Source organism: Mesorhizobium bavaricum, assembly GCF_056781655.1.
Window position 1 is genome coordinate 285,852 of record NZ_JBXAYV010000001.1, and the last position, 57,671, is coordinate 343,522.

Consider the following 57,671-nt stretch of genomic DNA (forward strand, 5'->3'; position numbering starts at 1 on the left):
AACGGCAGCAGTTGCACGAAGGCTGGAAACAGCGACTGGAACGCGCGGATTATGAAACGGCGCTCGCGCGCCGACGCTACGAAGCTGTCGACCCTGACAACCGCCTGGTCGCGCGGACGCTGGAACGAGACTGGGAAGCAGCACTGGCGACGAAACAGGCGCTCGCGGATGACCACCAGCGAGCCCTTGCGCGACAACGTGAGCGGCTAACGGCGCAGGAAAAGGACGCGGTTCGCCAGTTGGCAGTAGATGTGCCTTCCCTGTGGAAGGCGCAGTCCACTACACCGCGAGACCGACAGACTATCGCCCGTATGATGCTCGAGCGCGTGGTCATCCGGGTGTTCGGAGAGACCGAACGTGCCGAAATAAAATGCCACTGGGCAGGCGAGGTCGTGACGACACATCCGATCATTTGAACCATGAGACGCTTTGAACAGCTCCAGCATCACGACGAAATACTGGACCGGATCGCGGCGCTCCGTGCTGAGGGAGCGACCGCTCGGCAGATTGCTGACGATCTCAATGCGAAAGGCTGGGTGCCCGCAAAGAAAGCCATGTTCGACGCCCTGATCGTCCAAAAGCTCCTGGTGCGAAAGGGACTTGGAAAAAAGCGACCCATCTGGTCAGGCAACGTTCCCCGTCGGAATGACGACGAGGTGACCTTGCAGGAACTCTCCGAGCAGCTCGGCGTCTATCGTCAGACCGTCTACGGTTGGCTCCGACGCGGAAAGCTCAAGGGCCGCATCGCCAAGGTGGGGACACAACGTATCTGGATCGTCAGCCTATCTCACGCCTCAACAGGAATCCGGACTGGAGAGTCATCATGACAACACGATCGAGAACGCCTTCGCCAACTCAAGGCGCTGCTGCGAGCAAAGGCCATCGCACCTGTGCCAAAGCTGTGCCTTTTGTAGCCCAATTGGGTTTTGTATTGTTAAGAGTCTGACAAAAGTTTGGCCGTAACGGACAGGCAGAAACGGACGCTTACAGGCAAATTGTCGACGGGAAAACGCTTTTTGGCTTGGTATGGCTCTTGCGTTTAAACAGAGACTTTTACCTATTCGCGGGGTCGTTCGATGTCTCTACAGATGATTTGCTTGAGCGTCTCCCTCGTAGAAAATTGTTCGAACAGTTGCGGGCGATCGCCACATCCGGGGCCTGCGGGTATTTATCCTGCGGCTCGTCGGCTACAGCGGACGACGTGCATTTTGCTTACGTCTCTATGTGAGATGTCTTCAATCTACGCGGCATCCTCTTCCAACTTTGGGCGGGGGCGCAAGCGGGGGGAGCGCCTTCGTTCCGGCCGATCCTACCATGGCCGCCCTTTTGGCGCGATTGCGTTGCCGCCAACGAGACAGGACCTCCGCCGTCGGCCTGCTCTTAGGGCAACGCAACTCCCATGATGAGCTTAGGTGTGCATTCTGAGGTCGCCCGGCTGCGAGAGGTACTGGTGCACCGGCCAGGCCTTAGCCTCCACCGCCTCACGCCGCGGAACTGCAAGGGCCTACTTTTCGACGATGTGCTTTGGGTGGAGCGCGCCGGACAGGAGCACGACATGTTCGTGGAGGCCTTGCACGACCGTGGCGTGTTGGTTCACTCATTGGACGAACTGCTTTCCGCAACGATGGCGTTGCCGGAAGCGCGCCGTTGGCTCCTCGACCGTCGCGTTCATCCTTCCGCTGTCGGGCAAGACATGGTCGATGAATTGCGGGGCTGGCTCGAGGAGATTTCTCCTGATCAGCTCGCGACCTATCTGGTCAGCGGGATTTTGGTTGCGGAAATGCCGTTCAAACCGAGCAGCCTGACGGGGCAGACGCTGGTAGCGGAGGATTTCGTCCTGCCCCCATTGCCGAACCAGCTTTTCACACGTGACAGCTCCTGTTGGATTTATGGTGGCGTCTCGGTCAACGCTATGTATTGGCCCGCGAGACAGCCTGAAGCTACGAATGTCGAGGCGGTCTACCGCTTCCATCCGCGGTTTCGCGAGGCCAACTTCACTTACCTGGTGCCCGATGGAACAGACCCCGCTTCCAGTATCGAGGGCGGAGATGTGATGCCGGTCGGCGGCGGTGTTGTGCTGATTGGAATGGGCGAACGAACCACACCGCAGGCAGTGGAGGCACTGGCGCACCGCTTGTTCACGACGGGCGAAGTGACCCGCGTCATCGCAGCGCTCATGCCGCGAGATCGCAGCTTTATGCATCTTGACACAGTCTTCACCTTCTGCGACCGCGACCTCGTAACGATCTACCCGAGGGTTATTGAACTGCTGCAAACGTTTTCGCTGCGACCGAACAATGCTGAGGGTGTGCTCGATGTCACTAAGGAGACTAGACCTTTCTTATCGGTGGTGGCAGAGGCGCTGGGGTTCAAGGCTCTCCGTACTGTCGAGACCGGTGGAGATATCTTCGCGGCCGAGCGGGAGCAATGGAATGCCGGTAACAATGTGATCGCAATCGAGCCGGGCGTTGTGATTGCTTACGAACGTAACGTAGACACGAACACGGCGTTGAAGCGCGCGGGCGTGGAAGTGATCACTGTAGAGGGTGCGGAACTCACCCGTGGCCGTGGCGGCGGACACTGCATGACTTGCCCACTGGTGCGCGAACCAATCTGATCAAAGGCACTATGACGTTGACCCGCGGGGCACAGCAAAAGCTTCCTCTATCGCTGCGATTTCGGCCCGAACGTCGTCTCCTGCGGATCTGCGGAAGCGGCCATGGGATGAGCAGGCGTATCAGAATCTACACCACCGACAAGCAGACAACATATGTCAGCGAGCATCTCAATGCGATCGGCAGCGATTGCACCGGCAAAAAGCGAGCTGCACTATCCTGATGCGCCGACACTTTCGTCGAATGTCCGTCGCAGACCGAGCGCGAGGTCTAACAGATGCCGCGAACTATCCTACCTCTGGAGAGTGGTGATTGGCGGCACCGGGTCCGCAACAGGCGACAAATTCACCCTGTTCGACAGCGTCGGCTTCGAAAGCGAGGACTTTTCCGCGCTACGAGGCATGAGAGCGGCCGGAACGGTTTTGCGGTCAGCGCCCCGACATGACCGATGACCCAAATGACCCGGGCAACTTCTGCGGCATGCTCCGACGCGCTCGCTAACCCGAACGGAGTCCTTCCCATGGCAGCACGTACAGAATTCTCGGTTCAGGCCCCTTTCGCAGTGGTTATGATCCGTCCGCATCGTTTCACAGTCAATGCTGAGACTGCGGCCGACAATCGCTTTCAAATATCGAATGATGATGCCAGTGATCTGTCGCCGCTCGCCTATGCGGAGATCACCCGCGCCGCTGCGCTGCTTAAAGAGCAGGGTATAGTGGTACATTTGTTCGAGAGCGAGGGCAGCGACACTCCGGATTCTGTATTTCCGAACAACTGGTTTTCAACCCACGCTGGCGGTTACGTGGCGATCTACCCGATGAAGGCCCTGAGCCGCAGGCGTGAGCGCCGAAGCGATATTATTGACATGCTGAAGAGCCGATATAGAGTCCGGGAGGTGATCGACTATTCTGGCCTTGAGCCCGACTGCCTCTTCTTGGAAGGTACCGGTTCGATGGTGCTCGATCATATTGATCGGGTCGCCTATGCGGTAAGATCTGAGCGCACTGATCCAATCGCACTTGAAAGGTTCTGTACCCAGTTCAGTTTTGAGCCGATGCTGTTCTCGGCGAAGGACCCTAGGGGGTTCGACATCTATCATACAAACGTGCTGATGTGCGTCGCAACTGATTTCGCCATGATCGGGCTCGACATGATCACTGACTCAGGGAGACGGCGCGAAATCGTCCATCGGTTCGAACGCGCCGGTCGCCGGGTAATCGGGCTCACCAATGCACAGATTGAGAAGTTTGCAGGCAATGCGATAGAGCTACTGGGCGGGAACGGGCGCATCTTGGCCCTATCGACGACTGCCCTCTTGGCATTGACGGCGGACCAGATCGACATCATCGGCAAGAGCGCGCGGCTGCTGCCGCTAGCAATTCCTACGCTCGAGAGGGCCGGTGGTTCCGTGCGATGCATGATTGCTGGCGTGCACCTCACGCCTCGGGATTAGAAGCGCTCCGTTCGCTACGAACCGACCCCGCCGAGACGGGGGCAGCTCGGTGCGGCATGGCGAGAATCCCCTCGTTCTAAAGCGAAAGCTCCATAGGCCGTCTTGTCATTGTACTTCCCTTGTTGTATACTAAATAGTATCCTAGATATGCCCACGCTGAGATGGTTTCATGGTGAAGATCGTCAATACCAATAGAGACGCTGGCAACCTTGCCGAGCGCGCGTATGAAGAGATTAAACGCCGGATTTTCGATTTTGTCTTGATGCCTGGAGATCGTTTGTCTGAATCGGATCTCGCGCAGCAAATCGAAGTCAGCCGTACGCCGCTGCGGCAGGCGCTGCAGCAGTTACAGCACGAAGGTTTCGTTGAAGCGCTCCCTAAGGTGGGCTGGCTGATCGTTCCGCTTGATTTCGAGAAGTTCGATGAGCTTTACGATTTTCGCATCTTAATCGAGTGTTTCGCCGCGCGAGAGCTGTGCACCGCAAAGAAGGACCGGTCTGCGCTGCAGCCACTCGCGCGTATCTGGAGCGTGCCAGCCGCTGAACGGCGGCAGGATGCGATGAAAGTGAGTGCGTTGGACGAGGCATTCCACCGGACAATCGTCGAAAGTACTGGCAATCGAGAAATGATGCGCACGCATCGAGAAATCACTGAGCGCATCCGCATCATTCGCCGGCTCGATTTCACCAAGGATGATCGGGTTACGGCGACGTACAACGAGCATGCTGAGATTCTTACAACGCTTCAAGGAGGGCGTTCCGACGAAGCGCAACAACTGCTGACTTCTCATATTGAGATCAGCAAGCGAGAAGTACGACAAATCACACTAGACATGTTGCAGCGAGCGAGAAAGCGCGAGCCTCTCGCAGGTCAGAATTAACAAAAGGCTTTACACTAGCCTTATCCACACCGCGCTGACTATCCGACCTGGAGACTATTTAGTGACAGACAGTCTATCCGCACATTACGTCGGCCGGCGAGAGCGTGATGAGCGAGCTCGCCGGATTTGCCGGCACGCTCCAGGCCGACGGATTCAGCGGCTACAATCAGCTCTACAAGGGTGGCGCCATTCGAGAAGCTGCCTGCCTGGCCCATCTGCGTCGCAAGATATTCGACGTTCACGACAGCCAGCCGACCGAGCTCAGCACGACGGCGATGGCCGGTATCCAGGCGATCTACCGGATCGAGGAAGAGATACGGGGGCTGCCGCCCGCCGAGCGACTGGCCGCTCGACGAAGTCGGACCCGACCACTGGTCCGGGCGCTGCGACGACAGCTCATGCGCCAGGGCAACGCTTTGTCGCGCCATGCCGATATCGCGAAGGCCTTCGCCTATGGCACCAAGCGATGGCGCACGTTCAATCGCTTCCTCTACGATGGCCAGCTCGAGCCCGACAACCTGATGGCGGAGCGGGCCATTCGTGGATTTACAGTCGGACGACGCAACTGGCTTTTCTCGGGCAGCTTCGCCGCGGCAGAGCGGTCAGCGGTCGTGCTCAGCATCATTGAGACGTGCAAGCTTTGCGGCGTCGATGCCGAAGCCTACATGGCCGACGTCACCGAGCGCATCCAGAATGATTGGCCCGCCTCGCGCTGGGACGAACTGATGCCGTGCCGTGTTGGGGTGGACGGCTCCCAACGGCATCGCAATGTGCCAGAATGAGTTCGTTGAAAGCTCAATCGAGGGAGACCGCCCGTGGAAGAGATTATCCGAATTGGTATGGATACGTCAAAGAGCATTTTCCAATTGCATGGCGTGAACGCAGCCGAGCAACCAGTCCTGCGCAAGAAGCTTTCGCGTAGAGAGACGGTGAAATTCTTCGAGAAGGCACCACCGACCACCGTCGCACTCGAAGCCTGTGGAGGCTCCCATCATTGGGCGAGGTTGTTAAGTTCGTTCGGTCATGAGGTGAAATTGATCGCGCCTCAGTTGGCGAAGCCTTATGTGAAACGCGGCAAGAACGACGCGGCGGACGCGGAGGCTTTGTGTGAGGCGATGAGCCGCCCCACCATGCGGTTCGTGCCGGTGAAGACTGCGGACCAGCAGGCGGCGTTGATGCTGGTCGGCATGCGAGAGAGACTCATTCGCAATCGGACACAGCTCGCCAACGCCATTCGCGGTTTTGCCATGGAGTTCGGCATCGTCGCGGCCACCGGGATGTGCCGCATCGAGCCTTTGTTGGTGCGAATAGCGGCTGATCAATCCCTGCCTGAATTGGCCCGCGAGCTTTTTGCCATGCATCGCGTTGAGTATCGAGATTTGCTTTCGGAAACGAAAGCTGTCGAGGAAAGACTAACCGCGCTGCATCGCTCCGATGAATGCAGCAGGCGGCTTGCCGAAATTCCGGGTGTCGGACCGGTCGGCGCATCTCTTTTGATGATGAAGACCCCAGATCCTCGAATGTTTAAGTCTGGTCGCGATTTTGCCGCCTGGATAGGACTTACACCCAAAGACCATTCGACCGCAGGCAAGCTCAGGCTTGGGGCGATCACACGTGCTGGCGACGAGATGCTGAGGAGCGTATTGGTCGTTGGTGCAACGGCTCTTCTTCAGCATATCAGAGCGGGTCGAAGCAGACATGGTTCCCGATGGCTCATCGAGCTCCTGCAACGGAAAAAACCGAAGCTGGTTGCGGTGGCGCTGGCCAACAAGATCGCCCGTATCGCCTGGAAGCTCATGGTGAGCGGCGAGGCGTATCGGCGGACAGAGGAGCAAACGCAAGCAACATAGGAATTGGCCATCACGGTGAGCAGAATAGAATGCTACCGTGTTGAGCTGATGCTGTGAACTTGCAAGAGAAAAGCAGATGGTGGATCGATCGATCCAAGACGCGTGATACTCCGTCAGTTCCATTGGCCTTTCAAGGTCGTTGCCGTGTTAGGAACATGCGTTGCGGAAACCATCTTGGCCAGTGGTCATGTGCGACCACACACAAAGGCCGCACATATGGAAGCAAGCGATCCGATCAAAAATATCTGTAAAAACACTTGCAAGTGGGAGCCGTCCACATATGGAACTGGGCGCGCCGCGAAGAGATGCCGCTCCCGTTGGCGGCATGAGCGGGCTCGATGCCATGGCGCTGTCGGACGGGGCGCTCGAGGCCTGGATGGCTGCCAAGACCAACCGCCCGCTGGTGCGGACCATGTCGGCGCTGGATGGCTTCGTAACGGCGGCGGTCACCGGGCCGCGGTTCCCGGACCCGCAAGACTGGATGTGCCCGCTCATGGGGTTGCCGCGCGACGTCCTGGCCAAAGGGTCTGCAACCGATCACGCCGTGTTTGCCAGCGTCGCCAGAATCCACAACCGGATCAACGAAACGCTCTTCGACAGACCGCAAAATTATGCGCCCGCTTCGCCACCAAGCCCAGCGGCGGCATCGACCCTCGGCCGTGGTGCGAGGGATTCCACGCCGCCATGAATCTCAACATCAAGCGCTGGAAACGGTTACTCGACCTCAACAACCCCAACCACGGCCTGCTGCTGCCGATCCTGATCTACTGCGTCGACAAAAAGGGCAGGCCCGTCCTCGGCAAGCCCAGGCCGGGGCCCGACACCGCGCACTTCATCGAGCACGAGGCGCACAAAGACATCGCCCTCGTCATCCCCGCTCTGCGCGAACTCCATTACGTCACCCATTATAACCCGGAGTGATCGGCGCCGGCGCGCCGACCAACGAGCGACTTAACCATCAAGACGATTTCGGGAAAGGTGCCTTGGCGCATCGCTTACGCGGTATGTAGTTCCATCGTCAAAGCAATGTCGACACGGCTGCGCGATGCTTCCTTCAGTCGCGCCTACCGATCTGGGGAAGAACGCCAGTCGATCGTGAACTATGAAGCCGCGAGCGATTTCGGCTGGCTTTGAAGCGCGGCGATGAGAAGCCACAAAAGCTTCCTGAACCATTTGAGCAGGAGCGAGAAGTTGTAGCCGGCGGCGGCCAGGATGGCGTTGACGGCGTCGCCCTGCTCGCCGGCGAGGTAGTTGCGGTCCATCCGGTGTTCGGCCTTGATATGGCCGATCACGGGCTCGATCGCGGAGCGGCGGCGCATCTGGCGCTTGATGGCTGGGGTGACGCGGCGCTTCCGGCCGGCGGTGAAGACCCTGAACTTGTGGCTGTCGGGTGCATTGTGGCCCCGATATCCGGCGTCGGCGAGAATGCGACCGATCTCATTGCCGATGGTCTCTTCCATGCCCGGGATCACGGTGGCCAGGGTATGGCCGTCATAAGGATTGCCCGGCAGTGCCTTCGCGTGCAGGGCGAACTGGCCGCCCTTCGAGCGCTCGAGCGTGGTGGCGAGCGAGACCTTGACGCCGAACTCGTAGGGGGCATGCGCCTTGCCCTTGCCGATGCACTCGACCTCCGGCGCATGCAGGCTCCAGATCTTGCGGCCGCGCTGGCGTGGCCGTTGCTCCAGCATCGCCGATGCCTGGTAGAGCGGCCATTTGAAGATCGCGTCTAACGCCGCGTCGCCGGCGATCTGGCGGGAGATGTCACGAATGGTCCGGCCGAGATAGGTCTTGAGCTTGCGCAGCGCCTTGTTGGCCCGCTTGAACTGCTTGGCGTGCGCATAGCGCTGGTGCTTGATCAGCGCCAGCTTGCCGACCCGCACATAGGTCTGGCGCAAATCCACACCCACCTGCTTGGCTAGCCGCACAAGCCGCTCGCGCGCCCGATGAGTGAGCTTGGCGTCGGTCGGGAACATCACGTTCTTCGGCTGCACGGTCGTGTCCACGATCACCCGGCGCGTGTCGGCCGGCTTCATCGCCCGCTCTTGACCGCCACCGCGAGGCTTTCCTGCAGCAGAGCCGTGATCCGCTCCTCGCCCATGCGCTGGCGCCAGCGCCGAGCGATCGAAGGACAATTCGTGACGGAAGAACTCTTCGCCAGTGAGATACTGGAAGTAGCGGTTCTCCACCCAGCGGGCGCATAGCTCCTCGTCCGACAGATCGAACGTGTGCTTCAGGATCGCAAGCCCCGCCATTAACTGCGTCGGCAACGGCGGCATGCCCGGTCCGTCCGAATAGACCGCGCCGAACCGCTCTTCCAGCACCGGCCAGTCGATAGCCTGCGCCAGCCGCACCAGCTCGTGCTTCATGTTGATGATCTGATCGAGCCTGGAGCGGAACAGGTCCTGCTCTCCCGTCTCGCGCTTCTCGCGTGGTCTGGACACCGCCGTCCCCTCGACTCACTGCCCCCAGACCAGTGAATCACGCCTAAAAGCAGGAGGGAATCGCAAAACCGAATTGCAAGAAAACGCCGGCCAAATACCGCAAATCCTGCAATGCCAAACACGCCACCTTCGTCAATCAACATGCCAGATCAATGGCTTGCGCATAGTTACGGGCGACAACGCCACTGCAATAAGTCCAAAGATCGATAGCCCAGCCGAATGGTGGGATTTGACGGGCCCGGAGGACGTACAACTCTTTGATTTTATTGTTTTTTCGTAGATCAAAATCAGACATTTTCCCGTATCATTCCGTATCGGATGCGCGACAGGTTGACCTGCCAGCCTACCGAGGTCGGTGTCAGTAGTAGCTGGCAACCGGCTCTCCCAGAGCGTCCAGCCTAGGCACTACGCCTAAGCCCGGCGTTTTCGGCGCAATTACGCGGCCATCGATGACCTCAAATTCGCCGTCGGCGATCTGACGCGAGACGAGTTTCCGGCAATCAAAAATGCACCGCAAGTGCCGCTCTGGGAACGTCTGGCCCAAGTGTACAGTTGCAGCGAACGCAATTTCCGATCCAACTGTATCCATGACACTCACTGTGTAGCCCGCTGCAATGCCGATATCACGGTGTCGGCGCCCTTTGGTCAGGCCGCCATTCTTGGAGATCTTGATGCCAAATCCCTCTGCGGCATCGTCTGCGACTAATTGGAGGATTGACGCATCGCTTATTGCAAGTTCGTCGAAAAACATTGGAATGTCGGAGCGACGGCGTAGCGAGAGGCACTCGCGCCAAGTCGCACAGGGTTGTTCAAGCACGAAATCCAGGCCGTCCGGCAACAGCCGAAGCATGCGAAGGGCCGTCTCAACCGTCATCCCACCATTCGCATCGACGATAAAGTACTCACCAGGTTTTTTGTCGGCGAGTGATGCAGCAATCCGAGCCGCATCGTCTGCAGGTTCGCCTCCAATCTTGACGGAATGGCCGATGTAGCCCATCGACCGATGCTCCGCGACTCGCCGGCGCATGTCCTCGGGCTCGCCCATATAAATACCTGAAATAACCGGCATTTTGAGGTCAGTACTGCCTCCCAAGAGTTCACACACTGGTAGGCCAACAGATTTGCCGAAGAGGTCCCAACAAGCGACGTCGAGCGCTGTTTTCGCATGCTCATGGCCAACGAGAGCCGTGTCCATCGCATCATTGATTCGATCGACACGCGTCGGGTCGAGACCAATAAGCTGCGGCGCAATCTCGGCGATACCAGACCGAACGCCGAGCGCATGAGCCGCGACATAGTTTGGACCGAAAGGCGTGCTTTCACCCCATCCTTCAAGCCCAGTCTGCGTTGTTATGCGCACAATCGTTGCATCGAAGGACGTGTACTCGCGGCCACCCGACAATCGGTAGACACCACCCGAATAGGGCAGGTCCACCTGAAAGACATCGATACGTGCGATCTTCAGTACGGACATCTTTACGTCTCTTTCTCTATTCGGGAACGATCATTACAAGTTTCCCGCTGATAGTCTTCGACAAGAACTCTTGCTGAGCTTTCGCAATGTCTTTTAGCGGGTAGGTTTTGCCGACGAAGGGGCGTATCTCGCCTTTCTCGATGTAAGACACGAGGTTGTCGAAGACGACTTCGTCATACAATGTGCAGCCAAAGAAGGTGAGATCTTTCAGATACAGGGTACGGACATCAAGTTCGACAATGGGGCCGGCGATGGCCCCGGCGACAGCATATCGGCCGCCTTTCTTTAAGACATCGAGGAGATCTGCAAAAGCGGGGCCTGCAGCGACATCAATGACAACATCGACGGACTCTTTGCCGAGGTGTTTGGCTAAGCTCTCTCCCCGAGCCACCACACGGTCGGCACCAAGATCCCGGATTTCATCGGCCTTGCTCAGACCTGCGACCGCAGTCACAAGAGCTCCCCGCCGTTTGGCCAGTTGGACGGCGGCGGATCCAACACCACCGGATGCCCCGGTAATAACGACATGCTCACCCTGCTTCACTCCGGCACGGTGCAACATTCCCTCAGCTGTTGAATAGGAGCATGGCACTGAAGCCAATTCGACGTCGCTCCAGTCGCAATTGACCGCATTGGTTTCGTGTGATGGCGCTTTCGCATATTGAGCGAAAGCTCCATCGCACTCCGAGCCAAAAGCCCAGTGTTCCATCGGTCGGTAGTCGACATACGAACGAAGCATGTTTCGTACAATGACGCGTTCGCCAATCCGACCGAGGTCCACGCCATCTCCCACGGCCACAATACGACCACAGCAGTCAATACCCTGAATTCGCGGGAAGGACATCGGAGCGCCGGCCCACGTTGCGTCGGCGTCCTGAAAACTCTCGAAGCCTTGCGCTCCACCCTCCTCGGTGCCGCTTTTAACGCCCTTCGAGTACCAACCGATCCGCGTATTGATGTCAGTGTTATTGATCCCCGCCGCAGCTACTTTGATCAGGACTTCACCCGGCCCTGGCATCGGAACGGGGATGTCACTGCGATACACTAGCTTGTCGAAACCGCCATGTCCCACAAGGAGCACCCCGGTCATCACCTTTGGGATTGCGGCGAGCGAACCGACCGAAGATTTCGGGATCTCATTCTTCATGCCGAGCTGTCCTTCCATGGAGTACTTTGCAGCCAGCCGGTATAGGCGGCGTGATGAGGAGCGGAGCCGATAGCAGTTCAAAAAGGGTGCTGACACAACAAGTGCCCTAGCGCCGCCGATTTGCATCGGCGGCGACTGTTAGGCACCGGCTTTCGCTCGCACTTCAATCCGCTATCCGATGGCGGGTTTGGTCGGCCTCCGAGCGCTTCTAGTGCGTTGCCTTGGCTTGAGCGATCCAATCATCCATTTTCGCCTTGTTCTTAGCCTCCCATTCGTCTGCATGCTTTCTAATTTGTTCATTGGATTGTTCTCCCCCATGGATTAGCAAAGCTTCAGCATTCAAGTCTTCTAAAGGAACTTTTACGAGCTCAAAGAACTTCTTAGCAGAGGGATTGTCTTTGATGAATTTCGTTGAGGCGGCCACGCCGAGGCTCATCTTGGTAAATCCAACGTTTCCAATGCCGGGAACCTCAGTGCTTCCCACTTGGCCGTCAGGTAGTTCAGTCTTCTTCACATTGAGCCAAACCACATCTCTACCGGGCTGTAGCTGGCTTAAAATCCAGAAGGGGGTCCAAGTATAGAAAATCGTTGGCTTGCCTTGTTTGATGCGTTCAATTGCATCAGCGATAATTGCGTTGTAGCTCCCCTGCTTCTGTTCGACAGTGTCGCGTAAGCCATACGCGTCAAGATGATGATTAATCACACGCTCGCAACCCCAGCCGGGATCGCAACCGAATATATCCGCTTTGCCATTTCCATCGACGTCGAAAAGTTTTGCTTTAGCAGGGTCCTTCAGATCCTCGAGATATTTGATGCCCGTGGCGTCGGCAGTCTTCTTGTCGAGGAGATAGCCCTGAATTGCATCTTTCGTGACCGGCCCCAGCGTCGTTATCACGTCCGGACCACCGTTTTCCTTTACGAATGCGATATGAAGTGGGTCATTGTACGCGGGATAAAATGTGACATCACCTTGCTTTAGGGCAACGTAAGCCACCTCGATATTTACCTGTGCGGGTTCAGCCACATCATAGCCAAGTTGGCGCAGACCATCATTAACGATGTACGTCGTCATGAGCTCTTCGAGAGCGCCATCCCAAGCTGGGACGATGCGTTCACCGGCAAAAGCAGAGGACGAGATCATGATTGAACTATACAGAATAGCACGCAAAAGCGATTTCATGTCTTTATACTCCCATTGTTCGTGCGTGGCGGCCCGAAAAGGTTGGCTTTAGTTATCTTCCCTGTGGCCATTCCCCACACGAGCTTATAGGTCGCGCGCGCCCCTACTTCAAATGAGTATTTCTTGGCCCGGTACATAACCGAGAGTCATGGCTGCGCTTAGGTTTCAATCTCGCGCCGCTAGCACTGCCGGGCCACTCAAGATCTTAAGGCTTGAAAACTGCGCCAACCACAGTCTGCCGAGCAGGACTTACCCTCACCTTAAAGCCGCCGACGCGAGTGAAATTTGGTCGGGACAAGCGAGAACCATGACGGCCTAACTTGACGCTAACGGGGACTCAACACCGCCCCGGGCAGGGCTTCCTTGGTTCGACAAGCTTCGCAGGGCTCGGTCTTAGAGCCTCTGAGGACCAGGATTTTTGCTGCAGAGACTGTCCAACGTTTTGACACCTTTCGAAAGACCGTTTGGCTGTTGAGAGGCTCGGGCCGCACTTTGCACGAATCCGCAGCTTGTCGATTGGCCTCAACAGTTCCCGCCGGCATCGGCAAGTCGACCTCGGCCAGCTTCGGCGCCCTTGCGGATCAGTCCGAATCAATGGAACGCGCTGCGTCAGCTCCCTGCACGGATCGCTGCGGTCATCGGCGGGATCGATGCGACACCGGACCCGGAGCGGCGAGCGAGCTTGGTCGGCAGGTATCACAGCTATCTGGGCGCTTGATCTGCTCAACCATCGACGCATTCTCCAAGAAGCAGGGCTCTTTGCTCCAGCAGTTGCTGCCCTCGGGCACCTGGCCCGATGATCTGCTCCACTCGCTCAAGATGGGCAGCAACCCCTTGTGCGGGGGTGGTGCGCGCTTCGCACGATCCGGAGCTACAGCTTCCAGATCCGCAACTGTCTCGCAGACGCCGCTCTCGATCTCTTCGTTCTCTATAAGCGCCGCCATTCGGTCAGCGCCAGGAGCATCGCCTTCAGCGCGTCAACGTCGGCCCGTACCGCTCGGATCACGCGAGCAAGATGATCCGCGTCCACGCTGCTGCCCACCCGCACAATCAAGTCGCCCACGACTATTTCCACGGCGCACTGTAGAGCATTCAAATCGGGTGAACTGAAGCGCCGGATAATCGCCACCCGAGGCCGGCAGGTCCTTTCCAAGAGCCGCCGCCAGTTGAACAACTGGGACGGCGCAATGCCGACACGGCGCGCGATCGCCGAGATGTTTGCGTCAGGCACAAGCGTTTCCGCCACAAGCCCGAAGAGGACGGAATCAAGATGTTCGATCCCCTGACTGTTTCTACATCAGGTATAGGCGTGCTTATAGAAATTCCCATCATCAGTTCAAAACAGAAAGCCGATGAATCGTAAATTCAGCCACCCGCTGCTACGTGGGTTCCCTTCAACGGCCGACTGCGCGATGAACTACTCAACGAGACGCTGTTTACCTCGCTGGCTCAGGCGCGCGGCGCCGACTACAACACCGCCGCAGTCCCAAATCGCCCGCCGAAGTGTGACCGCCAGCGGGGCAGGTTAGCGCGTCCACCAACTGCCCGACAGTAGCTTCTGACGCTTTCCAGCGATACGAATGGCTGATGGCATGCCTGGACCACACATGAAACGCACCTACTTCCAGATCGATTTTGGGTTAACGCTGCGACCACGCAGTTCCAAATGAGAGGCCCTCCAATCTCAGTTTGAAATAGCATAAGGTCGTCGGCGATGCCGTGCACCAAGGTCACCAGGGCAATTCGTCTGACGGTTGCACAAGCCGACAATACGAAACTGATTGGGCGAACCTCCGGCACTCGCCCAATCAGCAGTGTCTCACTTTGTTTGAGCAGCAGCCTTCGCTTCAGCGATCCACGAGTCCCACTGCTTTTGGTGTTCAGCCTTCCATTGCTCGGCATGCTTGCGGATATGGGCTCTAGTGTTCTCGCCGTTCCGCACAAGGGTATTTTCGGCGGCAATATCCGCAACAGGATATCTTAGGAGCTCAAACCATTTACGCGCTGCAGGGTTAGCGTTCAGGAATTCCGTGTTCGCCAGGACGTGAACTGACATGACGGGAAATCCGGTGTTGCCAATACTTGCGACCTTTGTGGTGCTGCCGACCTGGTCGTCGGGAAGCGAGGTAAATGGAACGGTGAGCCAAACCACTTCGTGGCCAGGCCGTAACACGCCCCCCAACCAGAAGGGCATCCAAGAATAGTAAATTGTCGGCTTTTCTTCTTTGATCCTTGCTATCGCATCAGCAATGATCGTTTCATAAGACCCTTGAATTTGATGCACGCTGCTGCGGAGACCATATGAATCCAGTTGATGTTCAATAATTCGTTCACATCCCCAACCGGCGTCACATCCGTACAGATCAGCTATGCCATCTCCATCGATGTCAAACAATTTGGCGATTGCTGGGTCTTTGAGTTGATCGATCGACTTGATCTTGTACGCGTCGGCAGCCTTCTTATCGATGAGGTAGCCCTGCATACCGTCAACCTGAAGGGTCCCGACCGGTTGTAGTTTTGTGTCACCTCCGGCATTTTTGTAGAAGGTTTTGTGAACCGGATCCACGTACTCGGCGGTAAAGCTCGCGTCTCCGCTAGCTACTGCCAGAAACGCTGCTTGCATTTGCATAGATAAGGATTCTCTAACGTCGTAGCCGAGGTCTTCCAAACCCATGATGACAAGTTCCTCTTGGAACCATTCGCTTGCTAAGTTAAAATCGGCCGGTTGGACAATTACGCCTTTTCCGGGCAATTGTTGAGAAAAGGCGGTGCTAACTATTATGTTGCAGGTGATCAGAATCATGCTTGCCGCAATATTTTTCGTAAGCGTTCTCATTGCAGTCTCCCATTGAGTTGCTGCTGGCCAGGCAGGATTTTCGGCCTCTTGCCGAAGTGGTCGCTCACCGATCAACTTCAGTTCCTTTCACCGATCGCCTTGTAGGCGCGCCAGCCACCGAAGGCTGTAATGTCGCGAGTACCCTGAAGGGCCTCTGGTTCGACAAGGAAACCTTTCACCACCCGGCCGTCCGCCAATTTTATCGTGCCGAGGGACAGCGGTGCTGGGATAGCATTTGCGAACTTCCCGAACGAAGACGTGGACAATCCCCAAATTTCGAGTTCGATTGCTCCGCCCTTGCCCGCCTGAACGCGCAGCATCCCCGGTTTTGGAGGTGAGGTAGTAAGCTCGTGTAAAACGTAGTCGGGCGCGGTTCTCGTCGTCTCGATGAGACGCCCATTCAAAGCTTCCAACTCAAAGTTCAAAGCCATACCCGAAAGATGCGCACCAACCACACCAATCCGTAACTCCTCGGCATCAATCGCCGGCATCAGCGAAAGGGGTGCCTGTCTCACCTTGCGGGAACCGACATGTAGGTGCGTATCGGCGTGGAACACCCTGCCCAAGCTAGCTAGTTTTGCATCACACCCTCCCGGCGCAAGCAGGGTTATGCCGAAGGGGATTCCGTCAGGGCGAAATGAGGCCGGTATAGCGAGGCCACAGAGATCAAGGAGATTGACAAAATTCGTGTAGGTGCCAAGTCTTCTATTCAGTTCGACTGGCTGGGCTTGGACCTCGGCAAGTGAATACGCTGTCGGAGCGGTAGGCAGCACAATTGCGTCCACCTTTGCAAAAGTCAGTGCCGCGATTCTGCGTAACTCTTGGAGGCGATAGGACGCAGAAAATGCATCCGCGGCAGTGAAGCGTGCCCCGGCCGCAATGACTTCACGCACGACCGGGTGGATGGAACTTGGGTTGCATGATAAAAGGTCTCGGGTCACGAGATAGCGCTCGGCAAGCCACGGGCCTTCATAAAGAAGACCAGCCGTCTCGTAGAACGGCTCAAGATCAAACTCGACAAGAGTGGCTCCTAGCCTTCTCCAGCGTTTCAATGCCTGGGCGTAGGCGGCCCGCGCCTCGGTGTCACCGAAGAACCTTAGCTGCTCGTTTCGGGGAACACCGAGACGAAGATCATTGGGAAACGGCGGCAAGGCATGTAGCGGCCGATCGCGGGAAAAGGGATCTGAGAGGTGAGGTCCCGCAACTACATTGAGCGCAAGTGCGGCGTCGTCCACAGTCAGCGTGAATAAGGAGATGCAGTCGAGACTGCGGCATGCCGGTACGACGCCGGTAGTCGGAATTAAACCGAGACTCGGCTTTAGCCCAACGATGTTGTTAAGCATTGCTGGTATGCGGCCCGATCCAGCTGTGTCGGTGCCTAGCGCCAACGGTACAAGGCCCGCGCTAACCGCAGTGGCTGATCCTGCACTAGACCCTCCAGGTATGATATCCGCACGGATAGGGTTTCGTGGAATGCCATAAGGAGAACGCACGCCGACAAGACCGGTCGCGAACTGATCGAGGTTGGTCTTGCCAACAATAATTGCCCCTGCAGCACGTAAACGCTGCACTACGATCGAGTCTTGGTTTGGTATATAGGAGAACGCCGGGCACGCGGCGGTGGTCGCGAAGCCCAGTGCGTCGATGTTATCCTTAACCGCTACAGGCACTCCATAAAGGGGTAGACTTGCTGCTTTCGGAGACGATGAAAGCCTTTTCGCCTGCGCGACTGCGTCTTCCTCTTCGCAGAGGCTAATGAAGACGGCCGGATCGGCGTACTGTCGAATCCTTTCATAGGTCCGCGAAATGGTTTCCTCAGGTGAAGCGATGCCAGCCCTGTGGGCGCCGAGAATCGCGTCAACTGTCTCAGGTTGATCAGGTAGCATGGCAACGGCTCCTCACAGCGAAGCTGTCAAGCGCAGCTGTCGCCGTTGAATTGGCGTACAAAGGAACTACGGTGGCGAACTTCGCGCGGAGCTAGATCATTTCGAGGTGTCTGAGAATGAACTTCCTCATCGAAATAAAAGCATCTTTTGTCTGCTCCGGATCTCGGTCGACGAAACAGTGCTCTGCCTCTTTGATCGAAATCAGGACGTGAGGGACTTCGTGTTTCTTGAGCTGGGCAGCCAGTTTTGCGGACCCCTCGTAAGACACATCTGCATCTTTAGCGCCATGGATTAGTTGCGCCGGCGGAAACCCATTAATACCATTTTCCAGTTATAAATTAATGTTGTGATGCATGTGATGCGAGGGCCAAACGATCGAAAGCGGTCGCAATAACCGGCACTCTTTGGCGTCGTTGGGGCAAGGCCGCTTGATTGTCATGCAAGGATTGCGAATGTTAGTCAGCTTGGTCGAGCCACACCTTGCCGAGCTCGATCTCCTGGGTCGGGTGCATTGTGTATCCCCTAACTTGCTTAGTCGAATGGTTAAACAAGGAAAGCCAGTAGGGCTGGATAATAATGCCTGACTCTTGCAGAAGGGTCTCGATATCCTTCATCAGCGCCTTGCGCTTATGTGGGTCCGGCACAGTCAACGCAGCATCTAGCTTCTTGTCGAATTCCGGGTTTGACCACGCAGTCTCATTCCATGCCGCGCCACTCCTATAGGCAAGCGCCAAGTTCTGTACTCCTAACGGCCGATGGTTCCAATTTGATATCGAAAGTGGGTATTTCATCCAGTCGTTGTAGAAAGTGCTGATCGGAAGAACCGTGCGCTTCACCTTAAAACCAGCTTGACGGAACTGCTGCGCGATCGTATCGGCTGAATCCTTCATCCAATCGACGTCATTACTGAAGATCTCGTGCTCGAAGTCCATCTGACCAGCTTCGGTCATAAGGTGCTTTGCAGCCTCGACGTCTTGCTTCTTTTCCGGAAGCGGGTAATACTCTGGGTGTATTGGAGCCAAATGATAGTTTGCAGCAACGGTTCCATAGCCATTATAGGCGATCTGCATCACGGCAGCATTGTCGACTGCAAGCTGTAGTGCATTGCGCACTCGCTGGTCGTCATAGGGCTTGCTTGTTACCCGTGTGCGGCAGACGAGCGTTGTGGATGTTTTTGCCTCATATCTCACCAATCCGAGTTTATCAAATGAGGCGACATCATTCGCGGAGGTCTGATAGTTCGCATCAAGTTCTCCCGACTCGAAAGCGCTCTGAACCACGGACGTATCCGAGCCACCGTAATCGATGAATTGGACTTCGTCTAAGTGCGCTTCACCGTCCCACCATCTTCCGTTGGTCCGACGCTTCAGGACGGCCTTTTGGCCTACTTCCCAAGACACCAATTCAAACGGCCCCGTACCAACGGGATGGGAAACGAGATTTGACCCGTTCTTCTCGTAGTCACGATGAACGATCATGGCAGGGTAGTCGGCCATCCCAGCGATGATTGTGATATCAGGTTTAGGTAGCTTGAGCTTAACCGTGTAGTCGTCAACCTTAATAATGGCGCCGTCCCTCGCCTTACCTGTCTTTTCATCGACCATCGTCGCCATGCGGGCGGCCATCGAATTTCCCGGTACGTCTCTTTCGCACCAGCGGAGGAGGTTGAACACCACGTCATCCGCAGTGAAGTCGTCGCCGTTGTTCCACTTTACACCCTTCCGCAGGTGCAAGACATATTCCGTTGCATCATCATTCGTGACCCAACTTTTCAGAAGCCTTGGCTCGAACGTGTATTGGGCAGTGTACTTTACCAAATTTTCAAGGAACTGGCGGTAAATATTAGCCAGTTCTCCTGTATCATTTACGCGAGGGTCCTTAACACCTTGGACTTGCATGGCAACCCGCAGCGTTCCGCCTTTTTTTGCTACCTCTTCGGCATGCGCCGACGGCATGGCGCCCAACATTGAGTATGCTAGACCTGTTGACGCACCAAAGATGGAAGCGAGCGCCAGGAACTCGCGCCGATCCATTCCGCCCTTTTTTGCCTCTTCGACGAGACTGTCGAATGGAATGGGTATTGATGTATCCTGATTGTTGAAGTAACTCATTTTGGACCTCCGAATGATTACATTTGGCCGATGGGACCCGGGCGCACTAATTATTAGGGGTCTTGCATGGCTCCCACAGCAGGCAGCGCAACTATTACCTCGAGCCGAAGATTTGTGGGAAACTTCGACATCGCACCATTGCCTTTAGTTCGCTTCGAGGTACTTGAGCACGAATTCCTGCATCGAGTTGTAAGCATCCTCGACCTGCGTTGGGTCCCCGCCGTCGAAACAGTGTTCCGCCTTGTCGATCGGTATCAGGATGTGGAAAACTTCGTGCTTCTTGAGTTGATCGGCCATTTTCGTTGACTCCTCAAAGGGGACGTCAGTGTCAAGAGTCCCGTGGAGCAGCAATGTAGGCGGATAACTATCCGTAACATTCTTCACTGGCTCATATGCCGCTATGTCTTCACTGAGAGCGTCGGGGCCGAATCCACTCACTTCCTGAGGCCATAGCCCGGTTTGGCGGTAGTACATATAGATTTTGCCGCCGTTCCCCTTCCTAAGTTGGGCGTCAGAGATGACAGTTCCATCCGTTTGCTCCTTCGCTTCTCCCTCAGTGATCTTTTCTAGATTGTATTTGGTATGCGGGTTCGGCTGGGTGTACCAGTCGGCATTCAATTCGCCGTAGCCGTACAGCGAAACGAGAGCCTTTGGTTTCGGTTGAACTCGATAACCGGTTGTCAATGTCAAGTATCCTCCAGCAGAGTCCCCTACTACGACGATCCGTTCTGCATCCAGATGGTAACACTTAGCGCCCTCTTCTCCCAACCAAGCGAAAGCTGCTTCTATATCGCTGGCGATCGCAGGAAGCTTCGTTTCTGGCGCGAGGCGGTAGTCGATGGAAACAAGCGCGAACTGACTTCTCTCTGCCAAGGCAATAATTCGCGGTAAGACGGGGTTATCGGCCGTCAGCCCTCGGTTACCTGTGATTAAGGCGCCACCATGAATATAGACGACCACTGGGCACAGACTATCGCCCTTTGGCCGGTAAATATCGGCAAGAATCTCGTGTTCGCCGACTCTTCGGTAAGTTACCGTCGTCTTCTCTAGGCTACCGTGACATGATGATACACTGACGTTCACGAACTCGTCTCCAAGTTCAGTTGATTTGGTCGTAGGGCTTCGGACGTTATCTCTGACCCATCAGAGGCTCGTACTTTCTCGCTCGGTGCAACATGTCCAAGGTGATTTTTCGGACTTCCCGCTTGCTTATCGCAATGTGGGACGTTAGCAGTCGCTGCGCGTCGTCAGAACGCCTACTTTGAAGCGCGGCAAGAATCTCGGCATGCTCGTTATACGTCGCAGTGACCCGATTATCCTTGGTGAAGTCAAGCCGGCGAATGATGCGAATGCGCTCTGTTATTTCGCGATGCGTGTGCATCATTTCGCGATTGCCAGTGCTCTCTACGATTGTCCGATGGAATGCCTCGTCCAACGCGCTTGTTTCTATTGCATCCTGCAACCGCTCGGCGGCGGGCACCTGCCAGATGCGCGCGAGTAACTCCAATTCAGGCCAGTCCTTCCTCGTGGCGCAAAGCTCTCGCGCGGCGAAACATTCAATCAAGGTACGGAAATCGTATAGCTCGTCGAACTTCTCGAAATTGAGGGGCACAATTAGCCAGCCCACCTTAGGCAGGGCCTGGATAAAACCCTCATGCTGCAGCTTCTGCAGGGCCTGCCGTAGCGGCGTGCGGCTGACTTCGATTTGCTGCGCGAGGTCCGACTCAGACAAACGATCTCCAGGCATTAAAACAAAATCGAAAATCCGCCTTTTGATCTCGTCATACGCGCGCCCGGCAAGATTTCCGGCGTCTCTATCGATATTGACGATCTTAGCCATTATAGACTCGATGGTAGAATGAAGCTCTGGTAGACATGCTAGTATACAAGAAGGTATCCAGAGTCAAGCCATTCCGAGACGATGGTGATGGCTTCGCATAGCCGTTAGGGCATTGCCGATGCAGGGTTGCCTCTTTTCTCCAACTGCGATGGTGGGTTCAGCAGGCCATTTCCGCGAACTAGGCGACGTTCTACATATACCTACGTCGTAGCATTCACATTCGAAGCGCGTGCAGCCAGCACCGACTTCCTTGATTTGTCCGTGTGATGATCTACTCGGTATTGGGATAGACTCGGGGCGGCGCGCCAAGGAATAGCTCTCCCTCCATGGATGCTGCCAGTGTTCGAACTTGCCGCGGATCCTCTGACGTCCGTAGGAAGAGAGCGATCCTATGTTAAGGGAGGCCAGTTCCGGTTTGAATCGCAGGGCGGCCGTGATCCGATCTTCGACGTTCGCCTTTGGCCCGCCACTCGTGGTGATGTTTACGATCACGTTGGATTCCCGCCGCACCCGATCGGCGTCGCTGGCGCCCGCCAAGAGATATCGACGCGGCGGTTCCAGCTGGTTACCGGGCGCAGCTGCATGGGCAACGCCTTTAATGGCGCCGCCGCACCGATGGGCCGCAGATCGTCGATTGGTACAATAGAGGAGCTTCTGAAGTGTCTCGATCACGATCCTGAACCCGCCATGCCGTCCTCGACGCAACGTCGATGCTGGGGAGCGATGCCGTGGGGCGAGGCTATTGTGCGGCAGGCTCTCGCCAAATGCTGCGTCTTCATGCCGTTCCACAAGGCGATTGGCGGCATCTCCGGCTACTTTGTCGTTTCGTTCACGCCGCAGTGGTTAAATCTCGTCGAGAACAATCAGAACGATCCCGCCTGGGCCATTCCGCGCCAGCTTAAACCTCGCTGCCCCCGTCGATGCAAAGCTCTCGGTCAGCGGCAAGAGATCTTTGGCTATCGGTCCCTTCTACGACCTCCCTATCTGCCGTCAAACAAGCGGTATCCCGGCAGGCTTGAGCTGCTTCCGCACGTCGCTGCGGACACCGACCACCCTACGCGCGTCGCAGGCGCAGGCCGTCGACCAGATCTTCGATGCAATCCAATTCAAGGCGGTGCGGAACTTGATGCGACGTTCAAACGCATGGCCGCCATTAGAACGCAGAGAACGCGCAGGGGCACGATCCCGCTCACCACCATGCTCCGGATATTTGTGTTGGGAAATCACCCCGAAGGCTTACAGAAACTCATCCCACGGATCAGTTTTTGGCATGACTGCCATAGCCGTAGGTTAGGCTATTTATAATAATCAGGCGGTCACCAGGGGCCGCTTTGTCGCTATCTGCGTTCCATGAGAAAGATGCCATGTCTCTCATTCAGCTGTCCGAACACCTTTGGGTATTTCGAGATACATGCAACGTTTACGTTCTTAAAAGCGGTAAAGAATGCTTGCTGATCGACACCGGATCGGGAGCTATTTTGCAGCATCTTTCCACAATCGGGGTCGATCATGTCAAATGGGTTTTACATACCCACCATCACAGGGACCAGTGCTGGGGCACACCCCTTATCCAACAAACAGGGGCACAAATTGCTGTACCGGAATATGAGCGTCATCTGTTCGAAAATGTCGAGGCTTACTGGCAGGCAAAGCGCATCTATGACAACTACAATGACGGAAATACGTTTTTCGCTCTGGGAGAAGATATCGCGATCAATGCTGTACTTCTTGATTACGGAAACTTTACATGGAATGGCTACAACCTCCGTGTACTGCCGGCTAAGGGTCATACTTACGGCATGATCAACCTGATTGCAGACATCGATGGACAGAAAGTTGCCTTTATAGGCGACTTGATGGCGAGGGGGGGGCGGATATATCAACTTCACGCGATGGAATATGGCTATAGCGATCTACTTGGCATCGAATTTACGATGCAATCGATACTCGCCTTGAAAAAGGAAAGCGTGCAAAAAGCCTATCCTTCGCACGGCGAGCCCATCAGTGAGGTGAAATCCGATATTGAAAAGCTTGAATCACGGCTCGAAACGCTTTCAGGTTTAGGCGGGCTTTGCACAACCGGTCTAAACAGAAAATTTGACGAAAAACGGACCATTCGAGAGAGCAAGCTTCAATCGATTTCCGAACATCTGCTTTGGGCCGGGCCGTATACCTGCTCAAACTTCTACATAGTGCTGAGTGGGGACGGCCACGCAATGCTTATCGACTATGGGCTGTCGTCAGTTGGACATCTCCATTGGGAAGCAGATTCCGATGGCATACAGGCGCTTCGGTTCATTGAACATCATATAGATCAGCTGCGCGACGATTATGGAGTCGGCAACATCGAATTGGTGATCCCTACTCATATTCATGACGATCATGTCTGTGGGATACCATTCCTTCAGCAACATTTCGGGACGAAGTGCTGGGCTCTCGATTGTGTGGCAGATATCATCAGCGACCCTGCTGCGTGGGCAAGTACGCCATGCTGCTTCCACAAACCCATCGCAGTGGAGCGTGTTCTGCGCGATGGAGAAGCATTCCAATGGAGAGGCTTCGACTTTGAGGTTCACCACGCCCCTGGCCAAACGGAGTACCACGCCCTAATTGTGGGCACGATCGACGGTAAACGCATCGTTTTTGGTGGGGATAATCTGTTCCTTCTCAACCGTGGCGCTGGAGGGATTGACCTCGAGACTCCCTTTCAGACTACAGTCATGCGCAATAGCTTTCAATTGGACATGCATCGACGCTGCGCCGATCTGCTAAAGGCGTTGAAGTTTGACCTACTATGCCCAGGCCACGGAGAGCTGATTACAATGGATCAGCGGAGAATTGAGGAATATACCGATTACATCCAACGCAAGGAAGCAGCTTTCCGTGACATAGTCGACGAACCCGCAGACCATTTCATCGATCTGTTCTGGGTACGAATGCTACCCTATCTCTCCGAGGTTAGGACTGGCAGCAGCGTGAATTTCACACTCAGGATTCGTAACAATCTGGAACGGACGGCCGTCTACGGCGCTCGTCTGATTGTGCCGCATGGCTGGACATCGGATGATGGATTTGAATGCATCACGCTTCAATCAGCGAAACGAGGTGAGATATTCCTGAGGGCCACGTCGCCCTCCGAGCTCGACCCCCGACGAAGACTTGTCACAGCGGAGATCCAGATCGACGGAATTTCGCAGGGACCAATTCCCGAGGCGCTCGTATCCACGTTACTGAATTAGCGCACTGTTTCCTCCGGTCTGGACCGCGTAGGTGCAGTTTGTGTTGTGCTAGCGCGATGGAGATCGACACCGACAAGATTGATGGTGTGGTTGTGGCAGTCCTTTGACTGATCTGCAGAATAGACTTTGCTCGGAGTCGCTTGACTGGGACGTTTTAAATCGACTCGCCGGAACCCGCGTCATGAGTGCCCGAGCGGGCCGCTAGGTCCACGGCAGGAGCTCACTAGGCTTGTTCTGCGGATGTCGGCGATGCGCGAGAGAGTGTTGATCAGCGTAGCCCTGAAGGGAGCCCGATCTGCAAAGTTGTCACACAGCCAAGGATTTCCTGCCGAGGGCTCTGCCACACAGTGCCATTCGGCGTTCGGCGGCGCCGTCGCTGTGCTCTATTAAGCCGTTGGCCACCGGGGCGCGTGGCAGATCACTGGTACGTCCAACGCTAACGCATCGCCTCGTCCGCGGGCTGAGCCCCACTAGCTCAGCCCGTCTATTCGCACTCTCACTGCAAATGGAGATACAGTGCTAGGTATTTCTTGATGATTTTTTGGGAGCCCGCGCGTTTGAGTTTCATCAAGACGATGATTGCTCGACAATATAACGAAACCACATACGGACGAATGTGCTTGGGACGTGGCAATCTCGATTCCAAGGTTGCACCAAACTCGAAATATTTTCCGGAGCATTCTCGATCCTCCTATGTAAACACGAGTGAAATTTCCCCTGTTTTCAAACGCTATCGGCATTCGACAAGGCTCAAATCCCGGCGATCACTTGGTATCTGTTACGGGATGTGTATCAGCCCGGCTCAGCGAGATTGCCGCACCACTGAGACAGATCACCAAACCTCCAAGCTTTGCTGGCGTAATCACTTCGCCGAATAAGGCCCATGCCACTACTATAGTGAAGACCGGGGTGAGATATAGCACCGTTCCGACGTGAACGGCAGATGATCGCCGCAGGCACAAGTAATACAAGGAATACGCGCCCACGGTTGAGAACAGCATGAACCAGCCAACGGCCAACCAGAATGTTGGATCCTGGAAAGGTGGACTCAGGGCACCGTCGGCCATAGCGAACGGCAAGAATAGGGTGGCGGAAAAACTGCTTTGAATGCCTATCGCGGGAAGAATTGGAGTTTCATCCTGCGAAATCTTGGCGATCATTGTCGCAGCCACCATCCCCGCAACTCCCAACACCGTCAATAAGTATGCCGCCCCAGGAGAGGAAGGTGCACCATAGCCGCCGGCGATCATAACGCCGATGAATGCAATAGCGAGGCCCGTCCATTCGCGGGCGGTGACGCGTTCGCCCAGAAAGGGACCCGCCACGGCAGCAGTCACGAGCGGCTGGAGGGCATAAATGATAGACACAGTGCCGGCCGGCATGCCGATATCGATTGCCACAATTGCACAACCAATCTGAAGAAACATACCGCAAAAACCCAGCAGCCCGTTTAGCAAGAGCGAGCGCGTGCCCGCCGAAAGGACGTGGCGGATGGATGCCGGCATCAGCAGCAGAGATATCAGCAAAAATCGCCAGAAGAGCACGAGAAAGACAGACTGAGTCTCCGCAGCCAGCTTTGCCCCGATGTAGCCGGAGCTCCACATTGCCACTAGCCCAAGGTCTAAGATTACGAAGCGATGCCGGAGTTTCATTCTGAACCAGTCGTGTTGGCCCCTGACAAAAGACGCCTTATTCGCGTCCGGCGCGCCATTCCCTGTAAGCCAGGTTCAATCGTGCACCCACTGAGGTAAGCGGCTGCGGGGGCAAGGTCTGGGGTTTCTCGAACGAGCGGAAAACCTCGCCGAGTTTGGAGCGGTGTCCGACAAGGAGTTCCGCCATTGCTATGCCAGCCGCCGTGGACTTGGTACCACCGATGCCGTTGCAGGCGCAGGCAGCGAAGATTCCGTCTGCTACCTGGCCAAACAGCGGCACTGAGTTCCGTGTAAGCGCCATCGCGCCCGCCCAGCGATACTGCATCTTCAAGTGACGATGAGCAGGGAACCGGTCCGCGAACTTGCGATCATGGAGGTCGCCGGCGCTTTTGATCGAGGCGGCGCCGACTTCGATCTTCGGATGGTAGGTGTAGCGCGAGCGTATAAGGATTCGGTCTCCACCCGGACCGTCGATACGCCGCAAGGTCGTGCCCATTGGCGAGGCTGGCGTGGCCCCCCATTTCCGGCATCCACCGAGCGCCGAGGGAGCGAACGGCTCGGTAAGCGACGCGTAAGTGAAAACGTGGAGAAGTTCACCGCTACCAAACCCGAAGCTCTCCGCGTGGCCGTTTGTCGCCAGGACCACCCGCCCTGCCCGGATCTCTCCCTTCGGTGTCTTGACGGTGCATCCGTTTGGCGAGGACTCTATCGACAGGGCAGGCGTCCGCTCAAACAGCCTGATCGGCTCCCGGAACTGATCCGCGATGGACCTGACCAACGCTGTGGGCTGCACCATGACCGCCCCGGGCGTGAATAGTCCGGACTTGAAGGATCGCGTGCCCGTGACGCCCTCAATTTCCGCGGCACTGAGAACCTGGTTCGGTTCGCCCAACGCTTTCAGTTTCAAGGAGTATGCCGCAAGGTGCTCCGTGCCTGCATCGGTCATGGCCACACTGTATTTGCCACTCGGATCGAATACGTCCTTGTCCCATCCATGCATCTCCGCCAGTCGGGCGTAATGTTGAATGGCCGTCCGCGCTACCAGGATCTCATTGTGGCTCTTGTTGGCGGCATTCACCCCGAAATTGCTCGAGGAAATGTCGTGGGGCAAATCAATGAGGAAGCCGGAGTTTCGGCCACTGGCCCCGTTTCCGACCATGTCGGCTTCGATGACGGCGACGGAAAGCTTGGGGTCGAGGTCGGCTAATCTTAGGGCTGCGGCCAACCCGGCGAAGCCAGCGCCGATGACCACTACATCGGCCGTGATGACCCGATCCAGCTCCGGCGTTGGCGTCCTCGATGGGAGCAATGCCGCCCAGCCGGACTCCGCGCCGTGGGCGGGAAGACGGCGCGCACGAAAGGTCTTGTTGACCATTATGCCGCTTCTTGTTCCACCAGTACGCCGAGCGCCGCCCCAAGCGCAGCGATGCGCTCCGCCGATAGGGGACGGAACGGCTTTCTGGCGTTGCCGCAGCCATATCCGGTCAGTTCGGAGGCCGCATATACGCTTGGCACATAGTCACCGTCCCAAAGAAGGGACATAATCGGCTCCAGCAGCTTCCAGATCGACTGGACGTCGTCCCACCTCTTTTCCTCAGCGGCCCTGGTGATTGCCACGCAGGTGCGAGGCGCAATGTTCGCACCACCCCAGATCAGTCCGGCACAACCCGCGAAAAGGGAGAACGGAACGAGCGGATCGGCCCCATTGATCACCTGCAAACCGGTGCCAATCAGCCTGACCTGACCGACCAAGTCTCCACTGCTGTCCTTGACGGCGCGAAATTCGGGCAGTTCGCACAATCTCCGCAGCAGGTCCGGCGTTATGCGCACGCCGACTGCCTGGGGTACATTGTATCCTATGATGGGCAATCCGACCCTGGCAACTTCGGCGTAGAAGTCGAAGACGCTATTGTCGTCCGAAGGCCCCTCGAAGAAGGGAGGAAGGACCATCACGCCATCCGCGCCGGAATCCTTTGCGAACCGCGTTCTTTCGACGACGTCGGCCGTAAGCAATGCCGACGTCTGGGCGATCACCTTGGCCCGTCCAGCGACGACGCGCGCGCCGCGTTCGATGAGGGACCTCGATTCATCCGGCGTCAGATAAACATGCATGCCCGTGCCGGAGCTGAAGACGATACCGTCGACGCCTGCGGCCAGATACCGCTCGATGAGTTCCTCGAAGCGCACGAAATCAATACGTCCATTTGCATCGAACGGCGCCGTGATCGCGAGATTAAGACCGGAGAAAGCAAATGATGACATTTCAGAAACCCTCGTTTGAACTGCTCAGGTCGATCCAAAGCGTTTTTGTCTGGCAATACTGGTCATGCGCGTGGAAGGCCTTGTCGCGGCCGCCGAAGCCCGACTGTTTGTAACCGCCGAACGGCGTGGCGGCGTCGCCCTCTCCGTAGCAGTTCACTGTAACGGTCCCTGCCCGGATCGCCCGTGCGGCCCGAAGCGCCCGCGTGCCGTCGGCCGTAAAGACAGAGGCCGCGAGGCCATATTCGGTCTCGTTGGCGAGCGTGACTGCTTCGGCGAGGGAGTCCACCGCAATCACAGACACTATCGGCCCGAAAATCTCTTCCCGGAGGTGCTTGCTGTCGTGGCGGTCGAATTCGATGATCGTGGGCTCGATCGTCGTTCCGTTGAAGACCTTTCCGCCAGCCACCACCTTGCCCTCGCCTCCCAGATAGCTGCTGACCTTCTCGAAATGCGTGGCTGAGATAAGCGGGCCGACACGGGTCTCCGGATCAAGCGGGTCGCCCACGGTCCAGGTCTTGGCGACTTCCTTCAGTTTTTCAATAAGGCGGTCCTTAATGTCCCTATGGACGAGGACACGAGAGATGGCCGAGCAGTTCTGACCCATGTTCCAGAACGCGCCGTTGCCGATATGGGAGGCCACGGCGTCAAGATCGGGAACGTCGTTCATGACGATGCAAGGATTCTTGCCGCCCATCTCAAGAACCACTTCCTTCAAATTGCTCTCGGAGGAGTACTTTAGGAAGCGACGTCCCGTGTCGGTGGAGCCTGTGAAGGAAATCGCGTCGATGTCGGGATGGCGACCGATAGGTTCCCCGACGTCCGGGCCATCGCCGGTCACGACATTGAATACCCCGGGCGGCAGGCCGGCCTCCAAAGCCAACTCCGCGACCCGCAATGTCGTGAGCGAAGTCTCTTCGGCGGGCTTGACCACAATCGTGCAACCCGCCGCAAGAGCAGGGCCGATCTTCCATGCAAGCATCAGAAGAGGGAAATTCCAGGGGAGCACGATGCCGACGACGCCGATGGGCTCGCGAACGATCAGGCCAAGAGTGGCGTCGTTCGCAGGTGATACCTGGTCATAAATCTTGTCGACGGCTTCGGCATGCCATCTAAGGCTGTTGATCGTCTCGGGGACGTCGATGTTGATGCAGTCACTGATGGTCTTACCGCTGTCCAGGCTCTCCATCAGCGCCAGCTCAAGCGCGTTTTCCTCAATGACAGAGGCCAGTCTGAGAAGGACTTTCTTCCGGTTCGCCGGGGCGAGTTTCGACCATCGGCCGTCCTCAAACGCATGCCGCGCGACGGCTACGGCCTTGTCGACATCGGCGGTCGAACCTGCCGGAAGCTCCGCCAGGACCTCCCCCGTCGCCGGGTTGAGAGTTGCAAAGGTTCTGGCCGACGCGGCCGCTATCGGCACCCCATCCACGATCATCTTGTTAGGAAGCTTGAGCGAGCCTGCTTGTGTTTTATAGTCGACTTTATTGAGCATTTCTGTTCTCCCTGGTATCTCGTGACACGGACAACGATTATCCGTCGAGTTCGCCCTGCATGCCGTTGGGCACCGCATAGAGCGCCACGTCGTTTCGGAAGACTTCGAGATGGGAGCGCACCAGTTCACCCGCCCGCTCTGCATCCCGGTCTTCAATAGCCTCGATCATTTGATCGTGCTGCAGGGCAGCAATTTCCTGGTCCTTCTGGATCCGCGGCCCTCCGTTTTGGCGATAGAAGATTTTCCCGATCCGAGCGTGATCGATGAGAAGCTTCTTGAGGCTGGGAAGCAGATACTGGTTGTGCGCCATCCTTCCGATGTTGAGATGAAACTGGTGGTTGAAGATCACCCTGTTCTCGACGTGGCCATCGACAATGGACTGTCGGAACTTTTGTTGAGTCTCTTTGAGGACCGCGAGGTCCCCAGCATTGTGGTTGACTGCCGCCAGCTTCGTCGTTCCGACGTAAATCATCGGAGCGACGATCAGGAAATCCCGAAGCGTCTGATAGGACATGATGGATACGCGCGCTGCGCGGTTGGTCTCGAGATCGACGTAGCCCTCACCCGCCATCTGTCGCATGAGTTCGCGGACCGGCGGACGGGAGAGGCCAAATTCCTCGCTGAGAGCAACTTCGTCGAGAACTGCTCCTGGCTCGAGCTGCATCGTCAGAATGCGATGCACCAAGGTTTCAGCAAGAATGCCCTTTCGGTCCGTCGAGGCAGCAGGTTGATCCTGGATCATATAGGCTCCTTATCTCGCAGATAGACATATTGTAGACAAACATCATGAGTCAAGATAGGACATGGCATATAACCTCAATGCCGCGTCGGCCTTTTGGCAGTTTGCACGGCCCTTGAACCAGCGGAAACAGACGGTGTTTCATTCATACCCTAGGCGCAGAACGGCCCCTTCCGTTCGGCTCAAGGTGGGGTTTATCCTGGCCCGTTCCTTCACGTTGACCGCCTTCGCCATGTTTATCGACACGCTCAGACTTGCCAGTGATGACTTTGACAGGTCAGGCCGGATCAAGGCGGACTGGGAGGTGCTGTCGCATAGCCGCCATCTCGTCTCGTCTAGTTGCGGCGTCCAGGTCTCGCCGACGTCTTCATTCCTGGACCCGATGGAGTTTGACTACATTGTGGTCGTTGGAGGACGGTTGGCCGCTGGTCAGTCGGTCGACGACGAAACGCTGAAGTATCTTCGGGATGCTGCGACCAAAGGCGCGCGATTGATCGGAATTTGCACCGGGACGTTCATTTTGGCCGAGGCAGGTCTTATGGCCGCTCATGAGACCTGCGTCAGCTGGCTCCACTTCATCGATTTCCGCGAGCGATTTCCTGATCTTAAGGTTCGGGCGGATAGAATCTATAACTTGGATACGACGCGGGGGTCGTGCGCGGGCGGCAGCAGCACGGCCGATCTGGCTGCAGAACTGGTGCGACGGCACATTGGTAATGCGGCAGAGCGGAACGCGCTTGAAGTTCTGCAGATCGACAAGGCCCGCAGTGCAGAATGGGTACAACCGCGTCGGCCGCTGATGATCGACGCTCATGATCCAAGGCTTCGCGCTGCCCTGATCCTTATGGAGCAGAACGTCGAAAACGCACTGTCAGTGTCCGAGTTGGCGGCAGCATTGGGGATATCGCGACGACAACTCGAGCGTCTCTTTTTCAAGGAGGTGAACAGTTCCCCGGCGATTGTGCATCGCCTGATGCGGCTGGAGCGCGCAAAACAACTTCTCCTGAAAAGTAACAATCCTCTAATCGAAATCGCCATTGAGGCCGGGTTCGAAAACGCCTCTCACTTCGCAAAAGTCTTCAAAAAGGCTTACGGTCAATCACCTTCTGCCTGGAGGCGCTTGGAGGGCAATTCGCAACATGTTGAACGAGCTTGGCAAACGCGGGCCCAGTGAGCTGGAAATGGCGCCCATTCCCGCCCAACTCGGTAGCGCCTACGACCGCGATTACGCCTTGATCGAGGCGCACCGGTGTTTAGCGCCCGCCCTTCAAACCCTGCTGCAATGGCGCAACCGTCTATCCGAGCGCCGCGGTATGGGCTCCCGGGAAGACATATTGCCGACAAAGTCCTTTGCAGAATCAATGTTGGCAGGTGGCGGATAGCCCGTCATACGCGCTTGCGCTGTTGGTCTCGACGTTTGCGAAGCCGATGTTGCGCGACGGGAGATGGGTCGGATGCACAATGTTGCCCCTGTTGCAAGTGCTGGAGTAGAAGTCAGTTATGTCAAATTATCGGCGGCTTCCCTTAAGCGCATTGCGCGCATTTGAGGCAGCCGCACGGCACTTGAGTTTTACCAAAGCTGCCAATGAGCTTTCAGTCACTCAGGCAGCGGTGAGCCGCCATATCCTGACGCTGGAGGACCATCTCGACATCCAGCTTTTCAACCGCGGAAACCAGAAGGTGTCCTTGTCTCCCGCCGGTGAGGAGTTGTTTGAGGCTGCTAGCCTTAGCCTGGCCCATATTGCCGCAGCTTTTGACAGCGTGAAGAGAAGGGAGAAAGCCCGGCGTTTGACCGTCGGTATGCCGATGTCGTTCGCGACGCTGTTTATGAGCCATCGGATCGGAGATTTCGTTGCGAACAACCCAGAGGTTGACCTGCACCTAGTCTCCCTCGAGCGTAGTCCGGCGCCGGCGACGGATGGTTTTGATGTGTCCGTGGTCATGGGGTATCTGGCGCGGCCGGGGTTCACGGCTACCGAGCTCTTCGGCGAAGAGGTTTTCCCTGTCTGCAGTAAATCGTATCAGAGCCACTCGCCGCGGATCCTTACTCCGGAAGATCTGGTAAACGAGGTTCTCTTGGTTATGGACGACCAGCATTGGTCCGCCTACCCTTGGTCACCCTTTGACTGGGTGCACTGGCTTGGACAGTTCGGAATCTCGTCCGACTTCAAACGCGTCATCACGTTCAACAACTATCCAACAATGATGCAATCCGTTATCAGAGGCTACGGCATCGGGTTGGGCTGGCGCCATTTGGTGAGCGACTACCTTAATGAAGGAACCTTGATCCGGCCCGTCAATGAAAGCTATCTCACTGGCCGAAAACATCACTTGGTCATTCCCGATACAGCGATTGAACGAGACGATGTCCAGGTTTTTCGCAATTGGCTGCTGACACAGGTCGCAGATCTTAATCCGGTCCCTGCGGCACCAGTTGAGGACATCGACTCGGGACCTGTTGCACCACGCGCGGCAACAGCGGACTAGCCAGGCGGCCTTCCGCCCGATAACATTTAGTCCTTCGGCACATGACTATTTGTATCGTTGTGTTGCGCTCCCCCCGCCGCTAGCGTTGGAGAAACGTTAAGAGGGAATACCCTCATGCCGGGCTGGGGCCCAGCCCAAAAAATGGGAGTCCAGCAATGCAAATTGAGCAAAGATTCCCCCAAGGCAAGCAGGGGCATTCTGGCGCGAAATTGCCGTTCCGTCTCGCATGAGCTGGAAACCGGATGGGTGAGGCTCTGAGGCACGATAGCTCCGAGCACTTCAGCCTCCAATAGGGCCTGTATGAAAGGAAGTTTTTGTGAAGCTCGAAGGCGTTTTAGACCCGTTCAAAAGCTGGCACATACCGTTTGGCGATTGGGTAGATGGTGGCTTGGGGTGGATCGTACAACAATACCGCCCATTTTTTCAGAGCTTGAAATGGCCGATTGACCAGCTTCTGCGAGCATTTGACAGCGCACTCAATGGCATCCCGCCGGTCATTATAATCATATTCTTCGCCCTGGTAGCTTGGCAGATAGCCGGATGGCGACTGGCAGTTCAGGTCGCCGGCTTGCTGCTCATTATCGGCTTTCTCGGCATTTGGGGTGAGACGATGACGACCCTGTCTCTCGTTTTTACCGCGGTCATCTTCTGCACCGTCGTCGGCATACCCGTAGGCATAATTGCTGCTCGAAGCGCCCGGGCCGCCGCCATATGTAGGCCCATCCTCGATACAATGCAGACGATACCATCATTCGTCTATCTTGTTCCAGTGGTGATGCTGTTTGGTATCGGTAACGTACCTGGCGTTATTGTAACGATTATTTTTGCACTTCCCCCCGTCATCAGGTTGACGACACTTGGGATTCAGCAAGTCTCGGAAGAAGTGGTCGAGGCAATGCATGCCTTCGGTGCAACTGAGATTCAGACCCTCTTCAAAGCACAGTTGCCGCTAGCTCTTCCAAGCATCGTGGCGGGTGTCAACCAGACTTTGATGATGTCGCTAGCAATGGTTGTTACAGCCTCCATGATCGCCGTTGGGGGACTTGGCCAGATGGTTTTGCGGGGTATCGGTCGCCTCGATATCGGCCTGGCCGCAACCGGCGGCATTGGTATTGTCCTTCTCGCAATCATTCTGGATCGCTTGGCTCAATCCGCCATTTCCCAGCGCAGACGCTATGCCAACGTCGCTTGGCACCGACGGGGTCCGGCTGCTCTTTTTATTAGTATCGCGAAGACCTTCCGGCCTTCCCCGGCGGGGCGGGGAGAATTGGAAAGTAGCCGGCAACGGACTTCTAACTGACAATGGGAGCAACTATGAGCTATCGGTTCAAACCAGAATGGCATCTTGGGCGATTTGCCGCCGCTGTCGCAGTGATCGGCACTGTTGCCATGATTCCTGGGCACGCGGCTGCGGAAGACCTTCCGGGGAAAGGCGTGACCGTTAGGCCGCTGTATCTTGGCCAGGCGGAAGAACTATTCGAAGGGTACGTGGTGAAGCTTGGTCTTGAAGATCTCGGCTATACGGTTAACGAACCTGCCGCAACCCAGGTTCCGCTAGCTCATATAGCAGTAGGAAACGGCGATGCAGACTACTATACGCCGCACTGGTATCCGCTGCATATCGCTTTTGCCGAGAAGGCTGGCGGCGACGCCAAGCTTCGTAAGGTCGGAACGCTCGTAAAGAACTCAATTCAAGGATACTCCATCGATAAGGCCACCGCTGACAAGTACGGGATCAAGACGATCGATCAGTTGAAAGACCCAAAGCTGGCGGCACTGTTTGATATTGATGGAGACGGAAAAGCAGACCTGTATGGCTGTGATCCGGGCTGGGGATGCGAACGCATCATTGAGCATAACCTCGATGCATACGGCCTTCGGGCCACCGTAACGCACAAGCAGGGTGAGTATTTTGCCCTGCTTCCAGACGTAATTCAGCGGATTCAGTCCGGCAAGCCAACCCTGTATTATAGCTGGACGCCCAACTGGCTACAGGGGGTATTGGTCCATGGCAAAGACGTGGTCTGGCTGACGGTTCCGTTCACCGCGTTGCCCGAAGAACAGGCGGGCGCGAATACCACGGTTCCAGGGATTGGAGACCTGGGCTTTTCCGTTAACACTCAACACGTGATCGCTAACACGCCCTTCCTGGAGAAGAACCCCGTCGCAAATAAGTGGTTCGAGCAAGTTGAGGTTCCAATCCAGGACATCAACGACGAGAACCTTCTTATTCACAAAGGTGAGAAGTCCAACGAAGATATCCATGCTCATGCCGAGGCTTGGAAGAAGGCGCACCTCGACCAGTGGAATAAATGGATAGCTGCAGCAAAACAGGCAGCTAAATAAGGACTGCGGTCCGCAAGCTCGCCCGGTAAGCGCTACGCTGCCGGGCGACTCCTCTCAACCGTGGAGCTTACTTTTGAAAGCGCATGCCATTGAGTTCAAGGATGTGTGGAAGGTCTTTGGGACGAGTCCGACATTTGACCTTGCGCGTGTCCAGCGCGACGATCTTTCTAAAGAGGCTCTCCTTGAGAAGCATGGGTGCGTAGCGGCCGTCGCCGGCGTCTCGTTCAAGGTGGAGGCCGGAGAAATCTTCTGCGTCATGGGACTGTCTGGAAGCGGTAAGTCGACGCTGGTCCGGCATGTGAATCGATTGATTAAGCCCAGTGCCGGTCAGATCATCGTTGGCGGCGAAGATATCAATCTGAAGTCAGAGAATGAAATGCGCGAGCTTCGTGCTCGGTCAATGGGGATGGTTTTCCAGAATGTAGCGCTCCTCCCCCATCGCACGGTCCGTGACAATGTGGCGCTGAGTCTGGAGCTACGAAAGGCGAGTGTTCGACAGCGCTATGAGGTTGCGGAGGAAAAGTTGGAGCTCGTCCAACTAGCCGGCTGGGGTGACCGTTACCCTGACGAACTTTCTGGTGGAATGAAGCAGAGAGTGGGGCTCGCCCGAGCCTTGGCGGCTGATCCCGCCATTCTGTTGATGGATGAGCCATTTTCAGCGCTTGATCCGCTCATTCGACGCGAATTGCAGGACGAGTTCAAAAAGCTTTCGACAAAGTTGGGTAAAACCACGCTTTTCATCACCCACGACTTGGATGAAGCAGTTCGGCTGGGACACCATATTGGTGTCATGAAAGACGGAAAAATGCTTCAAATCGGTTCGGCGGATGACATTCTCGGAAATCCGAAAGACCCCTATGTTGAAAAATTTGTCCAGGGAAGCAGCCGATTAAAGCTTCTGAAAGCCGAGTCGGTGATGTTGCCGCTAGCCGAATTTGCGAGTGCCGGAGAGGGCTTGGCATCGCCAGACGCCCCACGTCTCAGCCTTGACGCTCCGATCAAGGAAATGCTCGACTTATCACACCGCCACGGAAATATGCCGCTAGTGGTTGTCGATGGTAACGGAGTGGATGTGGGTATCGTGACTGCGTCACTACTTCTGCGCGGCGTGCATGACCGACTTTGACCAGAGTAAGCGCGGCCAATAGACAGTTTTATTATCCGCTGTCGTGGAAGAGCTGACATTGTATAAGCCGTTTCGCTCCTAGCAACGGTCAGAAGAATTAAAATAAGAACCCCTGAATTGGTTGGTCGAAACAATGAAGAACCCTGAGAAGAAAACGGTGGTCGTAACCGGAGCTGCTGGCGGAATGGGCCAGGCGATCTGCAGAAAGTTCACAGCTAATGGCTATTTTGTTGTCGCGGGTGACGCCAACCAGGAGCGTTTGATTGCCACAACTGATGAACTCAACCGAAATGATCAAACTGCTCTAGCCAAGCCTGGCGACCTGAGAGACAAAACATATTGTGAAGACCTCATCGATGCGGCCATCAGCCTTACCGGCCGGCTCGACGCGCTTGTCAACAATGCCGGCATCATCACGCGCGGCACAATCCTAGAAACAAGTGACGAGGACTGGGAACGAACTTTCGATATTAATCTGAAAGCGACATTTTACACCTGCCGACGGGCCGTGGCCTTCATGAAAGACCACGGCGGCGGTTCGATCGTGAATATCTCCTCGACCTGGGGTATTTATCCAGGGCCGACCCACGCAGCTTACTGCGCGAGCAAAGCAGCCGTAGCGACGTTTTCCAGATGTCTCGGCCGTGATCATGCAGGAGATGGCATTAGGATCAATGCCGTCTGCCCCGGCGAGATAGACACACCCATGCTTCGCTCAGGCTTTGTTCATCGCGGGTTCGATCCCGACACAGCGGTTGCCGAGCTCAGTAAGTCAAATCCGCTTGGCCGACTCGGTGCACCGGAGGATATTGCTGATGCGGTGTACTTTCTGAGCTCTGACGCCGCTCGCTTCATTACGGGGACCGCACTTGAAGTCGCGGGAGCCAAGGCGGTTTATTGAGCTAAGGCGGTCTATTTTCTAGTGTGGCCCCTGCCCGTCCAACCTCCTGAGCGGCAAAAAGTCGTGGACGGCGGGAGCCAACTTCGGGAGCCGCACCTCCTCGCTTTGTTGCTAGGCATTCAGGACCGGCTCTCGTGTGGTCATAACCTCAGTTCATAAGTTACATTCCTTTTTTTTGTTAGTTCGGGCGTTTGTATTGGCCTATATTCTCGGCTTAAATCAGGATTGAAGAAATGTCTGCCAGATCTGGAGGCCGAGACGCTCGGCAGAAGTTGCGTTCCGACAGAACGGTAACGTTTTTGCCTGTTCTGGAACGAGGGCTGCCTTATATGGATTTGCTGAGCCCGGATGACTTGCTCAGGCTTCACAACATTTCGATGCAAATACTTGAAGAGATTGGCATCGAATTTCGCGACGACGAGGCCATCGAACTCTGGCGCGCGGCGGGTGCCGACGTAACTGACCAGCGCGTCAGGATCGACAGAAACCAGCTGCTGGAACTGGTGGCAAAGGCTCCGGAATACATAACGGTCCACGCTCGTAATCCCTCCAGGACAGTCACACTCGGCGGTCGAAAGACTATCTTTACGCCGGCATACGGTTCGCCAAATGTCCTTGACCTTGAAGGCAGGCGGCGAAACGCGACCATTGAGGATTTCGTCAATTTTGCGAAGCTCGCCTACCAAGCTCCTGCCATGCATATGACGGGCGGCGTTCTTTGCGAGCCGATGGATATTGCAGTCCCCAAGCGGCATCTGCACATGAATTACAGCCTTATACGATACTCCGACAAGCCTTTTATGGGTGCTGTCACTTCCCGTGAGCGGGCGGAAGACACGGTCACTATGGCTAACATCGTCTTTGGCGAAGAATTTGTTCAGAACAACACTGTGATGGTGTCTCTTGCCAACTGCAATTCGCCTCTCGTTTGGGACGCGACAATGCTCGATGCGGTTAAGGTTTACTCCGCAAATAATCAGGCCATGATCTTTGCGCCGTTTGTACTAGGTGGGGCCAGCACGCCAGCAAGTACCGTGGCTGCCGTCGCGCAATTAAATGCAGAAGCCCTTGCTGGTGTTGCCTTTGCGCAGCTGGTCCGAGCGGGGGCACCCTGCATTTATGGGCAGTGGTTGGCAACCGTTTCTATGAAAAGTGGCGCGCCAATGGCAGGAACGCCCGAGATTTGCCACATGAATATGTTGGTGGGTCAGCTCGCCAGACATTACAAACTGCCTTGGCGCTGCAGTGGGAGCAATACCAGTTCAAAGCTCGTCGATGCTCAGGCAGGCTATGAGGCTGCCCGCAATATGTACGGCGCACTTATTGCCGGTGCAAACTTTGTGCTTTCGTCCACTGGTTATCTCGAAGCAGCTTTGACCCAGAGCTATAGCAAGTTCATGCTTGATGCGGAACAGATGGTGATGTTCTACAAGCTTGGTCAGGGCATCGTCATGCGCGAGATGGATGAAACGCTTGATGCAATCCGTCAGAGCGAACCAGGAAGCCACTATCTTGGCACCGAACATACCCTGAAGAATTTCGAGCAGGCGTTTTTCGTGCCTGACTTGATGAACCATGACAGCTTTGAGCAATGGTCCTTCGCCGGGGCTAAGGATGCCAACACTCGAGGCCGCGATGCAGCTGTGCGCGCCCTTCAGGAATACCAGGCACCACCAATCGACGAAGCGGTAGACGAAGCGCTCCTTGACTTCATCAAACGGCGAGAACTGGATATCGGTGAGGCCGTACTCTAGGCCACGACATGGCGGTAGGGCTGCGCTTGTGGTGCGGGGTCGAACAAAGACCAAAGCCTCAGCATTGCCCGTGTGCCGCAGCCAATTTACGTGCTGGTAATGGCGACAAAGCCCTTCCACCGGTCCAACAGCGCCTCGGTCAGCTCTTTGTGAATGCACGGAAGGATCGTGATGAACGTACGCCCAGATATCAGCACCATCAAGTCTGTGACCATGGGGGAGAATTTTCCACCGGCGGGCCGCCCGTTCGAGCTCGTGGTTCTGGTGTTGCCAGGATTCTCGCAGTTGGCGCTTCACGCCTTCATTGAACCGTTTCGCATCGCCAATACGGTATCGAAGCTTCCTCTGTTCCGGTGGCGAATTGCGGGGCTCGACGAACGATCTGTCGAAAGTGCGAGCGGCCTTTCGATTGCCGTCGATGTAAGCATAGACCAACTAAATTGCGGTTTGGTTACCCGCAGGCCACAGCATCTGGCAATTATCGCGGGTGAACCGGTGGGACGGCGGCTCACACCACAGCTCAACAATTTCGTGCGAACGATTGCACGTCACGGGGTTGCGATATCTGCGATGGGAACGGCGACATGGCTGCTTGCGCAGACCGGACTGCTGGAAGGCACACGCTGCACAATACACTGGTCGCGGTTGGCTGCCTTCTCGGAAGTATTTAGGCAACCGCACATCCGAGACGCTCTCTTCGTCAAGGATGGGCAATTTTCCACGTGCGCGGGTGAATTGGCATCGTTTGACTTGGCCGTCGATGTCATCGCCAGTCATGTCGGCGGCTACACAGCCCAGGAGGTTTGTCGCCACGCCACTGTTGATGGTCAGCGCTCTGGTTCGAACCGGCAGACCGGACCAACGGGCCTCGCCTTTGGTGGTGTGAGCGAAAAGCTCCAGATGGCTATGCGGATTATGGAAGAGAACGTGGAATACCCGCTGACCATGAGCGAGGTTGCGCGACGGGCCGGCGTCTCGCGGCGGCAACTCGAACGCTTGTTTGCGGCACACGTTCACACCCCGCCGGTACGCCACTATCTTCGGATCCGTGTAGATCATGCTAGGCGCCTGATCGAAGGTACCAGCATGGCCATAATCGATGTTGCGATGGCCTGCGGGTTTTTGTCCCCTTCGCACTTCGCAAAGTGCTTTAGAACTTTCAACGGCCTCTCACCTCAACAATGTCGGCTGACGACGCCGGCTTGGGTCGGACCCGGTCTCGGGTAGGAGACGAACCCGGGGGATAATGGCGTCAGGGTCTACCGAGGTGAGGCCAGCGGTACCCGGATCTACCTGACGAAGGCGCGTGCAATGTACCCAACTAGGTATTCGCGCGGGTTGCCGGCGAGGTTCTTAGAGGCCGCCCTTAATGCCTACCGCGCAATCCGCGGCCGCCCCGTGGCCACGGCCACGACATGTGCCTCGATGAACATGCGCTTGGCTTCGACGGTCGAAACGCGGAATTCGGTCTCGACCTCGATTTCAGCGCTGTCAGTGCCGGCGTCCCTAGCCCGCTGCGCCGCAATTGCGCGCACATCGGCCTCGGCGGCTGCGACCGCCGTCGCTTCGTCGAGGAAATCGCGCACTCTCTCTCCGGAGGCCACTCGGAACAGCCCTTGATTGGGTTGGCTGACCTGTGCTTCCGCCGAGACCCTGACCTGGCCAACAACGGCTCCGAGCGCATTGGCGACATCAGAATCCTCGGGCACCAGGCAGTCATTGCCAATGAGCGCCGGAAGGCCGGCATAGTGGAGCGGCGCCGAGGCACCGAGGCCGATGACCGGACGGTCGAGCGCGACGCCCAGCCGGGCGATGCCCGGATCGCCATCTACGGCGCGCTGCACCAGGGCGTGCGCCACGGTCGAGGCGCCATCGAGCCCGTCCTCGGCGAAGGCTGTTTCGAGGATATATTCGGCCGACCAGCGCGTCAGCGTCACCAAGACACGCTCCGAGATCAATTCCGGCGACGCGGCGATGGGCTGGCCCAGGCCATCGCGCTTGCGGGCAAACAACTCAGCACCTAGGCGGGCGGTGGCGGCATTCCAGTTTGCCTGTTTGCCCAGCACATGCGCCGCGTCCGACGGGGTGAAGCCGGAAATATGCACCAGTCCGCGCGAGACCAGCCGGTCAAGTGTCGCGTTCTGGGCGTTCGAGATGAGCAGTTTGTCAAGGGGGACGGCCACCGCACCAATGGCCTCGAACAGACGCGCTTCCGGGGCGGTGAGGCCTGCAGCAAGCCTTTCAGGCACCCCGGTGCGGAACGCAAAGCGTCCGTCCGTTCGACCAGGGTTGGGCGCCCGCAGCTGGCGTTCCAGCTCTGATGCAACCACTTCACCGTGGGCCGTGCCGGCTAGCGCCAGCGGTACGAGCCGACGGGGTCCAAGCAGGATTTGCGGGATCAGTGCGCCGTTCTCCAACGTAACTTCGGAATCGCCGCCGAGGCCAAAGGTGCGCATGGCGACGGCCTCGACCATGGTGCGGAAGCCGCCGACCGTGGCGCCTTCCGGGTCGAGCCGCGGCCGGCCCTTTTCGAGGACGGCGACGTCGGTGGTGGTGCCGCCAATATCGGACACCATAGCATTGTCGAGCCCCGTCATGTGGCTAGCGCCAACTAGACTTGCGGCGGGGCCCGAGAGAATCGTTTCGATCGGCCGCTGGCGAGCGAATGCCGCCGAAACCAGAGCGCCGTCGCCACGCACCATCATCAGGGGTGCTACAATCTTGCGCGCTTTCAGAAAACCTTCTGTCGCCGCCACCAACCGGTCGATCATAGAGATTAGCCTGGCGTTAAGCAGTGTCGTCAGCGCTCGGCGTGGGCCACCGAGCTTGGCCGAAAGCTCATGGCTGGTAGTAACCGGAAGGCCGGTCATATCTCGGATCAGATCACGAGCTGCGATCTCGTGCACCGGATTGCGGGTGGCGAAATAGGCGCAGACGGCAAAGCCCGATACAGACGCGCCAAGATCCGTCAAGGCTGCTTGGAGACCGGACAGGTCGAGCCAGGCTGTGTTCCCGTGGACATCATGGCCACCTGGACAAAATATCACCGGATCGGTTCCAAGCGCCGCCTTCAACCCGTCGCGAGCAAGATCGGCCTCGGAAAAACCGATCATCACCAGCGCCACCCGGCCGCCTTGGCCTTCGACCAGCGCATTGGTGGCCAGCGTCGTCGACATCGAAACTAGTTTGATAGCTGCGGGGTCGGTGCCGGCCTTTTCGAGCACCGCATCCACCGCCCCGGAAATGCCAACGGCGAGGTCATGCCGGGTAGTGAGCGCCTTGGCTTTGGCCAGCACCCTACCGTTGTTGGGGCCTTGCTGCGAGCCTTCAGTCTGGGACCACAGTACGGCATCGGTGTAAGTGCCGCCGGTGTCGATTCCGAGGAACAGCGGTTTTTTGTTGCGCCTGGCTCTCATCTCCGACGGCAGTTCGGTTGCTGATCGCTTGCTTCCCACCGTGGCCGAGTCAGAGTTCGCTGCTTGTCTACAAACATGACAAAATTGTGCGCCGTCGCAGTGGGCTCTCTGTCTGCAGGGGGGTGGCAGTTTTCGCAGCCCTTCAACGCTGACTCCCCACTAGGCCTGCGCCTTGGTCAGCTTTGCCCGATACTCCTCGTCCAGGATGGCCGGCAGGGATATCTTTTTGGTTCGCGCGCCGTCGACGGAAATCATCTCACCGCTGACGAAACTGGAATCATCACTAGCCAACCACAGGACCGCATTGGCTATTTCCTTTGGAACGCCAGTCCTTCCGACCGGGTGAAGTTGTCCCAATTCCCGCTCGATCAGGCTTCGGTCCGGGTGCATCTCGATGTACGCACGATTGAGCTCGGTATCGATCCAACCGGGGCACACGGTGTTGCAACGTATGCCATCCGGCCCGAGGTCAACTGCCAGGCCCAGCGTAAGACCATGCACGCCGGCCTTGGTGGCGGCGTAGGCAGTATGCCAAGGGTTAACCATAAAGCCCTCGACAGATCCGATGTTGACGATCGTGCCCGCGCCAGTACGCCTCATTTCAGGGACGACATATTTGGCCATCAAAAACGGGCCACGGAGATTGACCGCCATAAGCCTGTCCCAATCCTCGGCAGTCTGATCGTCGATCGACTTATGGATGACCAGACCGGCGTTGTTGACCAAGACGTCGATCCGGCCAAACTTCTGCAGGACTTCGTCAACGAACGTGCGAATTGAGACCTCTTTCGTGACGTCGAGAGAGATAAACGTCAGCTTCTCGACAGCTTCGAAGCCGGCGGAACGTCCATCCCGCAGATCGCCTACGACAACCAGGGCGCCTTCATCGGCAAGCCTCTCAGCAATTGCTCGCCCGATGCCTTGATTGCCCCCAGTGACGATGGCAACCTTACCTTCTAACCGATTACCCAAGACTGCCTCCTAGCCGGCGGTGACGCCGCCATCTATTGGAATGGCAACCCCAGTAATATGCCTAGCCCCCTCGCTTGCGAGAAAGAGCGTCAAGCTAGCAATTTCCTTCGGAGTAGCGACGCGGCCCTGGGGTATTGAGTCAACATTCCTTTGAATAATCTCGGCGGCGGTAACTGGCTTGCTATGAGCCGACACGAGCATGGGGGTATCCACGGCGCCTGGGCAGACGGCATTGATGGTGATTTGCTCCTTGGCGTGGTCAAGTGCCATGGCTTGAGTCAACAAAACGACAGCGCCTTTCGACGCACAATAGGCAGCTAGCCCCGGACAGCCAAACAGCCCCACATTCGATGCTATGTTGACAATGCTGCCGCCGCCGGTCGTCCTCATTGACTTCACGGCGGCGCGGCTGAAGTAGAACACACCGCTCACATTCGCGTCGAAAGTCTGACGCCAATCGTCATCGGTAGTATCGACGGCGCTTCCGCGCCGGATGATCCCGGCGCTGTTGACCAAGACGTCAACCTTTCCGAACCGATCTACAGTGGTCTTCACTACATGGTCGGCAAACGCCGAGTCGGCGACATCGCCCAACTTCAGCTCGGCCTCACAATTGAGTTTCTGAACCGTCTCCAAGGCTTTCTCGCCTCGCTCTCGATCGCGGCCAACCAATACAAGTGACGCCCCGATCCCGGCGAAGGCCTCTAAGACGGCCTCGCCTATTCCCGACGTCGCGCCTGTAACGATAACCACTTTCTTGGAATGCGCCATATTTCGTTTACCTAGCAAAGTGATGAGCCTTGGCGGGTTCCCCGCATCGTGATTTGTGATCTATGCCCGCATACAGGCTGTTCGCAAGCATCCAAAAACTCATGCACTGAACAAGCTGAAGTCATGGCATGTCGGCCAGCGGTGGCGGTGGGGGGGCCGGCATTCGTGAACTTGAGATGTGCTCATGACTCCTGGTTATCCGCCTAGCCACTAATACTCATTTGAAGTGAGGCGCGCCGCTGCCTATAGCTCAACGCGATAGCAGCTCTGAGTGGCGGATCACTTGCCAGCAAAGCGAAACGCTCGAGGGCTGCGGTGGTCACCTCGACGAAAGCGAGAGAACGCGCGGTCGTGATCACCAATATAGATTCGTAGGCGTCAACTAAGGAGCTAAGATATGCCGGTTATTCATGTCGAGACATTCAAGTCAGACGACGATAAGAAGGAACATTTGGCTTCGGAGATTACGAAGTTGTTCTGCGATAACATGAAATTGAGGCCAGAACAGGTCCATGTGGTTTTTGATGAATATGAGCCAAACAACTGGGCGACCGGTGGCAAGCTGTGGTCGAGGATGTGACGTGATTACCCTTTAACCTCCCCGGTCAAAGGGTAGTCTGTTGCCTGGCCAAGGACGTGGGCATAAACGACCCCTAGATTCGGGACGCCTGCTTCCTGGTCAAGCGCACGGTGCATCCCTGTCAGGATCGTTCTGGATGCCCGAGGGAGTCTAACTAGGCCGCCAACTTGGGCGGCAATGTTTCGAGAGGCGATGACTCTTGCGGAGACCAACGCCCGAAAGGGGTTAAACGGAAAAGCCAGTTGGCAATCTCGATGGATTGGGTCACCGTTATTGGTTACCTTGCGGCCCTATGCTCGGTGACCGCTTTTGCTCCGCAAGCCTGGAAAATCATCAAAACCCGGGACACGGGTAGCATTTCAGCACCGATGCACGGCATCAACGTAGTGGGATTTGCGCTGTGGCTCACCTTTGGGACCCTGAAGAAAGAATGGTCCGTTATCATCACCAACGTCCTGATCCTGGCGCTTTCGGCCTTCAGATGAGGTCATGACCCTTAGTTATCCGCTAGGGCCACTAATACTCATTTGAAGTGAGGAGCGCCGCTCCTTATAGCTTGCAAATGTAGCATTCCGTGCAACTCAGCAGCACCATATTCGGAACATGTATGAGAGCTCTATGACGAATTCCAAATTCGGTCCGGATCGGCTTGTACTCAATGATGGCTGGAGCGATTTGCGGCAGTTCCGCCCTATGCCCGACATCGACTTTAAAAAGCTCGACGGATATCGGAAAGAGCGACTGAGAGCGGCAATGCGCCAAGCTGATGTCGCAATGTGTGTCTTGGTGAGTCCGATTACCATACGGTATGCGGTGGACTACAATTCGTACCCTCTGTTTCAGTCGCACATCCCAGTCACTTATCTCTTTTTGCCGCTTGATGGGCCAATCACTCTTCATCAGGGCGTTGGCTCTGCGTCATCTGCCGACCGGGCGAGGAAGGGAAGGCCGATTTCATTTTTTGAAGGCGGCAACGAACTGGCAGAGGGTGCGAGATTGTTCGCTGACGACATCGTCAGGTTCCTGAGCGAGATCGGGACTGCCAACAGAAAAGTTGCAGTCGAATACGTGAACCCGAGCATAACCCAAGCGCTGTTGCAGCGCGGTCTAGAGGTAATCGATGCGGTGGACATCGTTGAGGGTGCACGGGTTGTCAAATCGGATGACGAAATAGCGTGCATCCGCTGGGCCTGCGCTGTAGCCGAGCACGGCATAGCGCATATGCAGGAGAGCATGGGCCCGGGTGTGACGGAAGCGCAACTTTGGGGGCTTCTCAATTACACCAACCTGGCCAACCAGGGCGGCTGGCATGAGGGTCGAATGCTCGCTTCCGGGCCGCGTATTAATCCGTGGCTCCAGGAAGCCACCCAACGCGTCATCGAGGAGGGAGACCTCGTTGGTTTTGACACCGACATGGTCGGCCCATTCGGGTATTTCTGTGATGTTTCTCGGACTTTTTACTATGGTAAGGATCGGCCTAACGCCCGCCAGCGCCAGTTGTACCGGCTGGCGTATGACGAATTGCAAACGAACATAGAGCTTATCCGTCCTGGCATGAGCATGAAGGAGTTACAGGCTTCAGCCTGGCCGGTCCCCGAAGAATTCCAAGCGCAAGCCTACCCTTGCGTTATTCACGGTGTTGGAATGTGCGATGAGTATCCACAAATTAAACCAATATTCCGTGGTCCAATAACGTACGATGCGACCCTGGAGGCTGGAATGGTCATATGTGTTGAAAGTTACATTGGCTCTGTGGGCGAGAGAGACGGAGTGAAGCTGGAGGAACAGGTGCTTGTAACGAGCGACGGGTACGAGTTGCTGTCCTCATATCCGTTTGAGGAGCGTCTTTTAGACTAATATATACCCACTGCCATTGCCACGCCTCAAGAAGATCGGCTCTATTCAATGACCTTTTCAATGACCTTTGCGAACCCCCGAAGTGGAAATGATAAACTGTCCAGGCCCTTTCGGTCGTGTGCCGGAATGGCAACCCAAAACTAGCACAAGTCATGTTCGACGTTGGAGGAAAGCACGTGGAAAGCTCAAAACTACTCGACTGCAGCATTTTGATCGCCGAGGACAACTATACACTTGCTTCGCAATTGCGGGACTCATTTGCCAAAGCAGGCGCTAAGGTTATGCATTCGTGCGATACGATCGAGGACACTCTCGACGTCATCATGTTCTCATCATCGATAGACGGTGCTGTCCTTAGTGTGAACCTACAAGGCGAGGCAACGTTCGCCGCAGCTGAGCACCTACTACGACGGCAAATACCGTTCGTCTTCCTCGAGGGTCCGAATAGCTCCGATAGCCCTGACGCTTTTAAAGGCGTTGGGCGGTTTAGCAAGTCGGTGGACATCGGTACTCTAATTCAGGTGGTGGAGTCTCTCGTTTCAGCGTGAAAACCGTGTTAGACCAAATCAGAGCCAATATGTCAGACGATTGCCCAAGGCCTTTCAAGGACCTTCGGGCAGCAGCGCTTGCTTTAATCGTTTGTCTCATATTCCTCATATTGCTAATGCTTCTCGGGCCGGTCATCGGCTTGATAGCGGGGTAAACTCTCGCCTACTCGGCCCGTCAGCCGCCATGCGGACGCGATCGAGCACTGCCGTTGTTCCGGATCGCCTCGACAAAATCACGGCGCGAGCGGTAGATGAAGGCACAAGTCTGCCCACACCTCTCGACATCCTGCCGCGGACAACGCCAGCCGACGCATCATCTTCGAACGCAAACAAAGGCTCGTGATATAGACGGCGGGGTGCCGACGCTTGGAGAACAGACCGGCCGACCGTAAGCGCGAATTTCTACGCACCTTTTGCTGTTGAGTGCTCTGATGCATGAGGTGTCCACCAAAATAGGTGGACACCAAGTGATGGAAGAAGATGCTCAGAAACTGCGGGTGAGGCTCTACGTGGTTTTTTGTCCACTCGAGGCCTTGAGGGGGGCCTCCTTTAGGAGATAAAAGGCATCGCTGATCACGAATCCGTCGAGGCCTGCTGCCCGGGCATAAACTAGCAAGTCGCTTGCGCGATTGATGAAGCCGGTGCCATTGAAGTTCAGCGATGTGTTACAAAGAACACCGACTCCACTTTTCGCCTTGAATGAGGTAAGCAGTTGAAATAGGTGCGGGTTCTGCTTCTGTGAAACGGTTTGGGCCCGCGCTGTACCGTCAACATGCGTGACGGCCTCCAACCGGCCATCGAGAACCTTCTGGAAAAGAAGCATGTGGGGCGACGGGTGTGCCAAGTCGAAGTAGAGTGCGACGTCCTCTTCGAGGCAAACCGGAGCGATCGGGCGGAAACCCTCCCGGTTCTTGATGCGGTTTAACCGCTCATGAGTTGCCTTTGAGAAAGGCGCCGCGAGAATTGACCGGTTGCCGAGCGCCCGTGGCCCGATTTCGCAATTCCCCTGCACCCAGCCGATCACCTTGTCATCGAGCAACGCCGACGCCACTTGGCCGTAGTCGAGTGGATAAACGTCGAGCCCGGTGCGGTCAATTTCGTCAAGTGTGAAAGGCTGGCCTGAATAGACGTTCCATTTGATCTTCGCATTGCCAGTGAAATGTCGCATCGCGTCGACTGCGGTCCCGATTGCGGAGCCTGTATCGCTTGCGCATGGAGGAATGAAAACATCGCAAAAAAGGTTTGTTTCCAGCCATCTGCGGTTCCACTCGCAATTCAATCCGCACCCGCCGGCAATCAGAAGCGGGAAGCGCTTTGTCAAGTTCTTCTTCGCAAAAGTGTGGAACGAATCGAAGATGGCATCTGAAACTCGCCTGGCGACGTTGGTGAACTTCTGATGGGTTACGCCAATGTTGTAGTAGGGCGAATTCCGCAGGTCCTCCTTGGACAAGGGGTACACATCGCTTGGAAGCAGGAAATCGATTAGCGCCTGCTCGTCCCGGTCAGGCGATCCGGTCTCCCCATAGGCGCAAAGCGCCATTACCTTGCCGGCATGTTCGAGACGCGTTGGTCCTTTGGGCAAGGTATATTTTGGATCGGCGAGCGCATAAAGGAAGCCATATTTGTGTCCAGGATTCGTAATCGCTTTTCCCAAATGTACGACCTGCATGTACTCATCGATTTCATAGAAATCGCCGCACCATCCGTCCCAGATTAGCACGTAACAGGGCATCCCGGCGGGGAATGGCGACATGCCGTAGGAGCCCCAGAGATGGGAGCGCTCGTGCGTCGAGGTATAGAAGTGCACCTTACGGCCGAAAATGGTCCTCTCACCGACGATGACCGATCCCTGAGCTATGCCGTAGTATCCTACCGGGTCGTGGTTGAATCCTGTGTCCCACCCACCGACAGCAAACACATCCGGAATTGCGCCCAGACGCCCGGCCGCTTCGAGAATAGTCATCGGGTTGATAGGCGAATATCTGGCAAAGCTATCTTTCTCAGCCTCGTAGGAATAAATCAGCTCGGCTGCAGATGCATCCAGTGCTGAAATTGCTCCATCATGCCCTGGTTTAAATGCTATGATCTGCATATAATACTCCAGTCAGAAGACGATATGGCTAGTTCTCTTCTGTAGATTAGTAGATGTTGGCATATACATTCGTTTATAACGACCATACATAATAAGTCAACGGCAATATTGAGCATTCGTGTTAAATATTTGTGAATAACTATTGCGGAGTGTCAAAGATACGTCTCTATTTTATTTAGACTCCTTTCGCAACCGAGGCGTCGCTGGAGTCGGGAGGAGCGAGCGGCTTCATTGGAAATGGCGTGGAATCAGCTGCAATCTCGTACCAGGAATGCACGGCAATGTGACTCGGACGGTGGATGCGGTGGGTTCACCTGGGGGATCGCGCGACCCAACGGACGTTTCCTGGAACCTCTATCCGGTGCGAAGAAAAGGCATGAGGATGCGCTATGGGCCAGGTTCTGTATGGGAGCGCCACAACGACAGAGGCAATCATCAAGCGGCAGCAGCGTGTGCCGGCGGAAGGTGTCAAGCGAAGTGAGGATTTGACCCCTCCCTTCACTGGTTTGCTGTTTCGTTGGCTTCAAGCGTCGGTCCGATCTTCTGCAGAAGGCCGGACCGACGCTTTTCGCGGAAACGGTAGCTGTCGCTGCGGATGATGATCACCGTGGAGTGGTGAAGCAGGCGGTCCAGGATCGCCGTGGCCGCCAGGGCACCGAGTAGCTGTTCGTATCCAGATCGATCGCGCAGTCGGCCTGAACCTTGCGGATCAGGTCCCGCAGTTGCCCGAACGGCGCACTGCCGGAAAGCGGGCGGAGCGCTCGAGCTTCAGCGGCAAAACGTTCCACGGGCGCCTCCACCGCCGCCCAGCTCTCGAACCGGCGGCCGGCGATCGCGTTCTTCTTGACGTAGCCGACGCCGCGTTCGTCTTTCCCCTTCGTCCTAGCCCGATAAGGGGCACAGGCCCGCGGTGTGAGCCCCAATATCGGGCAAAAGCATGCAGCCGGGCGTTGAACCTCACCAGCCGCGTCGTGATGCTCAACCAGCGTCTTTGCATTATCGATCAGAACCTCCGCCGGCACGCCCCCAAACCGCAGGAAAGCGCCTTCCATCCCTTCGAACCAGTCGGTCTGGGGCTGCCGCGGCGAGGCCCGGAGTGCATCCGGCGCGAATAGCCAAGCGTCCCGACAATACATGGATCCGCACCCGCTCGCCGCCGATCCATACCCCCGTGTCGCCGAAGTCGATCTGCATCTGATGACCAGGCGCCGTCTCGAAGCGCACCGTTGCCAGTTGGTCGGCGCGCCGGCGCCGATCACTCCGGGTCGCGGTGGGTAACGTAGTTGAGTTGGCGCATCGCTTACGATTAGCCGTCCTCGGCTCGATCAGCAAGAGAGGCTGCCGTACGCCCCGGATTGGTAGGACGTGCAGTGCATATTGGACGTCCGTGATCGTACGATTCTGCTGCTGCTTGCGGTCTGACGGATGCGCAGCGGCGAGGTGGCGGCATTGCGCCTGGCCAGCGGAACGCTACGGCTTTCCGCCTGAAGCGCCGCCAGACGTAGATTTATCTGCTGGTTCCCTCTGTGGCTGAGACGCTCGACATGGCGCGACCGCTATCATCGTGCCCGGAAGTATTCCTTTGCATGCAGGCGACTTCCCACGCCCGAAATCATTGCCTTAGCGCAGCGGCACAATGGAAACCGTGGCGCTGCAGCTTGCTTGAAAAGCACCGCGTGGATCTCGTGTGGCCACATTTCAAATAATGGGTGCGTATCAGGCTCTCCCGAGGCGTTGCACCCGCTTGCTTCTGTGGAGAGTTCTTCCGGTTCACCACGTGCCAAGTGGTAGCTATAGTTTACGCATGCTTCAAAACGCCGAACGCTTACTGCAACTCTCGCGCGCGTCCGCCGCCGTTACCCTCATCCCAGACTAATTCGAAGTTGCGTAGCATCTTTTCTTCGACTCTGAAGGTTTGCTTCCCCTGTCGCGAAGTCAGGCGAGCGTCGATGTCGGGATAGATAAAGAATGGAAGGGAAATTCGTTCGGCCGGGCCACTGTGCACCACCTGATGCGGTGTACTCTTGAACCGGTCATCGCTCAAGGCCTGAAGCATGTCGCCCAGATTGACCACCAGACTGTCGGGCAAGCTCGGCGCCGGCACCCAGCGCCCTCCGAACCACACCTGCAAGGAGCGCGTCGGGAGTTCCTCCTGCAACAGCAGCGTGAAGAACCCACTGTCGGTATGCTTTCCGGCCGTGCCGCCAGTAGATGGATATCGGATCACGCGCTGCAGGACCGTCGGCGGGTTGAAATGGCGTCGGAACCAGCCCTTTTCCATACCGATCAGGTCGGCCAGAGCGCCCCCCAACTGCGGCACAACCTCGCTGAGCACTGTAGCTTGCAATGCAAGTAGGCTCCGCGCGAAACCAGGAGCCACCGCATCATCCGGAAGGCGCGTGATTCCGGCAAACGGACGCCGGTCGCCCTCTTTCTCAATTCCGAGATCGAATATTTCCTTTGGATCGGGGCCGGCATCCGGATGTAGCATTTCACCGTGCAACGGAATGTATCCTCGAGCGGTAGCGGGGTACACGTCTTGAGAGGCGTGACCGTAGCGCTCCTTCGTAGCCTGCGGCAACGCGAAGAAACGCCGGGAAGCGTCGATCGCTTCTGCGATCTGTTCTTTCGGGATTCCGTGCTCGAGGTAGAAGAACCCGTACTGCTCGCAGGCCGTGCGTAGGTGCTGTTGCTCTTCATGTCGCGTTGCATCGGCTGCGAGTTTCATCAGTGAGATTTGCGGTAGCGTGGTCATAGCTGCTTCTCCGTTGGTGCGTTGGCTTTGTCGGTCACTTGAACCACCCAGTAATGCGCGCACTCCTCGGTGATGTATTTCTCGTCGTTTAGACACTGTGCCGTCACGAGGGCGCCCCCATCCTGCAGACGCCCAGCCTCATCCTCAAAGGATATGGCCTCCGCATAGCTCTTGCGGGTGCTTGCGATGATGAATCCGGGGGGCGCGCGTAACGCGAGCCGATTCGCGCAGCGCATTCGGTCGGACGTGGCCGAGCGTGAACACGCCGTAGCAAACCGTAGTGTCGTACATCGCACTGGAGTAGTCGGAGAGCGGCCCGATAAGGCCGACATCCCCTTGGACATGGGCGGCAGACGCGGGTTTGTCTGTCATTCCTAGCTATCTCCTGTAACGACCGGCCCCACTAGAGTTTAGGCACATTAATCCACTTTTATAATCAATATGTGGATTGCCATCGTGTAATTCTTTCTTGCCACCATATTAAATTCCATCGTATCAATCGTTCCGGTCGTTTACAACCATTACTAGCGATAAGACTGTATAGTAATTATTAATTTTGTCCATGTTGTGTTAAAGATCGTTGAAAAATACGTTACAATTTGCCCGCAAGAAGGTCATGCGGGAGGGAAGTTCTCCGCAGATTCTGTTCAAGAATGCGCCGAAGGTTGGCCTCAACCCTCCGGGCGATTTAAACTCACAGACGAGCCGTATTGTTACAGTTCCGCGTGCTTTCCCCTTCGGGCGCAGATTGGAAGGCAAACTTGGGACATGCCGAAAGCGGTACGTGATCAAGGGTTCCTGTCCCTGTCGTCCAGACACAATTATAAAATCCTCATCGGCATCGGCCCTCCCCCAGCATCCATGACGCAAGGCGCGACATGTTCTGAGGCCGTTTGAGAAACGGGTTCGTGTCCCATCAGGTTCTCTAATCGCCTCTTTCAATGGGCTACGTTCTCTTCGCGGATGCAGCGCTTGCCGGGCTCAAGGTTCTCTGCGTGGTCGATCGCAAGGATCGCCGCATGTTTGGCGTCGGAACGGGTGAGTTGAAATCCTGGGGTGCAAAGGAGGGCCAGGATGACCTGGGCGAGGTACAGTCCCTGTCGCAACCCGTTCGAAGTCGCCAACGCCCCACTATGGCTGCGCCTTGGTCAGCTTAGCCCGATACTCCTCGTCCAAGACGGCCGGCAGGGATATCTTTTTGGTTCGCGCGCCATCGACGGAAATCATCTCACCGCTGACGAAACTGGAATCATCACTAGCCAACCACAGGACCGCATTGGCTATTTCCTTTGGAACGCCAGTCCTTCCGACCGGGTGAAGTTGTCCCAATTCCCGCTCGATCAGGCTTCGGTCCGGGTGCATCTCGATGTACGCACGATTGAGGTCGGTATCAATCCAGCCGGGGCACACGGTATTGCAACGTATGCCATCCGGCCCGAGGTCAACTGCCAGGCCCAGCGTAAGACCATGCACGCCGGCCTTGGTGGCGGCGTAGGCAGTATGCCAAGGGTTGACCATAAAGCCCTCGACAGATCCGATGTTGACGATCGTGCCCGCGCCAGTACGCCTCATTTCAGGGACGACATATTTGGCCATCAAAAACGGGCCACGGAGATTGACCGCCATAAGCCTGTCCCAATCCTCGGCACACTGCTCGTCGATCGACTTATGGATGACCAGACCGGCATTGTTGACCAACACGTCGATCCTGCCAAACTTCTGCAGGACTCCGTCAACGAAGGTGCGAATTGAGACCTCTTTTGTGACATCGAGAGAGATAAACGTAAGCTTCTCGATTGCGGCGAAACCGGCGGAACGGCCGTCACGGAGATCGCCTATGACAACCAGGGCGCCTTCATCAGCGAGCCTCTCGGCAATTGCTCGCCCGATGCCTTGATTGCCCCCAGTGACGATGGCAACCCTACCTTCTAGCCGATTACCCAAGACTGCCTCCTAGCCTGCGGTGACGCCGCCATCTATTGGAATGGCCACCCCAGTAATATGCCTCGCTCCCTCGCTCGCCAAGAACACCGTCAGGTTTGCAACTTCTTTGGGAGCCGCTACGCGGCCCTGGGGCGTTGAATCGATGTTTCTCTGGAGGACTTCGTCGGCAGTAACCGGTTTGCTATGGGCCGACATAAGCATGGGGGTGTCAACGGCGCCAGGACAGACGGCATTGATGGTGATTTGCTCCTTGGCGTGATCGAGCGCCATGGCTTTTGTCAACAGAACGACAGCGCCTTTTGACGCACAATAGGCCGCCAGTCCGGGACCGCCGACCAATCCCACGTTCGAGGCAATATTGACAATGCTGCCGCCGCCGGTCGTCCTCATGGACTTCACCGCGGCCCGGCTGAAGTAGAACACACCGTTGACATTGGCGTCGAAGACCTGGCTCCAATCGTCATCGGTAGTATCGACGACGCTTCTACGTCGGATGATCCCGGCGCTGTTGACCAAGACGTCGACCTTTCCGAACCGCTTCAGAGTGGAACTAACCACCTGGTCGGCGAAGGCCGAGTCAGCCACATCGCCCAGCATCAATTCCGCCAGACAATTGAGTTTCTGAGCCGACCCCAAGGCTCTTCGGCCCCGCTCACGATCCCGGCCGACCAAAACGAGTGAGGCCCCTTTCGCAGCGAAGGCCTCTACGACGGCCTCCCCTATTCCCGACGTTGCGCCAGTAACGATAACCACCTTCTTGGAATGCGTCATAGTAGCGGTTGTCCTTAGAAATGATGAGGCCTAGCGGGTATCTTCGGCGGCCTGCTTCGTGATCTATGCCCACATACCGCCAGTTTCCCTTTTCGCTAGCTACCAAAAACATGGAGCTGACTAGCTGAAGTCATGGCGTGCCTTGGGCATCGGTGACGGGCTCATGGCAGCTTTTGTTAGCTCTTGGCCAACGCCGGAAAAGGATTTAGCGGCGGCAAACGCTTCCTCTGTTCTGCAAGCACGTTTTGAAATTGCCTTCTCCCTTACTACAATATACAGTTTTCTGTTGTATTTCGTATTAACTTCTGAATGGCCGCGAATTTTGGGAACAATAATCAACAGAGGCTCGCCGTGGAGGCGCCACGTAGGCACACCTATTGGGGCATCGTCCTTTTCTCTTGTCCCGCTCTGCCGGAATAGTCGAAACGATTGTCGCCATTTCACTTGTAGCCGTGCTGCCGCGTTCAACCAGTGCCGCCAATGTGCGCCTTGTCCACTCCAAGATACTCGCTCGAAGCTGCCCAAACCTGAGCTGTTGTATTGGAGTGCGTCGCCGACCGAAGGTGTGGAAACAAACTGCCGTCGAAAATTTGATGGAGGCTCTTTGCGACGAAATCCGGAGTGCCGTTCTTGTCTTGACGCAACTCGCCGGAGTTGTTGAGGCCAGTGATTACGAGAAGTGCGTCGAGCCCGGCAGCCTTTGCGCCCTTGATATCGGTATCAACCTGATCGCCGACCATCAAAAGACAGTCCGTACCTGTCCGAGCAATGCACTCTTCGAAAATCGCTCTTCCTGGCTTGCCCATAATCTCTACTGAGATTGGAGGCGCTCCGAAGGGCGCTAGTCCTGCTTGAAGCATTGGCCCTATTATGCCTGGTCCAAAGATGAGTGTGCCGTTTTTGCCAGGATAAATGATGTCCGCGTTTGCCGCTATAATACGGGGCATTTCACCCGTCTCGATCAGTCTGCGTTGAAAGGTCGACAGGATGTTATCGGCAGCCCGTTTAAAATCGAAACCCTCGTCATCGAGCACTACGAGCGTTTCGAATGTCTCGACCGTGTCAGCGCAATGAAGATTTGTATGCTTGCCGAAGATGTCATGCGCAGCCTGTGCACTGCCCACATATGAAACTAACCGCCCGGCCGCCAGCTCTTCGAGTACGCGATGCCGCGCAACACCTCCCGCGGACACGATACGGTCGACCGCCGGAATCGGAAGTCCCGCGTCGCGGAGACGTGCTAATATCGTTTCATCCGATCCACTGCTGATATTCGTCACGATGTAGTATGGCTGACCGGACGTATTAAGTCGGGCCAAGATATCAGCAGCGCCAGGCAGGGCTTCATTTTCGTTGATCAGGACCCCCGTCGCGTCGAAAAGTATCGCGTCATAGCAATCTGCCAGTGTCTGGGGAGGTGGGCTTTCGAGGGCCGCGGTTAGAGAGCTGGCCGACTCCGTCCTTGGCTGAACCGCGCTCGCCTTAGAGGTCGGAAAGTAGCCGTGGCGCACGACCCTCGCTTCGGGCGGTATGCTGCCCTCGCACGTCTCGCTATAAGCCCAGGCCAGCCACTCGCATAAGATGGCCAAGTCTTCTGTCTCGATCGTAGGCCCCGCCCATATCCGGAATCCCGGTGGCGCGTCACCGTAGCTCCAGATGTCAAAAGCCGCGCCTTCGGCTTCGAGTAGACGGATCATCCCCGCAGCGATTTTACCGTCGTCCTCCTCCGCGCCGGCAGCGAACTGCTCTCGTACCAGGCGAAGAGTAATTGAACAGGTGGAGCGTGCTGCCGGATTGGTGCAGGTCCAGTCAATCCAAGGAGTAGAGTTCACCCAGTCGGCCATCACAGCGTAGTTATTGGCAACCCTTTTCAGAAGCGCTGGTAGTCCGCCGCACGCTTCGGCCCAGTCGAGCGCAGAGTGGATATCCTCGACGGCGAACATGCTGGGGGTCGAGATCGTTCGGCCGCCAAAGAACGCCTTGTTTACAGATCCGTCGGGGTTGTGCAGTCTCATGAGCCGGGCTACAGATTTACGTCCGCCGGCTTTCAGCCGTGCCTGGGCACGAGGCGAGAGCGCGATCATGCCGTGGCCGCCTTCGCCGCCAAGCGCCTTCTGCCATGACCAGCAGAGAACATCGATCCGGTCGAAGTCGATGGGCCTCGTAAAAGCTGCCGAGACGGCATCTGCGATCACAAGCCCGGCACGGTCAGGAAGAATCCAGTCAAGATCCGGTGGACAGACGCCGCTGTTGGTGC

Annotated in this window: 49 protein-coding genes and 4 pseudogenes (2 of these 53 cut by a window edge); 24 read left to right on the top strand and 29 right to left on the bottom strand. The window is 56.5% G+C overall.

The window, feature by feature from the left end:
* From AC1RZR_RS34120 to AC1RZR_RS34160, 9 genes are all read left to right on the top strand, one after another.
* Nucleotides 1-416, top strand: partial view of a hypothetical protein gene (locus AC1RZR_RS34120; RefSeq protein ID WP_481829525.1) — the 3' portion only. It extends 196 nt beyond the left edge of the window; the window shows 416 of its 612 coding nt (coding positions 197-612); its start codon lies beyond the left edge, outside the window; it ends in the stop codon at nt 414-416.
* 3 nt (nt 417-419) lie between these two features.
* Nucleotides 420-827, top strand: a complete 408-nt coding sequence (locus AC1RZR_RS34125) for a hypothetical protein (protein ID WP_481829526.1) — start codon at nt 420-422, stop codon at nt 825-827.
* Nucleotides 828-1,399: 572 nt separating this feature from the next.
* Nucleotides 1,400-2,617 (top strand): arginine deiminase, encoded by a 1,218-nt coding sequence (locus AC1RZR_RS34130; protein ID WP_481829527.1) that lies wholly within the window; start codon nt 1,400-1,402, stop codon nt 2,615-2,617.
* 518 nt (nt 2,618-3,135) lie between these two features.
* A complete protein-coding gene (gene ctlX / locus AC1RZR_RS34135; RefSeq protein ID WP_481829528.1) occupies nt 3,136-4,068 on the top strand; it encodes a citrulline utilization hydrolase CtlX in 933 nt (310 codons plus the stop codon).
* A 169-nt stretch (nt 4,069-4,237) separates the two neighbouring features.
* Nucleotides 4,238-4,948, top strand: a complete 711-nt coding sequence (locus AC1RZR_RS34140) for a GntR family transcriptional regulator (protein WP_481829529.1) — start codon at nt 4,238-4,240, stop codon at nt 4,946-4,948.
* A gap of 83 nt (nt 4,949-5,031) precedes the next feature.
* Nucleotides 5,032-5,730 carry an IS66 family transposase gene (tnpC, locus tag AC1RZR_RS34145; protein WP_481829586.1) on the top strand — a complete coding sequence of 233 codons (699 nt, stop codon included), beginning with the start codon at nt 5,032-5,034 and terminating at the stop codon, nt 5,728-5,730.
* 33 nt (nt 5,731-5,763) lie between these two features.
* Nucleotides 5,764-6,798: an IS110 family RNA-guided transposase gene (locus tag AC1RZR_RS34150; protein WP_481829530.1), complete on the top strand. Its 1,035-nt coding sequence runs from the start codon at nt 5,764-5,766 to the stop codon at nt 6,796-6,798.
* A 280-nt stretch (nt 6,799-7,078) separates the two neighbouring features.
* On the top strand, nt 7,079-7,486 hold the full coding sequence (locus tag AC1RZR_RS34155) for a UPF0149 family protein (RefSeq protein ID WP_481829531.1): 408 nt from the start codon (nt 7,079-7,081) through the stop codon (nt 7,484-7,486).
* A complete protein-coding gene (locus tag AC1RZR_RS34160) occupies nt 7,483-7,719 on the top strand; it encodes a hypothetical protein (RefSeq protein WP_481829532.1) in 237 nt (78 codons plus the stop codon). Before AC1RZR_RS34155 ends, AC1RZR_RS34160 begins: the two co-directional genes overlap by 4 nt.
* 179 nt (nt 7,720-7,898) lie before the next feature.
* On the opposite strand, the gene AC1RZR_RS34165 is transcribed toward AC1RZR_RS34160, so the two are convergent.
* From AC1RZR_RS34165 to AC1RZR_RS34185, 5 genes are all read right to left on the bottom strand, one after another.
* Nucleotides 7,899-9,239, bottom strand: coding sequence for an IS5 family transposase (locus AC1RZR_RS34165; protein WP_481829533.1), 1,341 nt, complete (start codon nt 9,237-9,239; stop codon nt 7,899-7,901).
* Nucleotides 9,240-9,597: 358 nt separating this feature from the next.
* Nucleotides 9,598-10,713: a mandelate racemase/muconate lactonizing enzyme family protein gene (locus AC1RZR_RS34170; RefSeq protein WP_481829534.1), complete on the bottom strand. Its 1,116-nt coding sequence runs from the start codon at nt 10,711-10,713 to the stop codon at nt 9,598-9,600.
* A gap of 16 nt (nt 10,714-10,729) precedes the next feature.
* Complete coding sequence (locus AC1RZR_RS34175; protein WP_481829535.1) at nt 10,730-11,860, bottom strand: alcohol dehydrogenase family protein; 1,131 nt, start codon at nt 11,858-11,860, stop codon at nt 10,730-10,732.
* A 208-nt stretch (nt 11,861-12,068) separates the two neighbouring features.
* The gene (proX, locus tag AC1RZR_RS34180) at nt 12,069-13,040 is read right to left on the bottom strand and encodes a glycine betaine/L-proline ABC transporter substrate-binding protein ProX (RefSeq protein WP_481829536.1); all 972 of its coding nucleotides are present in this window, start codon (nt 13,038-13,040) and stop codon (nt 12,069-12,071) included.
* Between the two features lie 928 nt (nt 13,041-13,968).
* On the bottom strand, nt 13,969-14,286 hold the full coding sequence (locus tag AC1RZR_RS34185) for a transposase (RefSeq protein ID WP_481829537.1): 318 nt from the start codon (nt 14,284-14,286) through the stop codon (nt 13,969-13,971).
* Between the two features lie 147 nt (nt 14,287-14,433).
* On the opposite strand from AC1RZR_RS34185, the pseudogene AC1RZR_RS34190 reads away from it, so the two are divergent.
* Nucleotides 14,434-14,517: pseudogene (locus AC1RZR_RS34190) on the top strand (integrase core domain-containing protein); the annotation flags it as partial.
* A gap of 342 nt (nt 14,518-14,859) precedes the next feature.
* Here AC1RZR_RS34190 and proX (AC1RZR_RS34195) read toward each other — a convergent pair.
* The 7 genes from proX (AC1RZR_RS34195) to AC1RZR_RS34225 form a co-directional block, all read right to left on the bottom strand.
* A complete protein-coding gene (gene proX / locus AC1RZR_RS34195) occupies nt 14,860-15,876 on the bottom strand; it encodes a glycine betaine/L-proline ABC transporter substrate-binding protein ProX (RefSeq protein ID WP_481829538.1) in 1,017 nt (338 codons plus the stop codon).
* A gap of 77 nt (nt 15,877-15,953) precedes the next feature.
* Complete coding sequence (gene atzF, locus AC1RZR_RS34200; RefSeq protein WP_481829539.1) at nt 15,954-17,762, bottom strand: allophanate hydrolase; 1,809 nt, start codon at nt 17,760-17,762, stop codon at nt 15,954-15,956.
* Nucleotides 17,763-17,853: 91 nt separating this feature from the next.
* Nucleotides 17,854-18,093: an alpha/beta hydrolase family protein gene (locus AC1RZR_RS34205; protein WP_481829587.1), complete on the bottom strand. Its 240-nt coding sequence runs from the start codon at nt 18,091-18,093 to the stop codon at nt 17,854-17,856.
* 124 nt (nt 18,094-18,217) lie between these two features.
* Nucleotides 18,218-19,873, bottom strand: coding sequence for an ABC transporter substrate-binding protein (locus AC1RZR_RS34210; RefSeq protein ID WP_481829540.1), 1,656 nt, complete (start codon nt 19,871-19,873; stop codon nt 18,218-18,220).
* Between the two features lie 144 nt (nt 19,874-20,017).
* On the bottom strand, nt 20,018-20,956 hold the full coding sequence (locus AC1RZR_RS34215) for an alpha/beta hydrolase (RefSeq protein WP_481829541.1): 939 nt from the start codon (nt 20,954-20,956) through the stop codon (nt 20,018-20,020).
* Nucleotides 20,957-21,002: 46 nt separating this feature from the next.
* Entirely contained in the window at nt 21,003-21,713 is a 711-nt protein-coding gene (locus AC1RZR_RS34220; RefSeq protein ID WP_481829542.1) for a GntR family transcriptional regulator, read from the bottom strand.
* Between the two features lie 63 nt (nt 21,714-21,776).
* Nucleotides 21,777-22,223 (bottom strand): 3-keto-5-aminohexanoate cleavage protein, encoded by a 447-nt coding sequence (locus AC1RZR_RS34225; RefSeq protein ID WP_481829588.1) that lies wholly within the window; start codon nt 22,221-22,223, stop codon nt 21,777-21,779.
* A 3-nt stretch (nt 22,224-22,226) separates the two neighbouring features.
* On the opposite strand from AC1RZR_RS34225, the pseudogene AC1RZR_RS34230 reads away from it, so the two are divergent.
* Nucleotides 22,227-22,363, top strand: a pseudogene (locus tag AC1RZR_RS34230) (S-(hydroxymethyl)glutathione dehydrogenase); the annotation flags it as partial.
* A gap of 714 nt (nt 22,364-23,077) precedes the next feature.
* Nucleotides 23,078-24,952, top strand: coding sequence for an MBL fold metallo-hydrolase (locus AC1RZR_RS34235; protein WP_481829543.1), 1,875 nt, complete (start codon nt 23,078-23,080; stop codon nt 24,950-24,952).
* Nucleotides 24,953-25,716: 764 nt separating this feature from the next.
* Here AC1RZR_RS34235 and AC1RZR_RS34240 read toward each other — a convergent pair.
* Genes AC1RZR_RS34240 through AC1RZR_RS34260 form a run of 5 tightly spaced genes read right to left on the bottom strand, consistent with a single transcriptional unit; the run spans nt 25,717 to nt 31,097 of the window.
* Nucleotides 25,717-26,604 (bottom strand): DMT family transporter, encoded by an 888-nt coding sequence (locus AC1RZR_RS34240; protein ID WP_481829544.1) that lies wholly within the window; start codon nt 26,602-26,604, stop codon nt 25,717-25,719.
* Nucleotides 26,605-26,641: 37 nt separating this feature from the next.
* Nucleotides 26,642-27,979: an NAD(P)/FAD-dependent oxidoreductase gene (locus tag AC1RZR_RS34245; RefSeq protein ID WP_481829545.1), complete on the bottom strand. Its 1,338-nt coding sequence runs from the start codon at nt 27,977-27,979 to the stop codon at nt 26,642-26,644.
* A complete protein-coding gene (locus tag AC1RZR_RS34250) occupies nt 27,979-28,866 on the bottom strand; it encodes a dihydrodipicolinate synthase family protein (RefSeq protein WP_481829546.1) in 888 nt (295 codons plus the stop codon). The genes AC1RZR_RS34245 and AC1RZR_RS34250 overlap by 1 nt, the downstream gene beginning before the upstream one ends.
* 1 nt (nt 28,867) lies before the next feature.
* Nucleotides 28,868-30,355 carry an aldehyde dehydrogenase gene (locus tag AC1RZR_RS34255; RefSeq protein WP_481829547.1) on the bottom strand — a complete coding sequence of 496 codons (1,488 nt, stop codon included), beginning with the start codon at nt 30,353-30,355 and terminating at the stop codon, nt 28,868-28,870.
* A gap of 37 nt (nt 30,356-30,392) precedes the next feature.
* On the bottom strand, nt 30,393-31,097 hold the full coding sequence (locus AC1RZR_RS34260) for a GntR family transcriptional regulator (RefSeq protein WP_481829548.1): 705 nt from the start codon (nt 31,095-31,097) through the stop codon (nt 30,393-30,395).
* Nucleotides 31,098-31,158: 61 nt separating this feature from the next.
* Between AC1RZR_RS34260 and AC1RZR_RS34265 the strand changes: the two genes are divergently transcribed.
* From AC1RZR_RS34265 to AC1RZR_RS34300, 8 genes are all read left to right on the top strand, one after another.
* Nucleotides 31,159-32,268, top strand: coding sequence for a GlxA family transcriptional regulator (locus AC1RZR_RS34265; RefSeq protein WP_481829549.1), 1,110 nt, complete (start codon nt 31,159-31,161; stop codon nt 32,266-32,268).
* 326 nt (nt 32,269-32,594) lie between these two features.
* Nucleotides 32,595-33,581 carry a LysR substrate-binding domain-containing protein gene (locus AC1RZR_RS34270; RefSeq protein ID WP_481829550.1) on the top strand — a complete coding sequence of 329 codons (987 nt, stop codon included), beginning with the start codon at nt 32,595-32,597 and terminating at the stop codon, nt 33,579-33,581.
* Between the two features lie 316 nt (nt 33,582-33,897).
* Entirely contained in the window at nt 33,898-34,881 is a 984-nt protein-coding gene (locus AC1RZR_RS34275) for an ABC transporter permease (protein ID WP_481829551.1), read from the top strand.
* A 14-nt stretch (nt 34,882-34,895) separates the two neighbouring features.
* A complete protein-coding gene (gene proX / locus AC1RZR_RS34280) occupies nt 34,896-35,927 on the top strand; it encodes a glycine betaine/L-proline ABC transporter substrate-binding protein ProX (protein ID WP_481829552.1) in 1,032 nt (343 codons plus the stop codon).
* Nucleotides 35,928-36,000: 73 nt separating this feature from the next.
* A complete protein-coding gene (locus tag AC1RZR_RS34285; RefSeq protein WP_481829553.1) occupies nt 36,001-37,053 on the top strand; it encodes a quaternary amine ABC transporter ATP-binding protein in 1,053 nt (350 codons plus the stop codon).
* Nucleotides 37,054-37,186: 133 nt separating this feature from the next.
* The gene (locus AC1RZR_RS34290; protein ID WP_481829554.1) at nt 37,187-37,954 is read left to right on the top strand and encodes an SDR family NAD(P)-dependent oxidoreductase; all 768 of its coding nucleotides are present in this window, start codon (nt 37,187-37,189) and stop codon (nt 37,952-37,954) included.
* A 233-nt stretch (nt 37,955-38,187) separates the two neighbouring features.
* On the top strand, nt 38,188-39,708 hold the full coding sequence (locus AC1RZR_RS34295) for a trimethylamine methyltransferase family protein (RefSeq protein ID WP_481829555.1): 1,521 nt from the start codon (nt 38,188-38,190) through the stop codon (nt 39,706-39,708).
* Between the two features lie 171 nt (nt 39,709-39,879).
* Nucleotides 39,880-40,935, top strand: a complete 1,056-nt coding sequence (locus AC1RZR_RS34300; RefSeq protein ID WP_481829556.1) for a GlxA family transcriptional regulator — start codon at nt 39,880-39,882, stop codon at nt 40,933-40,935.
* Nucleotides 40,936-41,081: 146 nt separating this feature from the next.
* Here AC1RZR_RS34300 and AC1RZR_RS34305 read toward each other — a convergent pair whose 3' ends face one another.
* The 3 genes from AC1RZR_RS34305 to AC1RZR_RS34315 all read right to left on the bottom strand — a co-directional run bounded on the left by AC1RZR_RS34305 (nt 41,082) and on the right by AC1RZR_RS34315 (nt 44,867).
* The gene (locus tag AC1RZR_RS34305; protein WP_481829557.1) at nt 41,082-43,124 is read right to left on the bottom strand and encodes a hydantoinase/oxoprolinase N-terminal domain-containing protein; all 2,043 of its coding nucleotides are present in this window, start codon (nt 43,122-43,124) and stop codon (nt 41,082-41,084) included.
* 159 nt (nt 43,125-43,283) lie between these two features.
* A complete protein-coding gene (locus AC1RZR_RS34310) occupies nt 43,284-44,096 on the bottom strand; it encodes an SDR family NAD(P)-dependent oxidoreductase (RefSeq protein ID WP_481829558.1) in 813 nt (270 codons plus the stop codon).
* 9 nt (nt 44,097-44,105) lie between these two features.
* Complete coding sequence (locus AC1RZR_RS34315) at nt 44,106-44,867, bottom strand: SDR family NAD(P)-dependent oxidoreductase (RefSeq protein WP_481829559.1); 762 nt, start codon at nt 44,865-44,867, stop codon at nt 44,106-44,108.
* A 397-nt stretch (nt 44,868-45,264) separates the two neighbouring features.
* Here AC1RZR_RS34315 and AC1RZR_RS34320 point away from each other — a divergent pair, with 397 nt between their 5' ends.
* The 4 genes from AC1RZR_RS34320 to AC1RZR_RS34335 all read left to right on the top strand — a co-directional run bounded on the left by AC1RZR_RS34320 (nt 45,265) and on the right by AC1RZR_RS34335 (nt 47,852).
* Nucleotides 45,265-45,447: a tautomerase family protein gene (locus AC1RZR_RS34320; RefSeq protein ID WP_481829560.1), complete on the top strand. Its 183-nt coding sequence runs from the start codon at nt 45,265-45,267 to the stop codon at nt 45,445-45,447.
* Between the two features lie 242 nt (nt 45,448-45,689).
* A complete protein-coding gene (locus AC1RZR_RS34325) occupies nt 45,690-45,932 on the top strand; it encodes a SemiSWEET family sugar transporter (protein ID WP_481829561.1) in 243 nt (80 codons plus the stop codon).
* A gap of 133 nt (nt 45,933-46,065) precedes the next feature.
* Nucleotides 46,066-47,304, top strand: a complete 1,239-nt coding sequence (locus tag AC1RZR_RS34330) for a M24 family metallopeptidase (protein ID WP_481829562.1) — start codon at nt 46,066-46,068, stop codon at nt 47,302-47,304.
* 152 nt (nt 47,305-47,456) lie between these two features.
* The gene (locus AC1RZR_RS34335; protein ID WP_481829563.1) at nt 47,457-47,852 is read left to right on the top strand and encodes a response regulator; all 396 of its coding nucleotides are present in this window, start codon (nt 47,457-47,459) and stop codon (nt 47,850-47,852) included.
* A 505-nt stretch (nt 47,853-48,357) separates the two neighbouring features.
* Here the strand turns inward: AC1RZR_RS34335 and AC1RZR_RS34340 are convergent.
* The 9 genes and pseudogenes from AC1RZR_RS34340 to AC1RZR_RS34380 all read right to left on the bottom strand — a co-directional run.
* Nucleotides 48,358-49,944, bottom strand: a complete 1,587-nt coding sequence (locus AC1RZR_RS34340) for a carbamoyltransferase C-terminal domain-containing protein (protein WP_481829564.1) — start codon at nt 49,942-49,944, stop codon at nt 48,358-48,360.
* Between the two features lie 498 nt (nt 49,945-50,442).
* A pseudogene (locus AC1RZR_RS34345) lies at nt 50,443-50,589 on the bottom strand (ATP-binding protein); the annotation flags it as partial.
* Nucleotides 50,589-51,180: pseudogene (gene istA / locus AC1RZR_RS34350) on the bottom strand (IS21 family transposase); the annotation flags it as partial. The pseudogenes AC1RZR_RS34345 and istA, both read right to left, overlap by 1 nt.
* Nucleotides 51,181-51,769: 589 nt before the next feature.
* The gene (locus AC1RZR_RS34355; protein ID WP_481829565.1) at nt 51,770-52,699 is read right to left on the bottom strand and encodes a 2-oxoglutarate and iron-dependent oxygenase domain-containing protein; all 930 of its coding nucleotides are present in this window, start codon (nt 52,697-52,699) and stop codon (nt 51,770-51,772) included.
* A 144-nt stretch (nt 52,700-52,843) separates the two neighbouring features.
* The gene (locus AC1RZR_RS34360) at nt 52,844-53,071 is read right to left on the bottom strand and encodes a hypothetical protein (protein ID WP_481829566.1); all 228 of its coding nucleotides are present in this window, start codon (nt 53,069-53,071) and stop codon (nt 52,844-52,846) included.
* 759 nt (nt 53,072-53,830) lie between these two features.
* The gene (locus AC1RZR_RS34365) at nt 53,831-54,643 is read right to left on the bottom strand and encodes an SDR family NAD(P)-dependent oxidoreductase (RefSeq protein WP_481829567.1); all 813 of its coding nucleotides are present in this window, start codon (nt 54,641-54,643) and stop codon (nt 53,831-53,833) included.
* A gap of 9 nt (nt 54,644-54,652) precedes the next feature.
* The gene (locus AC1RZR_RS34370) at nt 54,653-55,414 is read right to left on the bottom strand and encodes an SDR family NAD(P)-dependent oxidoreductase (RefSeq protein WP_481829568.1); all 762 of its coding nucleotides are present in this window, start codon (nt 55,412-55,414) and stop codon (nt 54,653-54,655) included.
* A 120-nt stretch (nt 55,415-55,534) separates the two neighbouring features.
* Complete coding sequence (locus AC1RZR_RS34375) at nt 55,535-55,753, bottom strand: hypothetical protein (protein WP_481829569.1); 219 nt, start codon at nt 55,751-55,753, stop codon at nt 55,535-55,537.
* Between the two features lie 125 nt (nt 55,754-55,878).
* Nucleotides 55,879-57,671, bottom strand: the 3' portion of a protein-coding gene (locus AC1RZR_RS34380; RefSeq protein WP_481829570.1) for an HAD-IA family hydrolase. It continues 442 nt past the right edge of the window; only the last 1,793 of its 2,235 coding nucleotides appear in the window; its start codon lies beyond the right edge, outside the window; it ends in the stop codon at nt 55,879-55,881.

Excerpts from the sequence above, each read along its gene's own strand:
- AC1RZR_RS34315 (WP_481829559.1), bottom strand. The coding sequence starts at position 44,867 with ATGGCGCATTCCAAGAAAGTGGTTATCGTTACAGGCGCGACGTCGGGA.
- AC1RZR_RS34170 (WP_481829534.1), bottom strand. The coding sequence starts at position 10,713 with ATGTCCGTACTGAAGATCGCACGTATCGATGTCTTTCAGGTGGACCTG.
- AC1RZR_RS34370 (WP_481829568.1), bottom strand. The coding sequence starts at position 55,414 with ATGACGCATTCCAAGAAGGTGGTTATCGTTACTGGCGCAACGTCGGGA.
- AC1RZR_RS34255 (WP_481829547.1), bottom strand. The coding sequence starts at position 30,355 with ATGCTCAATAAAGTCGACTATAAAACACAAGCAGGCTCGCTCAAGCTT.
- AC1RZR_RS34260 (WP_481829548.1), bottom strand. The coding sequence starts at position 31,097 with ATGATCCAGGATCAACCTGCTGCCTCGACGGACCGAAAGGGCATTCTT.
- AC1RZR_RS34330 (WP_481829562.1), top strand. The coding sequence starts at position 46,066 with ATGACGAATTCCAAATTCGGTCCGGATCGGCTTGTACTCAATGATGGC.
- AC1RZR_RS34220 (WP_481829542.1), bottom strand. The coding sequence starts at position 21,713 with ATGGCTAAGATCGTCAATATCGATAGAGACGCCGGAAATCTTGCCGGG.
- AC1RZR_RS34360 (WP_481829566.1), bottom strand. The coding sequence starts at position 53,071 with ATGACAGACAAACCCGCGTCTGCCGCCCATGTCCAAGGGGATGTCGGC.
- AC1RZR_RS34305 (WP_481829557.1), bottom strand. The coding sequence starts at position 43,124 with ATGAGAGCCAGGCGCAACAAAAAACCGCTGTTCCTCGGAATCGACACC.
- AC1RZR_RS34335 (WP_481829563.1), top strand. The coding sequence starts at position 47,457 with ATGTTCGACGTTGGAGGAAAGCACGTGGAAAGCTCAAAACTACTCGAC.
- AC1RZR_RS34130 (WP_481829527.1), top strand. The coding sequence starts at position 1,400 with ATGATGAGCTTAGGTGTGCATTCTGAGGTCGCCCGGCTGCGAGAGGTA.
- AC1RZR_RS34235 (WP_481829543.1), top strand. The coding sequence starts at position 23,078 with ATGTCTCTCATTCAGCTGTCCGAACACCTTTGGGTATTTCGAGATACA.
- AC1RZR_RS34160 (WP_481829532.1), top strand. The coding sequence starts at position 7,483 with ATGAATCTCAACATCAAGCGCTGGAAACGGTTACTCGACCTCAACAAC.
- AC1RZR_RS34125 (WP_481829526.1), top strand. The coding sequence starts at position 420 with ATGAGACGCTTTGAACAGCTCCAGCATCACGACGAAATACTGGACCGG.
- AC1RZR_RS34270 (WP_481829550.1), top strand. The coding sequence starts at position 32,595 with ATGTCAAATTATCGGCGGCTTCCCTTAAGCGCATTGCGCGCATTTGAG.
- AC1RZR_RS34340 (WP_481829564.1), bottom strand. The coding sequence starts at position 49,944 with ATGCAGATCATAGCATTTAAACCAGGGCATGATGGAGCAATTTCAGCA.
- AC1RZR_RS34355 (WP_481829565.1), bottom strand. The coding sequence starts at position 52,699 with ATGACCACGCTACCGCAAATCTCACTGATGAAACTCGCAGCCGATGCA.
- AC1RZR_RS34265 (WP_481829549.1), top strand. The coding sequence starts at position 31,159 with ATGGCATATAACCTCAATGCCGCGTCGGCCTTTTGGCAGTTTGCACGG.
- AC1RZR_RS34320 (WP_481829560.1), top strand. The coding sequence starts at position 45,265 with ATGCCGGTTATTCATGTCGAGACATTCAAGTCAGACGACGATAAGAAG.
- AC1RZR_RS34210 (WP_481829540.1), bottom strand. The coding sequence starts at position 19,873 with ATGAGTTACTTCAACAATCAGGATACATCAATACCCATTCCATTCGAC.
- ctlX (WP_481829528.1), top strand. The coding sequence starts at position 3,136 with ATGGCAGCACGTACAGAATTCTCGGTTCAGGCCCCTTTCGCAGTGGTT.
- AC1RZR_RS34240 (WP_481829544.1), bottom strand. The coding sequence starts at position 26,604 with ATGAAACTCCGGCATCGCTTCGTAATCTTAGACCTTGGGCTAGTGGCA.
- atzF (WP_481829539.1), bottom strand. The coding sequence starts at position 17,762 with ATGCTACCTGATCAACCTGAGACAGTTGACGCGATTCTCGGCGCCCAC.
- AC1RZR_RS34245 (WP_481829545.1), bottom strand. The coding sequence starts at position 27,979 with ATGGTCAACAAGACCTTTCGTGCGCGCCGTCTTCCCGCCCACGGCGCG.
- AC1RZR_RS34140 (WP_481829529.1), top strand. The coding sequence starts at position 4,238 with ATGGTGAAGATCGTCAATACCAATAGAGACGCTGGCAACCTTGCCGAG.
- AC1RZR_RS34300 (WP_481829556.1), top strand. The coding sequence starts at position 39,880 with ATGAACGTACGCCCAGATATCAGCACCATCAAGTCTGTGACCATGGGG.
- AC1RZR_RS34250 (WP_481829546.1), bottom strand. The coding sequence starts at position 28,866 with ATGTCATCATTTGCTTTCTCCGGTCTTAATCTCGCGATCACGGCGCCG.
- AC1RZR_RS34295 (WP_481829555.1), top strand. The coding sequence starts at position 38,188 with ATGTCTGCCAGATCTGGAGGCCGAGACGCTCGGCAGAAGTTGCGTTCC.
- AC1RZR_RS34155 (WP_481829531.1), top strand. The coding sequence starts at position 7,079 with ATGGAACTGGGCGCGCCGCGAAGAGATGCCGCTCCCGTTGGCGGCATG.
- proX (WP_481829536.1), bottom strand. The coding sequence starts at position 13,040 with ATGAAATCGCTTTTGCGTGCTATTCTGTATAGTTCAATCATGATCTCG.
- proX (WP_481829538.1), bottom strand. The coding sequence starts at position 15,876 with ATGAGAACGCTTACGAAAAATATTGCGGCAAGCATGATTCTGATCACC.
- AC1RZR_RS34175 (WP_481829535.1), bottom strand. The coding sequence starts at position 11,860 with ATGAAGAATGAGATCCCGAAATCTTCGGTCGGTTCGCTCGCCGCAATC.
- proX (WP_481829552.1), top strand. The coding sequence starts at position 34,896 with ATGAGCTATCGGTTCAAACCAGAATGGCATCTTGGGCGATTTGCCGCC.
- AC1RZR_RS34290 (WP_481829554.1), top strand. The coding sequence starts at position 37,187 with ATGAAGAACCCTGAGAAGAAAACGGTGGTCGTAACCGGAGCTGCTGGC.